53 protein-coding genes (2 of these 53 only partly in view) are annotated in these 56,521 nt (G+C 62.2%); 17 read left to right on the top strand and 36 right to left on the bottom strand.

The window, feature by feature from the left end:
• Positions 1–313: the start of a LysR family transcriptional regulator gene (locus BLU46_RS27770; protein WP_093208174.1), read on the bottom strand. It extends 560 nt beyond the left edge of the window; only the first 313 of its 873 coding nucleotides appear in the window; the start codon lies at positions 311–313; its stop codon lies off the left edge, out of view.
• Positions 314–503: 190 nt separating this feature from the next.
• Between BLU46_RS27770 and BLU46_RS27765 the strand changes: the two genes are divergently transcribed.
• The 3 genes from BLU46_RS27765 (at position 504) to BLU46_RS27755 (ending at position 3,570) form a co-directional block, all read left to right on the top strand.
• Positions 504–1,277, top strand: a complete 774-nt coding sequence (locus BLU46_RS27765; protein WP_093208171.1) for a glucose 1-dehydrogenase — start codon at positions 504–506, stop codon at positions 1,275–1,277.
• Between the two features lie 13 nt (positions 1,278–1,290).
• Positions 1,291–2,337 carry an L-idonate 5-dehydrogenase gene (locus BLU46_RS27760; RefSeq protein WP_093208169.1) on the top strand — a complete coding sequence of 349 codons (1,047 nt, stop codon included), beginning with the start codon at positions 1,291–1,293 and terminating at the stop codon, positions 2,335–2,337.
• A 291-nt stretch (positions 2,338–2,628) separates the two neighbouring features.
• Positions 2,629–3,570 carry an IS110 family RNA-guided transposase gene (locus BLU46_RS27755; RefSeq protein WP_093200084.1) on the top strand — a complete coding sequence of 314 codons (942 nt, stop codon included), beginning with the start codon at positions 2,629–2,631 and terminating at the stop codon, positions 3,568–3,570.
• Positions 3,571–4,291: 721 nt separating this feature from the next.
• Here the strand turns inward: BLU46_RS27755 and BLU46_RS27745 are convergent.
• From BLU46_RS27745 to BLU46_RS27735, 3 genes are all read right to left on the bottom strand, one after another.
• Entirely contained in the window at positions 4,292–5,086 is a 795-nt protein-coding gene (locus BLU46_RS27745) for an ABC transporter permease (RefSeq protein ID WP_093208165.1), read from the bottom strand.
• Positions 5,083–5,760: an ABC transporter ATP-binding protein gene (locus tag BLU46_RS27740; RefSeq protein WP_093208163.1), complete on the bottom strand. Its 678-nt coding sequence runs from the start codon at positions 5,758–5,760 to the stop codon at positions 5,083–5,085. Before BLU46_RS27740 ends, BLU46_RS27745 begins: the two co-directional genes overlap by 4 nt.
• Positions 5,761–5,871: 111 nt before the next feature.
• Complete coding sequence (locus tag BLU46_RS27735) at positions 5,872–6,336, bottom strand: metallophosphoesterase family protein (protein WP_093208161.1); 465 nt, start codon at positions 6,334–6,336, stop codon at positions 5,872–5,874.
• 192 nt (positions 6,337–6,528) lie between these two features.
• Here BLU46_RS27735 and BLU46_RS27730 point away from each other — a divergent pair, with 192 nt between their 5' ends.
• Together BLU46_RS27730 and BLU46_RS27725 are read left to right on the top strand one after the other, a co-directional pair.
• Positions 6,529–7,743 carry a DUF1835 domain-containing protein gene (locus BLU46_RS27730; RefSeq protein WP_093208158.1) on the top strand — a complete coding sequence of 405 codons (1,215 nt, stop codon included), beginning with the start codon at positions 6,529–6,531 and terminating at the stop codon, positions 7,741–7,743.
• Between the two features lie 164 nt (positions 7,744–7,907).
• On the top strand, positions 7,908–11,378 hold the full coding sequence (locus BLU46_RS27725) for a hypothetical protein (protein WP_093208155.1): 3,471 nt from the start codon (positions 7,908–7,910) through the stop codon (positions 11,376–11,378).
• A 72-nt stretch (positions 11,379–11,450) separates the two neighbouring features.
• On the opposite strand, the gene BLU46_RS27720 is transcribed toward BLU46_RS27725, so the two are convergent.
• The 15 genes from BLU46_RS27720 to BLU46_RS27655 form a co-directional block, all read right to left on the bottom strand.
• Positions 11,451–12,203, bottom strand: coding sequence for a hypothetical protein (locus BLU46_RS27720; protein WP_093208152.1), 753 nt, complete (start codon positions 12,201–12,203; stop codon positions 11,451–11,453).
• A gap of 121 nt (positions 12,204–12,324) precedes the next feature.
• Positions 12,325–13,371, bottom strand: coding sequence for an EscU/YscU/HrcU family type III secretion system export apparatus switch protein (locus BLU46_RS27715; protein ID WP_093208150.1), 1,047 nt, complete (start codon positions 13,369–13,371; stop codon positions 12,325–12,327).
• 3 nt (positions 13,372–13,374) lie between these two features.
• On the bottom strand, positions 13,375–14,187 hold the full coding sequence (sctT, locus tag BLU46_RS27710; protein WP_003208312.1) for a type III secretion system export apparatus subunit SctT: 813 nt from the start codon (positions 14,185–14,187) through the stop codon (positions 13,375–13,377).
• A gap of 6 nt (positions 14,188–14,193) precedes the next feature.
• Positions 14,194–14,463, bottom strand: coding sequence for a type III secretion system export apparatus subunit SctS (sctS, locus tag BLU46_RS27705; RefSeq protein ID WP_003208314.1), 270 nt, complete (start codon positions 14,461–14,463; stop codon positions 14,194–14,196).
• A 10-nt stretch (positions 14,464–14,473) separates the two neighbouring features.
• Positions 14,474–15,127, bottom strand: a complete 654-nt coding sequence (sctR, locus tag BLU46_RS27700; RefSeq protein WP_003208316.1) for a type III secretion system export apparatus subunit SctR — start codon at positions 15,125–15,127, stop codon at positions 14,474–14,476.
• Positions 15,124–16,125 (bottom strand): type III secretion system cytoplasmic ring protein SctQ, encoded by a 1,002-nt coding sequence (gene sctQ / locus BLU46_RS27695; protein WP_093208147.1) that lies wholly within the window; start codon positions 16,123–16,125, stop codon positions 15,124–15,126. The genes sctR and sctQ overlap by 4 nt, the downstream gene beginning before the upstream one ends.
• Positions 16,122–16,571, bottom strand: coding sequence for a hypothetical protein (locus BLU46_RS27690; RefSeq protein ID WP_017477027.1), 450 nt, complete (start codon positions 16,569–16,571; stop codon positions 16,122–16,124). The genes sctQ and BLU46_RS27690 overlap by 4 nt, the downstream gene beginning before the upstream one ends.
• Entirely contained in the window at positions 16,561–17,115 is a 555-nt protein-coding gene (locus BLU46_RS32950; protein ID WP_157721316.1) for a hypothetical protein, read from the bottom strand. The genes BLU46_RS27690 and BLU46_RS32950 overlap by 11 nt, the downstream gene beginning before the upstream one ends.
• A 545-nt stretch (positions 17,116–17,660) precedes the next feature.
• Positions 17,661–18,983, bottom strand: coding sequence for a FliI/YscN family ATPase (locus BLU46_RS27685; RefSeq protein WP_093208145.1), 1,323 nt, complete (start codon positions 18,981–18,983; stop codon positions 17,661–17,663).
• Positions 18,980–19,558, bottom strand: coding sequence for a FliH/SctL family protein (locus BLU46_RS27680; RefSeq protein WP_063028759.1), 579 nt, complete (start codon positions 19,556–19,558; stop codon positions 18,980–18,982). Before BLU46_RS27680 ends, BLU46_RS27685 begins: the two co-directional genes overlap by 4 nt.
• Positions 19,551–20,168 (bottom strand): type III secretion protein, encoded by a 618-nt coding sequence (locus BLU46_RS27675; protein ID WP_093208142.1) that lies wholly within the window; start codon positions 20,166–20,168, stop codon positions 19,551–19,553. Before BLU46_RS27675 ends, BLU46_RS27680 begins: the two co-directional genes overlap by 8 nt.
• On the bottom strand, positions 20,165–20,947 hold the full coding sequence (gene sctJ / locus BLU46_RS27670) for a type III secretion system inner membrane ring lipoprotein SctJ (protein WP_093208139.1): 783 nt from the start codon (positions 20,945–20,947) through the stop codon (positions 20,165–20,167). Before sctJ ends, BLU46_RS27675 begins: the two co-directional genes overlap by 4 nt.
• A 4-nt stretch (positions 20,948–20,951) precedes the next feature.
• Entirely contained in the window at positions 20,952–21,389 is a 438-nt protein-coding gene (locus BLU46_RS27665) for a hypothetical protein (protein ID WP_093208136.1), read from the bottom strand.
• Positions 21,390–21,398: 9 nt separating this feature from the next.
• The gene (locus BLU46_RS27660; RefSeq protein ID WP_003208330.1) at positions 21,399–21,629 is read right to left on the bottom strand and encodes a hypothetical protein; all 231 of its coding nucleotides are present in this window, start codon (positions 21,627–21,629) and stop codon (positions 21,399–21,401) included.
• A gap of 31 nt (positions 21,630–21,660) precedes the next feature.
• Positions 21,661–22,227 (bottom strand): type III secretion protein, encoded by a 567-nt coding sequence (locus BLU46_RS27655; RefSeq protein WP_093208133.1) that lies wholly within the window; start codon positions 22,225–22,227, stop codon positions 21,661–21,663.
• A 48-nt stretch (positions 22,228–22,275) separates the two neighbouring features.
• Here BLU46_RS27655 and BLU46_RS27650 point away from each other — a divergent pair, with 48 nt between their 5' ends.
• Positions 22,276–23,040, top strand: a complete 765-nt coding sequence (locus tag BLU46_RS27650; RefSeq protein WP_093208130.1) for a tetratricopeptide repeat protein — start codon at positions 22,276–22,278, stop codon at positions 23,038–23,040.
• Positions 23,041–23,648: 608 nt separating this feature from the next.
• Here BLU46_RS27650 and BLU46_RS27645 read toward each other — a convergent pair.
• From BLU46_RS27645 to BLU46_RS33100, 7 genes are all read right to left on the bottom strand, one after another.
• Entirely contained in the window at positions 23,649–24,029 is a 381-nt protein-coding gene (locus BLU46_RS27645) for a hypothetical protein (RefSeq protein ID WP_063033936.1), read from the bottom strand.
• Between the two features lie 14 nt (positions 24,030–24,043).
• Entirely contained in the window at positions 24,044–25,324 is a 1,281-nt protein-coding gene (locus tag BLU46_RS27640) for a type II and III secretion system protein family protein (RefSeq protein ID WP_093208127.1), read from the bottom strand.
• Positions 25,321–27,459, bottom strand: a complete 2,139-nt coding sequence (gene sctV / locus BLU46_RS27635) for a type III secretion system export apparatus subunit SctV (protein WP_063028747.1) — start codon at positions 27,457–27,459, stop codon at positions 25,321–25,323. Before sctV ends, BLU46_RS27640 begins: the two co-directional genes overlap by 4 nt.
• Positions 27,456–27,791, bottom strand: coding sequence for a tetratricopeptide repeat protein (locus BLU46_RS27630; protein ID WP_017477037.1), 336 nt, complete (start codon positions 27,789–27,791; stop codon positions 27,456–27,458). The genes sctV and BLU46_RS27630 overlap by 4 nt, the downstream gene beginning before the upstream one ends.
• Entirely contained in the window at positions 27,791–28,147 is a 357-nt protein-coding gene (locus BLU46_RS27625; protein ID WP_063028745.1) for a hypothetical protein, read from the bottom strand. The genes BLU46_RS27630 and BLU46_RS27625 overlap by 1 nt, the downstream gene beginning before the upstream one ends.
• 28 nt (positions 28,148–28,175) lie before the next feature.
• Positions 28,176–29,069, bottom strand: a complete 894-nt coding sequence (locus tag BLU46_RS27620; protein ID WP_093208124.1) for a SctD/MshK family protein — start codon at positions 29,067–29,069, stop codon at positions 28,176–28,178.
• Positions 29,070–29,184: 115 nt separating this feature from the next.
• On the bottom strand, positions 29,185–29,346 hold the full coding sequence (locus tag BLU46_RS33100) for a hypothetical protein (protein ID WP_003207273.1): 162 nt from the start codon (positions 29,344–29,346) through the stop codon (positions 29,185–29,187).
• Positions 29,347–29,909: 563 nt separating this feature from the next.
• Here BLU46_RS33100 and BLU46_RS27615 point away from each other — a divergent pair.
• The gene (locus BLU46_RS27615) at positions 29,910–33,128 is read left to right on the top strand and encodes a type III effector HrpK domain-containing protein (protein ID WP_093208121.1); all 3,219 of its coding nucleotides are present in this window, start codon (positions 29,910–29,912) and stop codon (positions 33,126–33,128) included.
• Between the two features lie 72 nt (positions 33,129–33,200).
• Positions 33,201–33,647, top strand: a complete 447-nt coding sequence (locus tag BLU46_RS27610) for a winged helix-turn-helix domain-containing protein (RefSeq protein ID WP_093208118.1) — start codon at positions 33,201–33,203, stop codon at positions 33,645–33,647.
• A gap of 805 nt (positions 33,648–34,452) precedes the next feature.
• Here the strand turns inward: BLU46_RS27610 and BLU46_RS27605 are convergent.
• A complete protein-coding gene (locus BLU46_RS27605) occupies positions 34,453–35,313 on the bottom strand; it encodes a Dyp-type peroxidase (protein ID WP_093208115.1) in 861 nt (286 codons plus the stop codon).
• A gap of 159 nt (positions 35,314–35,472) precedes the next feature.
• Between BLU46_RS27605 and BLU46_RS27600 the strand changes: the two genes are divergently transcribed.
• Both BLU46_RS27600 and BLU46_RS27595 read left to right on the top strand, forming a co-directional pair.
• Complete coding sequence (locus BLU46_RS27600; RefSeq protein WP_093208112.1) at positions 35,473–37,098, top strand: NADP-dependent glyceraldehyde-3-phosphate dehydrogenase; 1,626 nt, start codon at positions 35,473–35,475, stop codon at positions 37,096–37,098.
• A 154-nt stretch (positions 37,099–37,252) separates the two neighbouring features.
• Positions 37,253–38,314 carry an FUSC family protein gene (locus tag BLU46_RS27595; protein ID WP_063028737.1) on the top strand — a complete coding sequence of 354 codons (1,062 nt, stop codon included), beginning with the start codon at positions 37,253–37,255 and terminating at the stop codon, positions 38,312–38,314.
• On the opposite strand, the gene BLU46_RS27590 is transcribed toward BLU46_RS27595, so the two are convergent.
• Complete coding sequence (locus BLU46_RS27590; protein WP_093208109.1) at positions 38,315–39,178, bottom strand: LysR family transcriptional regulator; 864 nt, start codon at positions 39,176–39,178, stop codon at positions 38,315–38,317.
• A gap of 107 nt (positions 39,179–39,285) precedes the next feature.
• Between BLU46_RS27590 and BLU46_RS27585 the strand changes: the two genes are divergently transcribed.
• Complete coding sequence (locus BLU46_RS27585; RefSeq protein WP_093208106.1) at positions 39,286–40,131, top strand: alpha/beta fold hydrolase; 846 nt, start codon at positions 39,286–39,288, stop codon at positions 40,129–40,131.
• Positions 40,132–40,361: 230 nt separating this feature from the next.
• On the opposite strand, the gene BLU46_RS27580 is transcribed toward BLU46_RS27585, so the two are convergent.
• Complete coding sequence (locus BLU46_RS27580; protein WP_093208103.1) at positions 40,362–41,114, bottom strand: TetR/AcrR family transcriptional regulator; 753 nt, start codon at positions 41,112–41,114, stop codon at positions 40,362–40,364.
• A gap of 363 nt (positions 41,115–41,477) precedes the next feature.
• Between BLU46_RS27580 and BLU46_RS27575 the strand changes: the two genes are divergently transcribed.
• From BLU46_RS27575 to BLU46_RS27560, 4 genes are read left to right on the top strand one after another with little or no spacing between them, the layout of a single operon-like run.
• Positions 41,478–42,185, top strand: a complete 708-nt coding sequence (locus BLU46_RS27575) for an ABC transporter ATP-binding protein (RefSeq protein ID WP_093208100.1) — start codon at positions 41,478–41,480, stop codon at positions 42,183–42,185.
• Complete coding sequence (locus BLU46_RS27570) at positions 42,182–43,381, top strand: ABC transporter permease (protein ID WP_093208097.1); 1,200 nt, start codon at positions 42,182–42,184, stop codon at positions 43,379–43,381. Before BLU46_RS27575 ends, BLU46_RS27570 begins: the two co-directional genes overlap by 4 nt.
• Positions 43,374–44,855, top strand: coding sequence for a TolC family protein (locus BLU46_RS27565; RefSeq protein ID WP_063028725.1), 1,482 nt, complete (start codon positions 43,374–43,376; stop codon positions 44,853–44,855). The genes BLU46_RS27570 and BLU46_RS27565 overlap by 8 nt, the downstream gene beginning before the upstream one ends.
• A complete protein-coding gene (locus BLU46_RS27560; protein WP_063028723.1) occupies positions 44,845–46,110 on the top strand; it encodes an efflux RND transporter periplasmic adaptor subunit in 1,266 nt (421 codons plus the stop codon). The genes BLU46_RS27565 and BLU46_RS27560 overlap by 11 nt, the downstream gene beginning before the upstream one ends.
• Positions 46,111–46,213: 103 nt before the next feature.
• Here BLU46_RS27560 and BLU46_RS27555 read toward each other — a convergent pair whose 3' ends face one another.
• The 6 genes from BLU46_RS27555 to BLU46_RS27530 form a co-directional block, all read right to left on the bottom strand.
• Positions 46,214–47,632: an FAD/NAD(P)-binding protein gene (locus tag BLU46_RS27555; RefSeq protein WP_093208093.1), complete on the bottom strand. Its 1,419-nt coding sequence runs from the start codon at positions 47,630–47,632 to the stop codon at positions 46,214–46,216.
• A gap of 86 nt (positions 47,633–47,718) precedes the next feature.
• Positions 47,719–48,306: an AMP-binding protein gene (locus BLU46_RS27550; protein WP_093208090.1), complete on the bottom strand. Its 588-nt coding sequence runs from the start codon at positions 48,304–48,306 to the stop codon at positions 47,719–47,721.
• A gap of 183 nt (positions 48,307–48,489) precedes the next feature.
• On the bottom strand, positions 48,490–49,869 hold the full coding sequence (locus BLU46_RS27545; protein ID WP_063028717.1) for an LLM class flavin-dependent oxidoreductase: 1,380 nt from the start codon (positions 49,867–49,869) through the stop codon (positions 48,490–48,492).
• The gene (locus BLU46_RS27540) at positions 49,869–50,210 is read right to left on the bottom strand and encodes an acyl-CoA dehydrogenase (protein ID WP_017477002.1); all 342 of its coding nucleotides are present in this window, start codon (positions 50,208–50,210) and stop codon (positions 49,869–49,871) included. The genes BLU46_RS27545 and BLU46_RS27540 overlap by 1 nt, the downstream gene beginning before the upstream one ends.
• 12 nt (positions 50,211–50,222) lie before the next feature.
• The gene (locus BLU46_RS27535; protein WP_093208087.1) at positions 50,223–51,419 is read right to left on the bottom strand and encodes an SfnB family sulfur acquisition oxidoreductase; all 1,197 of its coding nucleotides are present in this window, start codon (positions 51,417–51,419) and stop codon (positions 50,223–50,225) included.
• Between the two features lie 154 nt (positions 51,420–51,573).
• On the bottom strand, positions 51,574–52,137 hold the full coding sequence (locus tag BLU46_RS27530; RefSeq protein WP_093208083.1) for a helix-turn-helix domain-containing protein: 564 nt from the start codon (positions 52,135–52,137) through the stop codon (positions 51,574–51,576).
• 92 nt (positions 52,138–52,229) lie between these two features.
• Between BLU46_RS27530 and BLU46_RS27525 the strand changes: the two genes are divergently transcribed.
• On the top strand, positions 52,230–53,150 hold the full coding sequence (locus BLU46_RS27525; protein ID WP_093208080.1) for a DMT family transporter: 921 nt from the start codon (positions 52,230–52,232) through the stop codon (positions 53,148–53,150).
• A 5-nt stretch (positions 53,151–53,155) separates the two neighbouring features.
• On the opposite strand, the gene BLU46_RS27520 is transcribed toward BLU46_RS27525, so the two are convergent.
• The gene (locus BLU46_RS27520; RefSeq protein ID WP_093208078.1) at positions 53,156–54,733 is read right to left on the bottom strand and encodes an ATP-binding cassette domain-containing protein; all 1,578 of its coding nucleotides are present in this window, start codon (positions 54,731–54,733) and stop codon (positions 53,156–53,158) included.
• A 187-nt stretch (positions 54,734–54,920) separates the two neighbouring features.
• On the opposite strand from BLU46_RS27520, the gene BLU46_RS27515 reads away from it, so the two are divergent.
• Positions 54,921–56,521: the 5' portion of a monovalent cation/H+ antiporter subunit A gene (locus BLU46_RS27515; protein ID WP_093208076.1), read on the top strand. The gene runs 1,321 nt beyond the window's last position; the window shows 1,601 of its 2,922 coding nt (coding positions 1–1,601); its start codon is at positions 54,921–54,923; its stop codon lies off the right edge, out of view.

Raw genomic sequence — 56,521 nt, 5'->3', positions numbered from 1 at the left:
ATTCAGGCAAGACTGACGAGACAAATCCCAGGCGCACCCGGCCGATTTCCCCACGGTTTGAAGCACGGGCGGCATCGGCGGCGCGAGTGGCCTGGTGCAGGGTGGCCTGGGCCTCGGGGAGAAACACGCGCCCGGCTTCGGTCAGCGTCACCGAGTGCCGGTTGCGGTCGAGCAGGCGCACGCCCAGGCCGCTTTCGAGCAGTTTGATCTGCATGCTCAGCGCCGGTTGCACGATCGACAGCTGCGCCGCCGCCCGGCCGAAATGCAGTTCCTGGGCTAGCACGACAAAGGCGCGCAGGTGTTTGAGTTCCATCATGAGGCTCCGGTTATCACCGTTTTTGATCACTGGATCACAAATGAAAATTGGACGCTGAACCCGGGCTGCGGTGAAGTTAGGTCCGTCATGCACGATATGACAGGGTTTGGCCTATAACAATAAGGACGGCACCTCGCACTCGGATTGTTAGTGTTGATCACCTGTTTCAGCCTCGGGAAATCTCTCCATGCAAAGCGTTTTAGACAACTTCCGCCTGGATGGCCGCCTGGCCTTGATTACCGGTTCCAGCGCCGGTATCGGTCTGGCTATCGCCCGTGGCCTGGCCCAGGCCGGCGCGCGGGTGGTGCTCAACGGGCGTAATCGCAGCACCTTGCGTGACAGTGCCGCGTTGCTGGCGGCGGAAGGCCTGGAAGTCCATACCCAGGGGTTCGACGTCACCGATGGCGCAGCGGTGTTGGCCGCCGTGGCAGATATCGAAGAGCGCCTGGGCCCGCTGGACATCCTCGTGAACAACGCCGGCATGCAGCGGCGCGGCCCACTTGAGGATTACAGCGAAACCCACTGGCGCGAGTTGATGAGCACCAACCTCGACAGCGCCTTCCTTGTCGGCCAAGCCGTGGCCCGGGCGATGATCCCGCGCAAGCGTGGGCGCATCATCAATATCTGCTCGGTACAGAGCGAACTGGGCCGCCCGGGTATTGCGCCGTATGCCGCCAGCAAAGGCGCGCTGAAGATGCTCACCAAAGGCATGGCCATTGATTGGGGCCCACACGGCCTGACGGTCAATGGCATCGGTCCCGGCTACTTCAAGACCGAACTGAACGCCAACCTGGTGGCCAACCCCGAGTTCAGTGACTGGCTGGTGCAACGCACGCCGAGCCGGCGCTGGGGTGACGTCGCCGAACTGGCGGGCGCTGCGGTGTTCCTTGCCAGCGATGCGGCGAGTTTCGTCAACGGTCATATCCTGTACGTGGACGGTGGCATCACCGCCTCGTTGTAACCCGGAGAATTTCATGCACGCGATTGTCTGCCATGCCTCGAAGGACCTGCGGGTAGAACCGCAAACCGAACCTCACACCCTCGGCCCCGACCAGCTGAGGGTGCGCATTGCCCGGGGCGGAATTTGCGGCTCGGACCTGCATTACTACCAGCACGGCGGCTTCGGCACCGTACGCCTGCGCGAGCCGATGGTGCTGGGCCATGAAGTGTCGGCGGTGATCGATGCCGTGGGCAGCGAGGGTGGCCCGTTCAAAGTCGGCCAACGCTTGTCGGTCTCGCCGTCGCGGCCTTGCGGGGGTTGCCGTTATTGCCATCAAGGGCTGCCGAACCATTGCCTGAACATGCGCTTCTACGGCAGTGCGATGCCCTTCCCCCACGTGCAAGGCGCGTTTCAACAGTCCCTGGTGATCGAAACGCACCAGGCGCACCTGCTGGCCGATCATGTCAGCCTCGCCGAAGGTGCGATGGCCGAACCCTTGTCTGTGGGTTTGCATGCGATCCAGCGCGCCGGGGCGATCTTCGGCAAGCGAGTGCTGGTGACCGGCTGCGGCCCTATCGGCAACCTGTTGATCGGCAGCCTGCGGGCCGCCGGTGCGGGGGAAATTGTCGCCGTGGACCTGGCCGCCGGGCCGTTGGCCTGCGCCGAGAAAATGGGCGCCAGCCGTACCCATAATCTGGCGGAAGACGCCGACGCGTTGAGGCCCTACACCGCCGAAAAAGGCTACTTCGAGGTGATGTTCGAAGTCTCCGGCAGCGCTCAGGCCCTGCGCAACGGCCTGGAGTGCATGGCCCCGCGCAGCGTACTGGTGACCGTCGGCCTGGGTGGCGAAGTCTCGCTGCCGCTTAACCTTTTGGTAAGCCGTGAAATCGACCTGCGAGGCACCTTCCGATTCCATTCGGAGTTCGCCCAGGCGGTGGATTTGCTGAATCGCCAGGTGATTGATGTGCGCCCGGTGATCTCCCACACCGTGCCGTTCAGCGAGGCGGTGAAGGCGTTTGAACTGGCGGCGGACAAGAGCCGGGCGATGAAGGTGATGCTGGATTTCGGTGTGGGTGATTGAACCGGGTGTATATCCGTTATTTGGGTAACGGCCGCCTATGGTTCCGCTCTTACAGCGGCTCACTTTTGAACAGCGCAAAAGTAAGCAAAACGCTCTTGCCCCACCACTCGGCACCTCGCTTAGGCTCGGTGTGCCCTTGTAAGATTATTTTCACCTGCTTCAGACCGTGGTGCCCTCAGATTTCAAGATCGTGAGTGAGCATGGGTCGAAGCAGGTTCTTTTCTAAACTAGTCCGAACGGTTGCCTGGGCGTAAAGCCCGATTCTGCAAGGTTGGACGTGAGGAAAACGCCATGGACCATGACTCTGCGTTCGTCGGAATTGATGTTTCCAAAAACAAGCTCGACTCATTCGTCAGCACTACTGGCCAAGTCGAGCAGTTTTTCAATACTCCAGAAGATATCCAGCGTTTAGCTAAGCATCTCAAGGCTCAGATGCCCGCTTTAGTGGTGCTGGAAGCAACTGGCGGATATGAGCGGCTTGCCGCTGCCGAGCTTTGCGCTGCTGGATTACCAGTCGTTGTTGTCAATCCCCGTCAGGTCCGTGATTTCGCTAAGGCTACCGGACGGCTGGCTAAAACCGACGCTCTGGATGCCCAGGTGATTGCGGAGTTTGCTCAGGCGGTCAAACCCGAAATTCGGGAGATGCCAGATGAACACGCTCGTGAACTGGCAGATCTACTGACTAGACGCCGTCAGCTTATCGATATGATCGTGGCGGAGGAGTCTCGACTGAAACAGGCGGTATTCAAGGCGCTTCGACGGGATATCAAGGCACATATCGTCTGGCTTCAAAAGCGTCTTAAAAGTACAGACGATGACTTGCACGAAGCGATCAAAGCTTCGCCGGCCTGGAAGGCCAATTATGATTTGCTGCGCGAGGTCTCAGGTGTTGGCAATGTGCTCGCACTTTCGCTGCTGGCGATGGTTCCTGAGCTAGGCAAAGTGAATCGCAAACAAGTGGCTGCATTGGTTGGTGTGGCCCCTTTTAACTGCGATAGCGGCCTGTACAAAGGACGTAGACGGATATGGGGTGGTCGAGCTGAGGTGCGAAGTGTGCTTTACATGGCTGTCTTGTCCTCGAAGAGCCATAACCCGGTGATCGAGAGGTTCTACAACCGTCTGCTTGCTGCAGGGAAGACGAAGAAAGTGGCGCTGGTTGCATGCATGAGAAAGCTGCTGACGATCCTGAATGCGATGGTCCGAGATCAAAAACATTTCGCTGAAATGGCTTGAGATTCGACACGGTTGCTCACTCCGGCTTTGGACCGTGGGCCGCCGTCATGGGCCATCCCTGGCCCAGGACGGCGGCCCACGGTCCAAAGCCTGCGTTCGGCCAGCGTGGTTTAACGGGGCGCCTAAGATCAAGATCAAGATCAAAAGCAAGGGCACAGCAGCCTACCGGCCGGCTTGAGTGTTGAAGAGCAAAAGCAAAAGCCAAATCAAAAGCGGGCACGGTCAAATGTGGGAGCTGGCTTGCCTGCGATGGCATCACCTCGGTGTATCTGAAAAACCGAGTTGTCTGCATCGCAGGCAAGCCAGCTCCCACAGAAAAGCAGAGTTGCATCAGCTTCAGATTTGGCTTTCGCTCTGGATCTCGCCTTTGCTTTTAACACTCAAGCCGGCCGGTAGGCCGCTGTGCTCTTGCTTTTGATCTTGATCTGACTGCCCCAATAAGCCCGAGGCCGAACGCAGGTATTGCGGAGCGGGTAAACCGGCAGGACGCCGGTTTAGCCGCGCCGGGCCATGGATGGCCCGTCGCGGCGGCCCGCGGAGCAATGCCGGAGTGAGGGAACGCCGAGCCCTAGCGAGGCGCCGACAGGCGGGGCAGAGCCCTTTGCTTACTTTGGGGCTTTTCCAAAGTGAGCCGCTGTAAGAGCGGAACCATAAGCCGCCGTGACCGAAGAAACGGATATGTACACAATAGAGCCTCCCAAGAAAACCTACCCCCTCAGGGTCACACCCGCTCTTCAAGCCGGTAGCGCAAAAACCGATGCCCCGGAGAAAACAACCGCCGGTAGGTAAGCAACACCGCACCTACCGTGCCCAGCGCCGACGCCGCAGCGATCAAAAACATAATCACGATCTGATAACGCACCGCGTCCACCGGGCTTTCTCCCGCCAGCACCTGACCAGTCATCATCCCCGGCAGGCTGACTATCCCCACCACCGTCATCTGGTTCAGCGTCGGGATCATCCCCGCCCTGACCGCCTGGCGAATCGCATCCTGCGCCGCCTCCCAGCGTGAACCGCCGAGGGCCAGGACCATCTCGATGGTGTTGCGCCCCGAGGTCAGTTCCTGGGTCATGCGCTCAATCCCCAGGGACACACCAGTGAGGGTATTACCAAGAATCATCCCGAGGATCGGAATCGCATACTGCGGCTCGTACCACGGGTGAATCCGGATGATCGCGAACAGGCCGACAGCCGTCACCAACCACGAACTGCCCCACACCGACACAATGCTGTCAGCCCGCTGGCCGGCATAGGTGCGCTTGCCACGCCCGGCAGCCGAGAGCCCGGCGATCAGGGTCATCAGGCACATCAGCGGCAACACCACGTACCAGTAGGCGAACTCGAACACCCAGCCCAGCAGGTAACCAATCGCCAGCAACTGCACCACCGTGCGCACGGCGGCCCAGAACAGCTGGCGCTCCAGGCCCAGGCGCAACAGCAGTGACAGCGCGCCGTTGACCAGGATCAGCGAGGCGGCGATGGCCATGTCCAGTGCCGTGAGGTCGTGATAATTCATGGCTGCACGGCCCTCGTCAGCACGCCGGCGTCCATATGCAGGCGGGTGGTGCTCATGCGTTGTGCCTGCTCAAGGTCGTGGGACACCCAGATATAGGCGTGGTCGTGATCCGCTTCGACCCAGGCGTTGATCAGCGCCTCGACTTCCCGGGATGACGCCGGGTCGAGAGCGGCGGTGGGTTCGTCCAGCAGCAACACATCGGGATTGAGTTGCAGGGTACGGATCAGCGAAACCACCTGGGACTCACCGCCGGACAAGTCCCCGGCGTTTTTTGCCAGGAAGCCCGATTCTTTCCCCGCGTGGGCCAGCAGTGCCTTGACGGCCTCCGCATCGAAACTGAGGTGGTGCAAGGCCTTGAGGCTGTAGGGGAAACGCAGGTTGTCTTCCACGGTGCCCTCGATCAGCGCCGGGCGTTGGGCGAGATAGCTGATATGGCTGCGGTACTGGGGGATTTGCGCGTTGGCGATGGGTTGGCCGTGCCAGAGGATTTCCCCTGAACTGGGCGCGTCGAGCAAGGCAAGTGCCCGCAGGAATACGCTTTTGCCGGAGCCGGATGAGCCGGTGATGGAGATACGGTCGGCGCGGTGCAACTGGAAATCCGTAGGGTGCAGCAGTTGAAGCTGACGGCGCTCGTCCATACGCGTGAGCGCCCGGGTTTCTACTAATACGCTCATGGACTTGATGATCCCTGTTCCTGATTTAGACGCAATGGTAAGACAGGGCACGTCCCCCGTGGCGAGGGAGCAAGCTCCCTCGCCACAACAAGCCACCTCGCCACAAATGCTTCAGCGCTTGGGCTCAAGCGACACCAGCCGCGGCTTGAGGGATTTCTCCTGCACCTCAAGCAGCGCCAGGGTCACCGGCAATTTGAAGCGGCGCCGCCCTGCACTGCCGGGGTTGAGAAACAGCCGGTCGCCGCGCCACTCAATCAGTGGCTTGTGAGAGTGTCCGGTAATCACCAGCCGGATGCCCGGATCCAGCGCCTTCGGCACATCGGCGATGTCATGCACCAGCAGCGCCCGCCAGCCATTCAGCTCGAAATCCAGACGGTCAGCCAGGTGCTCTGCCCAGGCCGCGTCCAAGTCGTTATTGCCCCGCACCACATGCAACGGCGCGATCGAGGCAAGCAACTCAAGAATTTCCGGGCTGCCAATATCCCCGGCGTGAACAATCTGCTCGCAGCCTTCCAGGGCCGCCAGGGCCTCGGCGCGGAGCAAGCCGTGGGTATCGGAAATCACACCAACTTTCATGAAAGTCTCCTGTGCAAACACCGGCGCTCAACGCCGGGCGGCTTGCAATCAATCATTGCACTGCCTATATTTCCCGCCTGGCGCCATCTACGCCACCATCCGCGGAAAGGGCTGCGCCCAAGACCTTGACTGAATATCACATTTCTACGACTCCCAACCTTAAAGCGGACAAGGTTTGTGCAAGGAGATCGTATGTCGCAATCATTCTCGTCCGCTAACGGCCGTATCAACCTTGAGCAGCAACGCAAGCGCGCCAAGGAGCTTTTGCTGCGCCTGAAAAGCGCCGATGCCGCTGCTACGCCCACCTTGTCCGAGGCTCAATGGCTGATCGCCAAGGAACTCGGGTTCCCCAGCTGGCCCAAGCTTAAAGCTCACGTTGATGCAGTGGATTTTGCCGCCCGCCATCCGGGTTTCGAAGCGAGCGATGAAGCCCGCACCACCCACTGGCGCTGCGGCAGTGACATTGCCCACAGCCTGGGCGTGGCGGGGTTCAAGGGCCACTTTCGGATGCTGATTGATCCGCTGTGCATGGGCCCGGTCCAGGACCTTCCGGCCGAGCAATACCAAGCCGTTCGCAGCCGCTATATCAGCCAGGTTTTTGCAATGGACGAGCCCGAAGTGTCCCGCCGGCATGCAGACGAATACAAGCATCTTGAGCAACTGGGCAACGCCGGTCATAGCGTGTTGTGGTGTGAGGCGGATGCTTACGATCAGTTGTTCCTGATTCGTGCACTGGCGGGGCTTGAGCAATTGCCTGAAAAGCTCGAGCTGATCGAGGTCGACCGTATCCCCGGCGTGCAACGCTTTATCGGCATTGGCCAACTGGCGCCTGAAGTGTTGGCGTGGCTGTGGCCACAGCGTCGGCGGGTCGATGAGGACATGCTGAAGCTGGCGCGGCAGGCCTGGCTGGCGTACTGCGACAGTTCGCCGGTCAAGCTGGCGGAACTGGCCCAGGGCAACCACACAGCCCTGCCCTTCCTGGCCCCGGCGTTGCGTCGACAGTTGCAGGAGTTACCGGGTGTGCGGGACGGTTTGTCACTGACCGAGCGCCTGTCCCTGCACTACGTGGATGAGGCCGGGCCTGTGGCGTTTGGCAGGGTGTTTGCCGAGTTGATGGGCAAGCGCGAACCGCTGCCGTACCTGGGGGACATGATGTTCCATGCGCTGATGCGGCCACTGATTGACGGTGCTAATCCGTTGCTGATCGAGTCCGAGACTCAACTGCCGTGGCCTCAACGTTTGTTGGCGCTGACTGCGTTGGGTCGTCAGGTTCTAAGCGGTACGGCTTACTGGCCGGACCATGCCACCCAGGAACGCTGGATCGGCGGTGTTTGCATCCGGCCTGGCGAGGATCACTGGACGATTGACGAGGATCTCGTTCCCGCCTACAAGCTCCGGCCTCTCTAACGAAAGCCGGGGATATCCGTTGCCTCGGTAACGGATATCCACCCGGCAGGTCCGGTGAATTTCACACCCGTGAAAGCTTGTGACTTGTTGCCAACAAACCCGCTTTTACCCACTTGCAGACCCTAGTATCGAGTCCTCGTGCGCCCCTCACATGGACTGAACCAATGATCACCCGTCCCGAAAAATCCGCCTCCCCCCGCGTCGATCAACCCAACGCTCCCGAGCGGGTTTTCGACGCCGTCCTGAACAAAGCCAAAGTCCTGGCCAGCACCGGGCCGGGCGACAAAACCCTTAAGCCCGAGGACTACAAGGAAGTTACCGCCCTCCCGGCCAAGCTCGACATCGACAAGCTCAAGGTCATCTCCCAGGACAAAGACGCCGGGGTGATCTACTTCGAACAGGACGGCGCCAAATACAAGATCAGTGCCAAGGGTGCAGCCAACGCCCAGGACGGTTTCGACGTATTGAAAAACCTGCGCTTCGGCCATGCCGTGGCCCCGGTCAACCAGGGCGGGCCCGACGAAGGCACGCCGCTGTACACCTTCCTCCAGACCCTGGCCGAAACCCAGGGCACCCCGGCCGGCAAGGCCATCGTCGAAAGCCTGAAGAATCCCGACCAGCAACTGCTGCGCGAGGACGACGACGGCGTACGCCTGGCCAATATCAAATCCGTGGGCAAGGCCGAAGACGGCATCCTCAAGGTGACCCTGGAAAACGGCCAGACCCTGGTCATCTCCGAATTGCTCACGCCCCAGGCTTTCAGCACCTACACCCAGGCCGGGGTGACCAAGGAGGCGCTGAATGACGGCAAAGCCAAGGGTTATGAAGCAGTCACCAGCCTGCCGGGAGACCTCGATTTCAGTCAGTTGAAAGTGGTGTCCGAAGACAGCAGCGCCGGGGTGATCCTGTTTGAACACCAGGGCCACAAGTACATGATCAGCAAGTCCGAAGCCGACCTGCCGCAACCCGGCGCCGATCTCAGTAATCCCAACCCCAATGCGGGCGGCACCTTCTACAACTTCCTCCACGCCGTGCACGCCAGCGAAGGCTCGCAGGCCTTCGACTACATCAAGAACGCCCAGTCCCTGCCCGGCCAGGCACTGCTGCGCAAGGACGAAGCCAGCCTGAAGCTGGGGGACATCAGCAAGGTCGACACACCCATGGACGGCATCCTCGTGGTCAACCAGGCCGACGGCAAATTGCTGGTGGTGTCCAAGGACATCACCCCCGAAGCCTTCGCCACCTACACCACCAAGGGCCAGACCCTGGCCGGCATCGAAAAGGCCAAGGGCGACGGCTACACCCTCGCCGCTCCGGAGGCGTACCTGCCCTCCACCGAAGACATCATGAGCGTTGGCGGTGCCGGAGATTATGGCCCCGGCCTGATCGCGTTCACCCAGCACAAGCCGGGGGGCAGCGAAGAGAAAATCGTGGTGTCGGAAGACAGCAACCCACAGCTGTTCGAGCAGATTTCCAGCTACCGCAGCGACATTGCCGCGCAGACCACCGACGTCGACAAGCTGCGCACCGACAACGGCCTGCCGCCCCTCAAGGATGTGTCCGTCGACAACCTGACCACCACCGAGAAAGACGAAAGCGGCAACCCACTGTCGGTGAAGGACCTGTCGATGAAAACCCTGGTGGACAGCTACCGCGCCGGGGTCAAGGACGGCAGCATCGGCAAGGACGACCCACGCGCCAAGTTCCTGCGGGCGGTGGAAGCCCGAAGCATGGCCGACAATGGCATGTCGATCATTCCCGAGCACGGGTTCGGCAACCAGGGCATTGCCACCACACCCATCGACGTGACCTCGCGGGACGTGCGCGACAACATCTTCGATACCAAGGCCATCGACCAGACCCTCAACGACCTGCTCGGCGACTCGACCATCCAGCACGACATCAAGGCCAACCACGACGCGGCCCTGGGCAAGGTCGACGGCGGCCAGCCGAAAGTCGACGAGACCAGGCAGCGCCTGATCGACAGCACCTCCTCGGAGAACTTCACCCAATACATCAAGTCCCTGCAAGACAGTGGCAAGACCGAACTGGCCACCCAGGAAATCCAGACCGCCTACACCGCCCTGGCCGATATCGACCCGGCCAAGGCCGACACCTTCCTGCAAAACCTGCAGATCGACGGCTACACCGACGCCGTTGAAAAGCTGATGGACGACCCGACCAAAATCTCCGACGACAACACCGCCCTGGCCACCACCGACAACACCATGGCGATCCTGTCGATGCTCAAGGGCGGCGCCGACGGCCTGCCGCGCCAGGCGCTGGGGGTGTATTCGAAGTTCGTCGACCAGTTGCTCAAGGACAAAAACGCCGCCGCCGACTTCGGCAAGGCGATGATTTCCCTCGGCGATACCTGGCAGAAAAACGGCGTGATCAGCTTCAGCGACATCGACAAGGCGGTGAGCAAGGAAATCATGCCGGGCCTCAGCGATGAGAACCGCAGTGCCTTCGTGAAGAACCTCAACTTCCTCAAGGACAACGGCGTACTCGGCTCGGTGGGCGGCGCAATCGGGATGGGCCGGATCGTCTACCAACTCGCGGGCCAGGGCGGCAAGCTCGCCGATACGCCGATGAAGCGCCTGGGCATCGCCAACGACTTCCTTGGCTTCCTCGGCACCGGCTCACACTTCGCCACGCTGGGCTTGAAGGTCTACGACAAGCTGCGCGGCACCAACGCCTACAAACTGATGGGCTTCGACCGTTCCCTGCCCGACCTGTGGGCCAAGCCCGGCGAGGGTTACCACGCGCTGCCCAAGGACGCCGAGGCGGTGCAGAAGAAGTACTTCGACATCGTCGACCAGGCCATGGACGACGGCAAGGACGTGGGCAAGGCCCTCAACAGCGGCGGCTGGAGCGACGAAGGTGCGAAGAAGGTCCAGGAAGGGATCGAAAAAGGCATCGCCAGCCGCGGTGGCGTGGCCGGTGCAGGCTTTGGCGCGAAGTTCGCCAGCAGCGCGATCAAGGTGATCGGCATGGCCACCGACGTGGCGGGCGGTGTGATCAGTGTGGTCCAGGCGGCGTTTACCTTGCGTGATGGCGTGCGCGAGAAAGACCCGGTAAAAATCGCCTCCGGCTCACTGTCCATGGCCGGCGGCGTCAGCAGCCTGGTGGCGGCTGGCGGCGGCGTACTCACCACGCTGGGGGTGACCGGGCGAATCATTCCGTTCCTGGGTCCGGTGGGCTTTTTGATCTCCGGCGCGTTGTCGTTTGTCGGGGCGATCCTGAGCACGGTGCAGTCCCACAAGCTGCACAAGATTTCGATGCAGAACTGGAACCAGATCCAGGACTTCAAGCAGGACGGATTGCTCAAGCCCAACGGGGATGAGGCATATGTGTGGTTGCAGACGTATCTGTCCGACTGGGGCCAGCGGGATGCGCCGCAGGACCAGAGTATTTTTGATTTCCGCAAGGAAGAGTGGGATGCCCGCTCCAGTATTCGTGGTGGCGACCATCGGCGGGACCATCCGGACTTTATCGGCGACGGGAATAACCGTAACTCAGAGGACTACAAGTACTCGCTGAAACCGTCGGAATGGACCAATGAAAACCACGACATCGTCTGGCGGGTGGGAGATGGATATGGCGGTGAGTATCACGATGTAGACAAGCCCTGAGTGCCCCGCCCCCCCGTAGAAACCCTGTGTGGCCGACCGGCTCCCACAGGGTTCAGGATCGGGGGGGTGTGCTTAGCGGCGCGCCAGGTGAGCGGATGCCAGCTGTGCGTTGCGATAACCGATAATGCCGTCCTGCCTGCCGTTGTCATCGATGGAATCCAATGCGTGGCTCACATGAGGCCGCTTGACGATTTCTCGGGCAAGCAACGTCATGTTGTCCTGCGCCCAGTTGCCGCTCATCTCGCGCCCCGCCATTTTGAAGATCTGCCCAAGGTCTGCCACACCATTTCTTTGCGGGTTGCCGAACTCCTTGTAGTTATTGCCAAACGCCAGCGCCACGCTGGAGTCCGACATACTGCGATAAATATTGAGCGGCGAAGAACCGTATGGGTTTGGCCTGCCAGGTTGCGGGCGGCAGGGTTGTGAGTAGCAAGGGTCAGGCGGCGGGCAGTCCGATAACTTGTTGGCCGCGTTCTTCGGATTATTCCGGCCAATAATGCCGTCCCGATGACCGCCGTGGTCCACCGAGTCCAGCTCATTCATCACGTTATCGCGCTTGAGTACCTCCCTGGCCAGCATCGTCAGGTTGTCCCGCTGCGGGTATCCCGTCAGTGGCCGCTCGGCAACCTCGCGAATTTTTCCTTGTGTCGCATTGCTTGAACCCGACGGCCTGAAGGCATCGAAGTTCTTGTCAAACGCCAGGGCCAGGGCCGCGTCTGAATGCCGGGCATAGGCGTTGCCAGAGGGGCGATGCGCGTGCTGGGAGTGACCGTTGAGATACGAGTGCTGTGTGTGAGGTGCACTGAATGAATGGGTTAGCGTCATGATTGAATTTTCCTGGTCTGTTCGACATACCTGCCCTGCATGCCGTCGGAAAACGGAGTAGCGGCAGACTGTTGCTCTGTGGCGCAGCGGACGGCATCGGTTCCAGCGCTGCCCGCCGGCCTCAGATCAACCGTGCCGCCACCAACCAGTCCGCCACCGCCTGAAACGACGCATCCGGTACCGGATCTCCCGGCACGGTCTTCCTGGCAATCGCCTGCGCCAGGTTGTTGTCCGGTGCCTGCGGGATGCCCAGGTCAAACGCCTCCTGCAACATCCCCAACGCCTCCTCTGGCGAAGCCCGGCACACCACCACCGGCACCGGCGTTTCTCCACGCACATAGCGCACGCCAATCACCCAGCCGTCGGTGGTGCCGATCATCATCGACGCCCGGCCCAGCCCCAGCTTGGTGGCCAGCGCCTGCATCTCCTGGCGCTGACGCCGTCGCTCGCTCTTGATCAGCGGGTCACCATCAATGTCCTTGCGCTCGCGCTTGGTTTCGCTACGAGTCATTTTCATGTCCCGGCCAAACAGCCAGCGTTGCATCAACACATCCACCCCGCCCACCAGGATAAAAGCCGCCAGTACGGTAAACACCAGCGGCTTGAGCACCAGGAAAAACGTCGACTCAATACACCCCGCGCCACACCGCGACGACTCCATCAATGCCTGCAACGCGTGCCGCCCCACCACGTAGAACGCCACGGCCAGCACGTGCACCTTGATCAGGCCCTTGATGAACTCCAAAAAATTGCGCAAGGCGAACAGCTTCTTGAAGCCTTCCGCCGGGTTGATGCGCTTGAACTCCGGCTTGATCGGCTCCACGGAAAACACAAAGCCGCGCATGGTGATGATATTGGTCAGGATCACCACCCCGGTGGTCACCGCCATCACCGGCAAGGTGATGCCGATCACCAGTTGCTCGGCGTGGTCCAGCACCCGTGGCCACACAGTGGCGAAGGGTTCGATGTAGATCTGCGCGGTCAGGTCGATCAGCGCGCTGACCTGGGCCTGGGCCCGGGGTGCGAGGATGGAAATGCACAGGGTGCAAAACAGGATGACCATGCCCGAGACCAGGTCCTGGCTCTTAGCGACCTGGCCTTTCTTGCGTGCGTCCTTGAGCTTTTTGTCCGTGGCCGGCTGGGATTTTTCTTCGCTGGTATCGCCCATGCGCTACTCCATGCCCGCCAGGGTTTTCAGCAGCTCCACGGTGCCGCGAAACTCTGCCAGTTGGTCCAGCATCAGCGGAATCAGGAAGCCGATGTAGATCACCATCAGGATCGAGAAAAACAGGTTTTTCACTGGCAACGACAGGTCAAAAATGTGCAGGTTCGGCGCCATGCGCGACAGGTACGCGAGCATCAGGTCAGTGACCAGCAGCGAGATGATCAGCGGTGAGACCATCAGCACCCCGACGCGCATGATCTGGTCAAGGATCGACAGCACCGCCAGCAACGCCGAGCTGGCAAACACCGGGGTGAACGCGGTCACTGGCCACAATTGGTAGCTGTGGTAATAGCCGTCGACCATCAGGATAAAACCGCCGGACATGAAGAACAGCGTGATCAACATCACCGTCAGCAAGGTCGACATCACACTCGACTCCCCGGTGGACAACGGGTCCACCAGTTGCGCCATGGTCGAACCGCGCTGCAGGTCGATCAACTCCCCCGCCACTTCCGCCGCCCAGAACGGGATGCCGAACAACAGGCCGATCAGGATGCCGATCAGGAATTCCTTGATCAGCAACCCGGCGATAAACAGGCTGCCGTGGTTCGGCATCGAGGTCATGGCGTCGAACACCGGCATGAACATCGGGATCGAAATCGCCACGGCCACGCAGCCGCGAATCATCCCGGTGAGCCCGAGGCGGTTGAACGCCGGGGTGATCACCACCACGCCCATGGCCCGGCAGGCCGCCAGCGAGGCCGAGCTGATCACCGGGTAGGCGACTTCGAGAAACTGTGCGGTAAGGCTGGCATCCATGGGGGGTCAGCGCGTCCACAGCGGGAAGTTGTCCAGCACCTGGCTGCCGAGTTCCGCCACTTGCCCGGCCAGCACCGGCCCCAGGAACACGATGGTCAGTAGCACCGCCACCAGCTTCACTACCTGGGGCAAGGTCTGGTCCTGGATCTGGGTCAACGCCTGGAACAGACCCACGCTCAAGCCGACGATAATCGCCACCCCCAGCGCCGGCGCGGAGAGCATCAGCACCGTCATCAGTGCCTGTTTCATCAATGACAGGAAAACGTCCTGGCCCATGGGTCGTGCCTCAGCCGTAACTCAGAATCAAACCGTGCATCAGGCGCGACCAGCCGCTCAACGACACGAACAGGAAGATTTTCAGCGGGATCGAAATCAGGTTCGGCGAGACCATCGACATGCCCATCGCCATCAGCACGTTGGACACCAGCAAGTCCACCACCAGGAACGGGATGTACAGCAGGAACCCGATCTCGAAGGCCCGGGTCAGTTCCGAGCTTACGAACGCCGGAATCAGCACCACCAGGTCGTCATCCCGCAGGTCGGCACGGGCTTCCGGCGACCAGATGGTCTCGGTGGCCTGCACGAAAAAGCCGCGCTCGGACTCATTGGCAAACCGCGCCAGGTGCGCCTGTAGAGGCGGGCGCAAGGCGTCGCCGAGGTCCTTGAGTTGCTCGACGTGCTCGATGTTCAGGTCGCGCCCTTCCACCTGGCGGTACATGTCGCCAATCAACGGCGTGGTGACGTACACCGAGAGAATCAGCGCGATGCCGTACAGCACCAGGTTCGGCGGCGTTTGCTGCACCCCCAGGGCGTTGCGGATCAGGAACAGCACCACCGAGATTTTCATGAAGCCGGTGAGGGTCACCACCGCCAGCGGGATCAACCCGATGGTGGCAACCACCAGGATGATCTCGATCAGGTTCGGCTGATAACCGGTCATGGGGTGGCGAAACTCAGCAGGCGTACGCCCAGGCCATCACCGATCTTCACCAGTTGGCCCTGGCCGACGCGGCGGCCGTTGACCATCAGGTCCACGCCATCCACCGTCGGCGTATTCAGTTGCAGCAGGCTGCCCGCCCCCAGCTCCCGCAACTGCGCCAGGGTCAGTTCCAGGCTGCCGACCTGGCACACCAGCTTGAGGGGTAAATCGTCCAGGGCCGCAGCGGCATCGACATCAGTCATTGTGTTCTCCATGTCCAAAAGGGGCGATTTCAAAGGTTCCTGCAGCTGCAGCGATGAGCCGTCGCGCTGGCAGCGAGCTTGCAGACGGCCCTCAAGGTCCAGCAGCAGGCCGCTGCCGGGCTCGAGCATCAACACGTCGCCGGGCCGCAGGCTGCGCAACTCGCCGAGGCTCAGCCATTGCTGTCCCGTGAGCACCGAGAGTGTCTGGCGCAACGCGGGTAATGGGTCGGCTTGGACCCGGCCGTGTTGCTCCAACAACTGCGCCACCAGGAGCGCGGCGCTTTCACTCAGGTCCAGTTGGGCGGCCATTGGCGGGGTGTTGCCGAAGGTCAATGTGAGCGCCAGGTGCACGGGGTAAGACCGCGCATCGTCACTGGCTTCGAGCAACTGCACGGGGTGGCCGAGCAACGGTTCGAGGCGCTCAATCAGATCCAGCACGGCCAGTTCCAGCAGCAGCGAACGCGGCAATGACGGCAGCACCTGCGCATCGAACTGCAACGCCAGCGGCACCAGCACTTGCTCCACAGCGGCGGCGGACAGACGCAGGCGCACCGGTGATTGCCCGAGCAGCAGCTGCACATCCCGAGGCGATTTCAGCGGCTGGGGATCGGCGGCCCAGGCGACACTCAAGTCCTGCCCGGCACAACGGCCCTGCCACGCATGGCGCCGGCGGTGCAGTTGGTTATGCACCGTGAGCAGCGCCGGGTCGAAGTGTTCAAGCCAGGGTGCCAAGGGGTCGGCAAGGGCCACGATCATGTGCCGAGTCCTTGTTCTTCAAGCAACTCACCGGCGACCCGCTCGCAGCTTTCGCGCCCGTCCAGCAGGCTTTGCCAGGCGTCGGACTGGCGCTGGCGGCTCAGGCGCTCCTGGCGAAACAGCTCACGCTCGCGCTCCTGGGTTTGCAGGGTGCTGGAGACGTGGCTGACGTCACCCTCAAGCAAGCGCTCATCATCGGACAAGCCCCGCAGGCGATCCTGGGCGGCCTGCCAACTGGCCACCGACAAGCCCTCTGTGAGTGAGGCGTAAATCTCGCCGGCTTCACGGGCAACGGCTTCACGGTGCAAGCGCAATTGCTCCTTGGCATCAGTCAGGGCGCCGTGGGTTTGCGCGCAACGTTGCTGTTGCGCCGCCAACTGGCTCGCCGCCCGTTGTTCCCGCAGCACCCGCAGGGTTTGCAAGGTGCGCAGTTGTTCAGTCTTCATCGGTTCTTTTCTCCATCGTCATACCAACAGCGCACTCACTGAGTGCATGAAGATCGAATGTGGGAGCTGTCGAGCCCCGGCAACACTGCAACATCGATGTCAGCAGTGCTGCCGCCATCGCAGCCTCGCTGAAGCTCGACAGCTCCCACACTGGACCTTGCTGCGCTTTCGGGCTCATGCCAGCACCTGCCGCATGCGGATCAAGGAGTGCATGAAGATCAAATGTGGGAGCTGTCGAGCCCCGGCGAGGCTGCGAAAGCGGTGGGTCAGGCAACATCGATGTTGGCCGTGCTGCCGCCATCGCAGCCTCGCTAAAGCTCGACAGCTCCCACACTGGATCTTGCTGTGCTTTCAGGCTCATGCGAGCACCTGGCGCATGCGGGTCAAGGTGTGCATGCAGATCAAATGTGGGAGCTGTCGAGCCCCGGCGAGGCTGCGAAAGCGGTGGGTCAGGCAACATCGATGTTGGCAGTGCTGCCGCCATCGCAGCCTCGCTAAAGCTCGACAGCTCCCACACTGGACCTTGCTGTGCTTTCAGGCTCATGCGAGCACCTGGCGCATGCGGGTCACGGTGTGCATGCAGATCAAATGTGGGAGCTGTCGAGCCCCGGCGAGGCTGCGATAGCGGTGGGTCAGGCAACATTGATGTTGGCTGTGCTGAAGCCATCGCAGCCTCGCTGCAGCTCGATAGCTCCCACACGGGATCGCGCTGCGCTTTCGGGCTCGTGCAAGCATCGGGCCCATGCGGGTCAAGGGGTACATGAAGATCAAATGTGGGAGCTGTCGAGCCCCGGCGAGGCTGCGAAAGCGGTGGGTCAGGCAACATTGATGTCGGCTGTGCTGACGCCATCGCAGCCTCGCTGAAGCTCGACAGCTCCCACACTGGATCGCGCTGCGCTTTCAGGTTCATGCCAGCACCTGACCCATGCGGTTTAAGGAGTGTATGAAGATCAAATGTGGGAGCTGTCGAGCCCCGGCGAGGCTGCGATAGCGGTGGGTCAGGCAACATCGATGTCGGCAGTGCTGCCGCCATCGCAGCCTCGCTGAAGCTCGACAGCTCCCACACTGGATCTTGCTGTGCTTTCGGGCTCATGCGAGCACCTGGCGCATGCGGGTCAAGGTGTGTTCGGGGCTGCTGGGTTCGTCGGCGTTCTGGCGCAGGAAGGCTTCAATCGCGCCATGACGGGTGATTGCTTCGTCGGCCAGGGGGTCGCTGCCGGCGGAGTACTCGCCGACGCGGATCAGCATTTCGATTTCGCCGTAACGCGCCATCAGTTCTCGGATACGCATTGCCAGACGTTTATGTTCCTCACCCGCCACCTGCTCCATCAACCGGCTGCGACTGCGCAGCACGTCCACCGCCGGGAAGTAGTTGCGCTGGGCCAGTTCGGCACTGAGGGCGATGTGCCCGTCGAGGATCGAACGCGCTTCTTCGGCAACCGGATCGCTGGCGGCGTCGCCTTCGGTAAGCACGGTGTACAGCGCGGTGATACTGCCGGTGGGCCCCGGGCCGGCGCGTTCCAGCAACTTGGGCAAGGTGGCGAAAAACGACGGTGGATAGCCGCGACGTGTCGGTGGCTCACCCACGGCCAAGCCGATCTCACGCTGGGCCCGGGCGAATCGTGTGAGGCTGTCCATCAACAGCAATACGTTACGGCCCTGGTCGCGGTGGTACTCAGCCAGGGTGGTGGCGACAAACGCCGCACGCACCCGCTCGGCCGCCGGGCGGTCGGAGGTGGCGACGACAGCAACGGTGCGTGCGCGGGCCCTGGCGTCCAGTTGCACGTCCAGCAGTTCGCGCACTTCCCTGCCCCGCTCGCCGATCAAACCGATGACAATCACATCGGCCTCGCTGTTGCGGATGATGCTCGCCAACAACGAAGATTTGCCCACACCGGGCTCACCGAAGATGCCCATACGCTGGCCCTGGGCAAGGGTCAGCAACCCATCGATGGAGCGAATGCCCAACGCCATGGAGCGTACGATCAGTTGCCGTGAGAACGGCGCCGGCGGCTCGGCGTGCAAGGGGTAAGTCTGCAAGTTCAAGGTCGGCGGTACACCGTCACCATCAAGAAACTCGCCCATGGGGTTGATCACCCGCCCCAGTTGCGCATCGCCTACCGCCACACCGAGGCTTTCGCCGGTGGCGATGATTTGCGTACGGGTCGACAGGCCTTCCATGGAACCGATGGGCGACAGGATCGCTTCATCACCATCAAACCCAATCACTTCGGCACTGAGGCTGCGGCCACTCACCGGGTCGCGCAGGTGGCACAGCTCGCCGATGCTCGCCCCCGCTACGCTGGCCCGCAGCAACACCCCGCGAATACTCAGCACCGTGCCTTGCATCGGACGCAAACGGGCCTGGGACAGCCGCTCGGTCAGGCGCGGCAGCAGTTGATTGAGGTTCATGCCACGCCCTCTTCAGCAAAGGGCAGCAAGCTGCGGCGCAGGGTTTGCAGCTGCGCTTCCAGCCCCAACTCAACCGAGCCCGCGGGGCTGCTGAGGCGGGCCTGGCCGGCGCCCAGTTGCGCATCGGCCTCCACGGCGATGCCGTCCTTCAGCAACTGTGGGCGCAGGGCATTCACTTCGGCCGGCGGCACCCACAAGGTCAGCGCCTGGCCTTGGCGAAACGCGCTCAACGCCTGGCGTGTACAACGCACCACGCGGTCGGTGTCGTCCAGCTCGCCGAGCACTTCACGCACGATGCCCAGGGCCAGGTCCGCCAGCGACGCCTCAAGCCCGGCCAGGTAATGCTGGACCTTGGCCTGGGTCTCCAGCAGCAGCTGCGCGACCTGTTCGGCGCCTTCCCGGCGGGCGCTCTCAAAGCCTTCGGCACGTGCGGTGTGCAGCCACTGGTCGCTGTCGGCCTTGATCTGCTCGGCGTGTTCCTTGGCAGCTTGCACGAAGGCGAAACCATCGGTCCACAAGGCCGCTTCGTCGGCACGCAAAATCCGGGCGGCGGGACGGTTGGGTAATTCACTCATGAGCAAGCTCCTCGGCGAGCAACCGGGCGGCGACGGTCTGGACAATTTCCAGGTCGCGGGGCAGGCGCCCGCTATAGCCTTTGGGTGCGACAAAACGCAGGGGCAACCAGCCTTGCAACTCGGCGGGCTGGGCCTGCAGCCAGGCGGCGACACAGGTGAGGCCATCGCGGTCGATGGCGTCGATCAACTCGGCGGGCTCGCGCAGCAGGTCGGCCGCGCCGCCCAACTGCCGGTTCGCCAGGGCCAGGGCAAAGGCTTCCTGACCGAGGCCTTCGCGCAGTTCATTGACCACTTCGCGGCGGATCTCCCGGCTCAAGGTCGAGGCATGCCAGATCGCGCCACACAGCCTGGGCAATCGCTCAAATTGCCCCGGGCTCAGCAGCAACACCGGCAAATCGGCGGCGGGTGGCGTAACCAGATGCGCCAGCGGCGCCAACTGATAATGACTGGCCAGCAACTGCTCCAGGCGCGACCGAAAACGCGGCTGCCCGTGCAAGGCTTGCAGCACCTCGGCGGGCAGGCCTTCGCCAAAACATTCGCCGAGGCTTTGCTCGCGCACAAACTTCAACGGCTGGGCGATCAGGCCCTGCCAACGCTCCACCAGGCTCATTCACCCTCCTTGAGCACATACAACGCCTGGGACTGGCGCCGCGCCCATTGCTGGCGGGCCAACACACCGCACGCGCCGATGGCGACCAGCAGCAAACCGCCGAACAGCAACCGCGCCTGATTGAGGTTGTCTTCCAACAGCCACAGGCCCATGAAGCGCGTCAATCGCGGTTGCGCCGGGTTCTGGCTGATGGACACGGCGGCCTTGATCGCCGTCACCGACACGCCGTCATAGCTCAGCCCGGAAATACCGTTGGCCACCAGGGTCTTGATCTGCGGGATCAACGTATTGATATCGGTGCCCGGGTCGTAGCGCACCAGCACCGAGGCTGACGACGGCGAAATCACCCGCTTGAGCAGGTCATTGTCCGGCAACACCACATGCACCCGCGCCGAGACGATGCCGTCGATCTGCGACACCGAGTGGGACAGTTCTTCGCTCAAGGCATAGATCATCTGAGCCCGCTCCTGCACCGGCGACGACACCAGGCCGTTGCCCTTGAACACCTCGCCCATGTTGGAAAAGCTCTGCTGCGGCAGGCCGGCGTTGTCCAGCAGCGTCATGGCTTCGGCGAAGCGTTGTTCGTCGACCACCACTTTCAACTGGCCGTTGTCCTGCACCTTGCGCGTCGCCGGGATGCCGTCGCGCAGCAGCACCGCGACCATGGCGTTGGCGTCGCGCTCGCTGAGGTTGGTGTAGAGGTCCATGTCGCAGGCCTGCAAGAGGCTGGCGAGCAGGCCGATCAGCAGCAGGCGCAGGGCACGATTCGGGCTTGGCATGGCGTTATTGACCCTTGAGCAGCGTGTTGGCGGAACCGGAAATCTGCGTCGCACCGCGCACCACCATCTGGGTTTCGATGGAGTAGTCGAACATCTTGCCCAGTGAATGGACGATCTGGTCGACCTGCTGCTCGGCGACTTTCTTGCCCGGCTCTGCGGAGGGAGAGGCACCCGTGGTGCGAATATCCGCAGCGGCCACTTGGGGCGGCGCCGACGGGTTATTGGTAAGTAAATCGGCGCGCTCGGAAAAGGTCCGGGAGCGGTCGATAAAACTGTTCAGGCGCTCCATCAGGCCCGAGCCGATCTGATGGGGGCTGGCGCCCTCGGGCATGCCCTTGGCCGTATTGGCCATGTGCTCGAACAGATTCTGCGAGGCCCCGGCGGGCCCCGCGCCGGCGGACGGCGGCAAGGCCGTGGCGCTGGCAGCGAGACTGATGGTCATGGGTGCGCCCTACTCTTCGTCGTCATCGGACATGGCGTCATTCAGCATTTCCTGCGCCTTGGGCATGATGATGAATTGACCGCCGATGGTGACCGCCTGGGTGATCAGGGCATCGGTGAATTCGGCATCGGTCATCTCCGGTTTGTCGGCGCTCTTGGCGTTATCCACCGCGGCGTTGAACTTGGCTTCAGGGCTGGCGCCACCGGGGGCGAGGTTGCTGTCTACGGCGGTTACGGACATGGTCATGCTCCTTTACTGGGGTTGGGGTGAATCAAGGGGTTTCGGTGCTCACCTGGGCACCGCGAAATACCCGCACGCCGTGCTCGCGCGCCACGACAGGCGGGTTGGCCTTGGGTTGCAGGTGATCCACATGCTGCTGGACCAGCGCCAGGTACGGCGGCGGCCCGGACACAAAGACTTCATCGCCCTCGGGACCATTGCGCATCGACAACTGCTGGCCGAACACATCGAGGTTGTTCAAATACGCCTGCAACTGGTCCAGGTTCAGGGCGTTGGCCTTGAACAGCTTAGTGGTGATTTCGTCGCTGGCATTGAGGTACAGCAGGTTGCCGTCGAAGTACCAGGTCAGGCCGTTGGTGCTGCACAACGTCTGCAGAAACTCCCCGGCGGTGGCTGCGCGCACGGTGCTGCGGGCCTTGCCACGCACCTTGTCCGAGAGCACCAGCGGGATGTCGAGGTTGTGGCCGAACTCTTCGAGGGCGGCGCGTACGTCCTGGTCCACCAGAACGTAGGCGTAGGGTTTGGCAAACCATTCGGGCTCTTCGTCGGCGTGGGCGATCGAGGCGCCAAACAGCACCGACAGACATAGGAGCGCCATGGAAAATATGCTTACATGACGTCCGCCTTCGCCCAACGAGTTGTGACGATGACCAAACACTTTTTGCTTGCCGGCAGCCTGTTGCTGGCCGCCTGTTCCAGTACTGTGCCGAGCGATTCCGACCGCTCGGTAAAGCTGGCCAACGACCTGAACAAACGCGGCGACTACGCCAGCGCGGCGGCGCTGTACGAACGTGCGGCCCAGCAACCGGGCGCCGGCATCGATTTGTGGCTCAAACTCGGCCAGGCACGGCTCGACGGCAACGACGCGCCCGGTGCCGAACGCGCCTTCCAACAAGCCCTCGGCCTCCAGGCGCACAACGCCGAAGCCTTGCTGGGCCTGGGCACCGCGCAACTGCGACTGGGCAAAACCCAACGCGCCGTGACCGCCCTGGGCCAGGCCGCAGACGCCAGCCAATCGCCGGTCGCGTACACCCGACTGGGCATCGCCCACGTGCTGAACGGCCAGGCGGTGACGGCACAAACCGCCTTCGCCAAAGCCCTGAGCCTGCAACCCGACGACCTCGACAGCCGCTGCAACCTGGCCCTGGCCTACGCCCTTGGCGGCCAGTCCCAACAGGCGTTGGACACCATCGCCCCCGTCACCCAATCGCCCCGCGCGTTGCCACGGCATCAACGTAATGAGTTGTTGGTGCTGGTATTGGCGGGATACGAACAGCGAGTGGCCAGCTTGCCGCTGGACGATATTCCGGCCGCTGAGCGCGCACGCCTGATCACCGAAGCCAACCGCATCAAAGGCATCAGCGACCCGGTTGCGCAAGCGCGCGAGTTGGGGCTGGTGGATACGCACTAAAGGGTAACCTTGCTGTTGCCCTGCTTTTGATCTTGCTTTTGATCTATCAGGCCCCGTTAACCACGATGGCCGCAAGCAGGCACGGTGGAGCGGGTAAACCGGCAAGGATGCCGGTTTAGCTGCGCTGGGCCAGGGATGGCCCATCGCAGCGACCCGCGGAGCCGGGCCGGAGTGCGGGCATGCCGAGCCTAGGCGAGGCACCGAGTGGTGGGGCAAAGACCTTTTGGTTACTTTTGGGGCGTTTGCCAAAAGTGACCCGCTGTAAGAGCGGAACCCTAAGTGGCCGTTACCGCAGGAATGGATATGTACGCGGTAAGCTTCAAGATCCTGGTCGCCTATCAGTCCGCTTTCGCGAGCAAGCCCGCTCCCACATTTGGATGGTGGTGTGGCAGATGGATCTGCTGGGTCTGGAATACCGCTATCGCAGGCAAGCCAGCTCCCACATTGGGTCGGTGGTGTGGCAGATGGATCTTCTGGGGCTGGGATACTGCTATCGCAGGCAAGCCAGCTCCCACAGTTGGACTGTGGTGTGACAGATAGATCTGCTGGGGCTGGAATACTGCTATCGCAGTCAAGCCAGCTCCCAAAGGGGGAATGTGCATGACGGATCATTTCTCCGCTCCCGGAGCGCCCGCCTTGGCCTCTTGCTGAGCCTGACGCCGCTGCAACTGCTCCCGATCAAACCCCTCGATATACACCTGCGCCGCCCGCCCAACCGGCGCCGCCATCGCCGGGCCGGTGGCCCGCCCCTGATTCAAATCCTGCCGCTGCTCCACCATCTGCATCAAATTCAAATTGTTGGCACACCCCAACGGCAAGGTCGCCTTGAAATCCTCATCCAACCCAATCTCATCCTTGGCCGGCGGCTGCTGGCACTGGCTCGGCAACCCGTCCGCCTGATACTGCGGTGAGTAATACACCGGCGCCAGATGCGTCTTGCACCCCACCACCAACAGGGGCAAACACATCAACAAACGCGAAACTTTCATGCCATGCCCCCTCATCAATTCATGTAGAAACCAAACGCCCCACCACTGCGCGGCCCCGCCGCTGCGGCGGTTGCGGGCTGTGCATCCAGCGGCGTGGCCAGGGTGCGACTGCGCACCGGCTCCACCAGGTACGGCGTGATCAAAATCACCAATTCGGTTTCATTGCGCTGGAAACGCTTGGAGCGAAACAGGTTGCCCAGGATCGGCAGATCCCCCAGCAACGGCAGCTTCTCGATGTCCTGGCTGCTCTCACGCTGGAACAGCCCGGCAATCGCAAACGTCTGCCCGCTGCCCACTTCCACCCGCGTATCGGCGCGGCGCACGCTGAACGACGGCACATGGAAATTGCCGAAATCCACCGTTCCGCCACTCACCACACTGCTGACCTCCGGGCGCACTTGCAGGGCGATCCGGCCGTTGGGCAGCAGGGTCGGATTGAACAGCAGCGACACGCCGAACGACTTGTATTCAATCCCCACCAGATCCCGATTCACCGGTACCGGAATCGCCACTTCGCCGCCCGCCAGGAAGCTCGCGGTCTGCCCGGTCATGGCGGTGATATTCGGCTCGGCCAGAATTTGCAGAATCCCGTTGGCCTGCAACGCATCGAGCATGCCGTCGATATTGGTGTTGCCCGAACCGCTGCCCGCCGCTGCCAGTCCACCCGCAGTCGCCGCTGCCAGCGGCCCACCGGTGATCAGGCCGAAGGAAAACGTGCCGTTGCTGAACATGGCGTTCCAGTTCACGCCGTAGTGCAACAGCTCCGAGCGGGACACTTCAGCGAACCGCACCCGCAAATTGACCTGGGCCGCACCGGCATATTCAGTGGTGTTGACCGCACTCTGAAAACCCTGGCCCTGGGGGTTGAGCAAGGCATTCAAATCCGTCGCCTCGCCCACGCTGCGCACCGTGCCCTTGGCGATCAAGCGGTTGCCGGCGCCGCTGATCTGCGCGCCATTGCCGGGATGCAATTCCTGCATCGGCGCGGTCACTGCCTGGGACGCGCTACTGACCGCCAGGCTCAGGCTGGCAAGCTGTTTGCCGTCGCTGCCGAGGGCAATCAGGCTGGTATTGCCCGGGGCCTTGCCGAAGATGTAGATCACACCGGGCGACACCACTTGTAGGTCGGCAATCCCCGGCTCGGCTACCAGCACCGATTCCACCGGCGCGACGAAGTGCAGGATCCGGCCTTCTCCGGAGGCGAGGCTGATGGAGCCTTGGGCGCCATTGGCAATGTCCTGGGCGCTGCAAAAAAACGAGGTCAACGTCAGCAATAACAAACAAAAACGAATCATGAGGCAGACGCCAGGGAAGTGACGGAAGCCGCGGCAGGTGCACGGCGGTTGGAGATATCGGTAAGGCTGATGGTCACCAGCGCTTGCAGGTTGTATTCAGTGGCCAGCTCGCGAAACGACAGCACCGCCAGTTCCAGCTCACCGCGCAGCACCAAACGGCGCAGGCTGCGGCGCAATTCCGGATGCACCAGCAATACCGCGCTGTTGGCCTCGAGGGTTTTGTCGCAGGCCTGGCGCAGCTGGGCGAGCAAGGCGCGGTTGACCTCCTCGGGGATCACTTCGCGGCTGGGCTCCTGGCGACGCAGGGACGCGCGCAGTTGGTCTTCCAATCCCGGCGCCAGCACCAGGGCACCAATTACCCGATTGCGATCGGCGTATTGATGACTGATCTGCCGTGCCAACGCGGCGCGCAGGTGTTCGGCGAGGCGACTGGCGTCGGTTTCCCGAGCGCCCCACTCCACCATGGCTTCTAGCAAGGCCCGTTGATTACGGATCGACACGCCCTCGCCCACCAGCAGGCGCAGGGTCTCGGCCACCCGCTGCAACGGCACCAGGCGCAAGGCTTCCTTGACCAGTTCGCCGTAGGTAGCTTCGGTACGTTCAAGCAGCAGGCGGGTTTCCTGGATCCCGAGGAAGTCCGCGGCATAGCGGCGCAGGCTGCGTTCCAGCACGCCGCGCAGCACCTCATCCGGTAGCAGGAAACCGATGCCGGCGGTGCGCAACGCGTCTTCGTGCTGGCGCTCGATCCAGTGTGCGGCGCGGCCATTGAGGGGCGAATCGGCTTGCAGGGTGGCGATGTCCAGCAGTTGCACGTGCACCGGATCGTCCTGCAACAACAGGCAGTTGATCGGCATCTCGCCTTCGCTGACCGGCACGCCTTCCAGGGACACCCGAAAGCTGCCCGGCGTGGCCTTGGCGTCCATGTGAATGCCCGGCACCGGCATGTCGACGCCGAGGTCGCTGCGAATGTCGTGACACAGCGCTTCGATGCGCTGGCTCAACAGCTGGCGCGGTGCGCTGAGGGCCAAGGCGCTGCCGAGGGTCAGCAACACCCGCGTGTCGGGGGCCACGCCATAATCCTGCTCGGCCTGCACCTCCACCACCGGCTCCAGGGTCTCGATCAGCGCCTCGGGTTCCACCAGGTGTTCACGGGTATGACGGCGGTACATCACGAACGCCGCGCCGCCGAACACCAGCGACAACCCGAGGAACACCCAGGTCGGAAAACCCGGGATCACGCTGACGCCCACCATGATCAATGCGGTCAGACCGAGGGCCCGGTAGCTGGCACCCAACTGCTTGAGAATCTCGCTGCCGAGGTCACCCGCCTCGCCGTCGCTGTTGACCCGCGTCACCACGGTGCCCGCCGCTACCGAGATCAGCAGCGCCGGGATCTGTGCGATCAAGCCGTCGCCCACGGTCAGCAGCGAATAGGTGTGCACCGCCGCGCCGAAGGCCATGTCGCGCTCGATCATGCCGATCAGCATGCCGCCCAGCAGGTTGACCGCGAGGATCACCAACCCGGCAATCGCATCGCCCTTGACGAACTTCATCGCCCCGTCCATCGCGCCGAACATCTGGCTCTCGCGCTCCAGGCGTGAGCGCCGGCGCCGGGCTTCGGCCTGGTCGATATCACCATTGCGCAGGTCGTTGTCGATGCTCATCTGTTTGCCGGGCATCGCATCCAGGGTGAAGCGCGCCGCCACTTCCGCGACCCGCTCGGCGCCCTTGGTGATCACCACAAATTGCGCCACGGTGATGATCAGGAACACCACCATGCCCACCACCACCTGGCCGGCAATCACGAAGTCGCCGAAGGCCTTGACGATGTGGCCTGCGTCGCCGTGCAGCAGAATCAAGCGGGTGGTGGTGATGGACAGCGACAGGCGAAACAGGGTGCTGAGCAGAATCAGCGGTGGCAGCGCGGAGAATTCCACCGAGTGGCCGATGTAGAAGGCGACGATCAGGATCAGGATGCTCAGGGCAATGTTCAGGCCGATCAGCATATCCACCAGGTAGGTGGGCAGCGGGATGATCATCATCACAATCGCCATCAGCATGAACGCGACAATGATCACGTCGGTACGCTGGGCGGCCATGCGTGCGATGCCGTTCAGGCGGTTGAGCAGGTTCATGGCGCCACTCTCCGTGCAGCCAGGTAGCGTTTGAAGCACTGGCGCGCTTCGTCCTTGCGTTCCCCGTACCACAGCGCCCGGGCGCGCAGCAGCAACAGGCTGGCGGACTCGCCTTCCAGCGCCACCAGGCGGTCCAGGGCTGCGAGTGCGCGGGTGAAGTCGCCGCTGTCGGTGAACGCTAGCACCAGCGAGCGCAGCAGCAGGCCGTCGTCGGGTGCCACGCTCACGGCAATCAGCAGCATCACCAGCGCACGCTGGGACTGGCCGTTGCGCCGGTACAGCTCGCCAATGCCCTTGAGCAATTGCACCGCGTCGTCGTTATTCCGGGACATCAGGCCTGGACCTCCGAGCGTTGTTGTTCGAGGGTGCGGCGCATCTCGATTTCCTCGTTGATCAGGTCATGGGCCAGCGCCTTGATCTGCGGCTCGGCGTCGAGGTTCGGCAACAGGTGCTGCATCACGTGATCCAGCAACTCCAGGGACCGTGCGCTGCCGAACAGCAGCGAGTCGACGCCGGCGGCGCTGGTGAGCTCTTCCAGGTCACTGCGCAAGGAGCGACGGGACTGGACCTTGCGGGTTTTCAGCACGGCCTCGAAGGCGGTGGCCTGGCGCGAATTGACCGGGCGGATCGCCTCCACCGGCGCGCTGCGCACATCACTGGGAATCAACGGACGGGGTTCGACTTTCATCCCGGGGCCTTAGCTGAAAAAAGCAGCGTCATAGGGTGAAGGTGAAGCGTTCTTCGCCACGGGCGAGGATCACCTGGTTGTTCTCGATGCGTTCCAGTACCCAGTTGTCGGCCAAGGCCGCGCCGGGGTACAGGCGCTTGCCGCTGTCGTTGATCACATAGGGATGGGTGCCGAACCACACCGCCTGGAAGCGCACCCGTGGCCGGGCCGCATCCGCACGCACCGCGACCCGCGGGTTGAGCACGATCTGCTGGCCATAGCGCTGGTCGAAGGCTTGTTGCAGGGCGACCCACTGAGGCTTTTGCGCCCGCTCGAAGGAGCCGACGGCGTTGAGCTGGCCGTCGATGTCGTTGACCGTCACGGCGTCCAGGTGGGCGGCCTGTAATTGCCGTTCGAACCAGGCCTTGGCGTCGGCGCGGGAAGGCTTGGCCACGGCTTTTTCGGCGACCGGCAGTACGGCCTCCGCTTGCGGTGGATCGTTGCGAAAGGCCAAGGCACCTGCGCACACGAACAGCAAGGCGGTGGCGATGATCCACGGGGTAAAGGTGCGTGTGGCTACAGGCGGTTTTTCAGGGCTGCCCGGCAGCGCCAGGCTCACACCCGCCGTGCCGATGCGCAGTTTCAACGGCAGCCGCGCGCGATGGCCGCTGCCTTGGGGAATGCGGATATCACCGGCAGTACCGGTGATCAGTACATCGCCGCCGAGGGCCTCGACGGCCACCTGGGCCCCTTCAAAACGCAGGCGCAGGTGCAGTTCGGCGATTCCGGGATCGCTGAGCTGAAGGTCGGCAGCCAAGGCGGCGCCAAGGGTGTAGACCGGCTGGTCGAGCATCAGGGAACTGCCCTGGTGCAAACCGTGGGTCACGAGCAGGGTCGGCGCGCCGTTCGCGGCGGGCAGGCCCAGGGAAATCAAGGCTGTCATGGTTGGGTTTGCCCCCTTGAGAATCACAGGCAGCAACCACACCTGTGCCGATCAACAACGGTGCAACGGGGTCAGGCAGGTATACGGGCAGCGCCGGCGCTGCCCGTATGGCGAATCAGTTCTGCGGACGCTGTTTGGTGGCGTCGAGCTCTGCTTTTTTCGCGGTGCTGATCTCGGTGATCTTGGCCGACTTCTCGATGGCCATATTGAAAGTTGCTTCCATCTTCGCGATAGCGTCGTCGGCGCCGCCTGCACTTACTGGTGGAGTAGTAGCCATGTTCAATCTCCTTGCATCGATAGGGAAGTTAAGCAGTATGCAAACCGAACCGAACTCCCCGCGTCAGACAGTGAGTTGGCAATGCAGCCGTCGGTTTGCATGGGAACCATACTACTCACGAATAAAACGCCTTCGCTGTGAAAGCTTGTGAAACGTTCAGGGTGGGGGCTGTGAAAAATCCGGCTCAACCTGCCGTTGAGAAAATCTCATCCCCAGGCAGGCGTGGAACTTTTGTTGAAAATCCAATACATGACGAAACCCAATGATTACGGGGCACTTCGCTTAAGCATGAACGGTTTTGAACAATGTAGAGGCCAATAACGCCTGGGCAAAAACGTTGACTACCCAACAATTTTTGAAAATAACGCAGACAACTTCACACTTTTAACTAATAGCCAATTGCCCAACTTTGCAGATATTGCCATTTGTAACAAAAGCGACTTGATCATCGCGTTTGATAGCTCGGCGCGGGCTTGTTCAATAACACTTCGCAACTTTCGCCCGCCCCAGTTAGTGCACTTGCACTAAATATCGATTGATATAAGACAACTTCCAGGTGATCTATGACTGCGATCCCGAATGGCCTTGATCCTGCCGATAACAAGGGCCCGGATGGCGCCCGGAGCACATTTGAAAAAGCCCTGTTCACGGCGGTCGACCGGCCGGTATTCGACCCCTCGAAAATCCGCGGCCCGTCCATCCCGCTGCCGTACCAGAACGTACAGGCACCGGTGAACAACAGCATCACCTACACCCCGCTGGGCAGCGACAAACCGGTGACCCTCAAGCAGATCGACAACCCCAGGCTGTTTGAGCAATTGGTCAACCAGTACAACGGGCAGCAAAGCGAAGCGACCCTTGAGAAGAATCTGGCTGACAGCAAAAGCGCCGGCTACAAGGAGGCCGACGCCAGCACCGTGGCGCCCGGCTTGGGCAACTACAAGGCGATCGGCAGCACCACCGAATTGGGCCCGGGGCTGATCCGCTACGAGACCAGTGCCGGCGACAAAGTCGTGGTCAGCCAGAAGGAAACGCCCGCGCTGTTCGCTCAGGTCAGCGGCGATTCGGCCAAGCTGTTCGCGATCAACGCCAGCCAGGCCGAGGGCTATCGCCTGGCCGGTCCCACCGAAACCATGGACCCGGCAGCGAAGATCGGCCCACCCGAGGAAGTCGGCCCGGGGTTGATTCGCTATACCACTGCTTCGGGCGACAAGGTGATCGTGTCCCAGGACATCACCCCCGCGCTGTACGACCAGGTGGCCAAACTGTATGCCGGCAGCACCGGCGCCGCGGGGGCCTCGGACACGTCCTGGATCGACACCTCGTCGTTCGGCGTTTCCGGCGCCAAGGACTGGGACACGATCACCGGCAACACCAGCGGCACGCCGACCAAGGAAGAATTGGACCTGAACCGGCCGAAGGCGGCCGCGCAATTGCTCTCGCAAAACTGGGACGCCTGGGGCCTGCACGGTGCGCCGATCGACTTCGCCAACCCGCCCACGACCCTGCCGCCCGAGGCCCAGGCCGTGCTCAAGTACGTCGCCAGCAGCCCGAGCCTGATGGCCGCGCTGGACACCGGCGGGCGCGGCAAGGCCGACAACGTGATCACCCATTCGGACGTCGACCATTTCATCGACAACGCCGGCAAGGACCTCGGTGCCGCGTCGAAATCCTATGGCAGCTTCCTCGGCAGCAATCCGGGAGACCTGGCCAAGGCCAATGCCAAGTCGGCGGCAATCCTGATGGCCAACGAGAGCCTGGCCGCCGGCGCAGGTTCGGCGATGCGCCCCGGTGACGCCAACCAGCGCAGCAACGACGGCATGCTGCGCATCGACAACCTGCAAGCCTTGGGCAGCGATTCGGCGCTGAGTACCGAGCTGACCGGCGCGGCGGCCATGTGGTCCAGACCCGGGATGTTCCATGCCCTGGAAACCGGTGGTGACAACCCGGCCACCGGCAAGTCGGACGGCATCGGCACCCGCGACAACATCGGCGCCTGGCTGGAAAAACAGGCGCCGAAAACCGACAGCGACACCCTGACCTTCCTCGACGGCGCCGCCACCCGTGATGCCGTCGCCGGCGTCGACACCTCGGGCCTGACCGCCGACATCCTGGCCAACCCGCAGAACTACAGCGGCGAGCAAAAAGCCGCAGTGCTGGTGCAACTCACCGACGCGCAAACCCGCCTGCTGGTGAGCGACTACGTGCCCCACGCCGGGCTGATGGACAAGTACACCTCGCCCCACTACGGCCTCAACCCCAACGAAGACAAGATCAAGGCACAGCTGCAAAGCGGCATCGAAACCCTCTCGGCCGACCCGGACGTACAAGGCTTCCTGCAAAACAATCGCGGCCCGGCACTGGCTGATATCGTCGACAGCAACCCGACGATGAAAGTCGCGATGCAGAACTACTACACCAGCGACATCGAGACCGGCAAAAACCTCAACGACAACCTCAACGCCAAGGACCAGAACGGCAAGCAGATCGACATGGGCATGGGCCTGCAAAACGCCGCCAACGATACGACCATCGCCAATCTGGCGCTGGGAGGCAACGGCCATGTGGACCTGACCGGCATCGCCGACAAGGCCGGGCAAAGCGACAATATCCAGCAGTATTACAAAACCGAACTGGTGACCGGCAAGGCCTTTACCGACGCGGTGGCCGGCGGCATGGACCCCACCGTGGCCGCCAGCAGCTTCGCCGCCAGCACCGCCTCGGCCCAGGCCTTCCTCGGCGACAAAGCCTCAGCGGATGACGCCGCCACCTTGCAGGTGAATTTCAACGAAGCCCTGGGCGACGCCCTGCTCGGCGGCGCCACCACCGACACCCTGAACATCACCCTGGGGGACGGCAAGGGCAACTTCGACGAAGCCAAGGTCACCGCGGCGATCAACGACGCCCAGCAAAAAGATCCAGAGATGTTCGTCACTTCGGACGGCGGCAAGATCGACCCGGCGCAAGTGGTGTCGATGCTGCGTTCGGTATGGGACATCGGGCGCCAGGGCAACAAGATCGCCGACGCACTGCCCAAGGCCATCGAAGGCATGAAGTTCGGCGACGTCAGCCCGGCGTTCAAGCAAGGCCTGCTGCACATCGGCAGTGCGGTGTTGATGAGCGGCGTGCTGATGGCCCGTTCGGCCAGCGGCAGCAACACGCCGGTGGCGGACGCGAACCGGGTATCCGCCGGGCTGCAATTTGCCGGGTTGTTGATGGAGGGTGGTACCAAATACGCCAAGGAAGCGGGTTACGGCATCACCTGGGTCAACCGCCCGGATGGCGGCACCATTGGTGACTTCCCCGGCAAGGTACCGGTGGGCAAGGGCCCGCTGAGCCCGCAGCAAATCGCCAACCTCGGCGCGGCCGGCAAGATCATCGGCTCGGCGGGCGGGATTATCGGCGGTGTCATCGGGGTGATTGGCGGTGTCGACTCGTTGAAAAAAGGTGATTACCTGAGTGGCAGCTTTTCGGTTGCCACCGGTGTGCTGGGCACGGGTGCGGCGGTGGCTGGATTGGTGGAAGCCGGAGCCGGGTTGTACGGCGCGACGGAAATCGGCGCGGTGGCCGGGACCATCAGCGGCATCCTTGGCGGGGCTACGGCGATTCTTGGCGGGATCGGCAGCGCCTTTCTGCCCTTCGCCCTGGCCGATGCTCATGGCAAGGCGCAGGACGCGTTCTACGGCGAGCTTGTGCCGGTGCTCAAGCAATACGGTTTGACTGGCGGGCCTACGGAGCCGGGTGATTATCCGGAAGATCCGATCCCGGCGATCAACACCTGACCGTCCCTTGCAGCCTTGCGCGAAGGGAGCCGCGCGGGGTTGTGTTTTTGAACATGCACAAAGGTTAATCACATGACGTATTCACAACGCAGCCCTCTTGAAGACAGCGCTTTTGAAATTCACTTTGGGCCTTATCGACTGTTGCCCAGGCGTCATCTGCTGCTGAAAAACGGTGAGCCGGTGAGCCTGGGTAGTCGGGCCCTGACGTTGCTGATTGCTCTCGCCTCCCGGCCTGGTGAGCTGTTGGAGAAGACCCAATTGCTGGACATCGCCTGGCCACGGTTGGTTGTGGAAGAGTGCAACCTGCGGGCGCAGATCAAGGCGATCCGCCGGGCGTTGGGGGGTGATGATTCGGTCTATATCGCGACGGCGATGGGCCAGGGGTATCGGTTTGTTGCGCCGACCTGGGTTGAGCGTGGGGCGCGGAAAAAGCCGGTGGTGTTGGGGGTTTATAGTTGTCGGCGTTGTTTGGGGGGGGATTTGGATCGGGGGCATATCCATTATTTGGGTAACCGCTGATATTGGTTCCGCTCTTACAGCGGGTCACTTTTGAAAGGAGCCCAAAAGTAACCAAAAGGCTCTTGCCCCACCACTCGGCTCCTCGCCTAGGCTCGGAGTGCCCTCACTCCGGCTTTGGACCGTGGGCCGCCGTCATGGGCCATCCTTGGCCTAGGACGGCTAACCCGGCGTCCTGCCGGGTTACCCACGCTCCAAAGCCTGCGTTCGGCCAGCGTGGTTTAACGGGGCGCCTAAGATCAAGATCAAAAGCAGATCAAGAGCACAGCGGCCTACCGGCCGGCTTGAGTGTGGTGAAGCAAAGGCACAAGCCAAATCAAGAGCGGGCACGGTCAAATGTGGGAGCAGGCTTGCCTGCGATGGCATCACCTCGGTGTATCTGAAAAACCGAGTTGTCTGCATCGCAGGCAAGCCAGCTCCCACAGAAAAGCAGAGCTGCATCAGCTTCAGATTTGGCTTTCGCTCTGGATTTAGTCTTTGCTTTTAACACTCAAGCCGGCCGGGAGGCCGCTGTGCTCTTGCTTTTGATTTTGATCTGACTGCCCCAATAAGCCAGAGGCCGAACGCAGGCAGTGCGGAGCGGGTAAACCGGCAGGACGCCGGTTTAGCCGCGCCGGGCCATGGATGGCCCGTCGCGGCGGCCCGCGGAGCAGTGCCGGAGTGAGGGAACACCGAGCCTAGGCGAGGTGCCGACAGGCGGGGCAGAGCGCTTTGGTTACTTTGCCGCTTCTGCAAAGTGACTCGCTGTAAGAGCGAAACCATAAGTGGCCGTTACCTAAATAACGGATATGTCCCCAAAACAAAAACCTCAGAGCACCAAGCTCAAATCCACCCGCCCATCACGCACCGGCGGACACCAGTAATACCCCCCAGTCAACGGCTTACTAATGCGATACAACCCATCAACAATCCCATCCTCAAGCCCACTCATCCGCCGCAGTTGCGCTTCAAACGCATCAAACGAATGCCCAAACGCCAGGAACATCAACCCCGCCTGCCCATTCTCCGCCCAAGGCATCGACCGGCGCACCACAAACGCCTCCGGGGTAAAACTCTCCTGGGCCGTACGCTTGGTGTGCGCCGACTCCGGCGCGTCCTCCAGCTCCTCGTTATCACCATGGCGCCGACCAATAATGTGATCCCGCTCCAGAGCCGGCAACGCCGCAAACCCATCCAGATCATGCTGCCACTGCTGGATCGCCGCAAAGCTCGCACCACCCTGCGCCACCGCCGCGTCCACCGCCGCATCATCATGCGGATTCTCAGTGCCATCCTCATAGTCGGTCAGATCAAACCCGGTCTTGTAGCGAAACCCCTCGGTCATCTGCACCAGACCAAACCCCGGCGCCAGGGCCTTCTCGAACGCCCGGCTGCGCAACAGCAGCTCACCACGATCCACACCGTGCAACCAGACCCACAGCGCCTGCTGGGTCGACGGATTCTCCGCCCCCGGCCCGCTCACATGAGGGAACGCCCGCAACCCGTCAATCCGGGCACCAAGGGCATTCACCAGCGGCTCACCAAAACCGACCACCGCATTGGCGTCCACCAACTGCACCAGCGCATCCAGTGCGGCAGGTACAGCGTCCAGGGACTCAATGGCAAAAAACAGATGGCGTGCCTGCAACGGCACCGGTGCGGCAAGAATGCCCGGCTGGTACTGACTCATGTGAACTCCTTCAAGAAAGCCGCGCAGTTTACCCGGCGAGCTCACGGTTGTGCTCAAGGTTTTCCAAGGTTCGCGGGTTAATGCGTCTAGCCCTTGCCACACGGGGCGTTGATGGGTGAATCTCTAGTCACGTTTTGCAACCATTCCAGGGGTAGCGACATGACCACCGACAACCTGCTCGCCCAGCTGTTTCCCACTGCCGCAGAGATTCCCGAGCAATTCCGGCTCGCGGCGCCCATTGAACAACGCGATTACCTGGTCGGCGGCCAGTTGCATGTGTGGAACGGCCCCTTGGCCGAAGTGCGCAGCCCGGTGCAGTTGCGCGGTGCCGACGGTGACACGCCGGTGATCATCGGCAGCACCCCGCTGCTGGACGCCGACACGGCTTTGACCGCCCTCGACGCCGCCGTAGCCGCTTACGACCGTGGCCAGGGCGCGTGGCCGACCATGCGCGTGGTGGATCGCATCCAGCATGTAGAAGCGTTTTTGCGGCGCATGCGTGAACAGCGCGAGGCGGTGGTCAAGCTGCTGATGTGGGAGATTGGCAAGAACCTCAAGGACTCGCAGAAAGAGTTCGACCGCACCTGCGACTACATCACCGACACCATCAATGCCCTCAAGGAACTCGACCGCCGCTCCAGCCGCTTCGAGCTGGAACAGGACACCCTCGGGCAAATCCGCCGCGTACCGCTGGGCGTGGCGTTGTGCATGGGCCCCTACAACTACCCGCTGAATGAGACCTTCACCACGCTGATCCCGGCGCTGATCATGGGCAATACCGTGGTGTTCAAGCCGGCCAAGCTTGGCGTACTGCTGATTCGCCCGTTGCTGGAGGCGTTCCGCGACAGCTTCCCGGCCGGCGTGATCAACGTGATCTACGGCAGCGGCCGCGAGACGGTCAGCGCGCTGATGGCCAGCGGCAAGATCGATATCTTTGCGTTTATCGGCACCAACAAGGCCGCCAGCGATTTGAAGAAGCTGCACCCAAAACCCCACCGCCTACGCGCGGCGCTGGGCCTGGATGCGAAGAACCCTGGGATCGTGCTGCCGCAGGTCGACCTGGACAATGCGGTCAACGAAGCCGTCACCGGTTCGCTCTCGTTCAACGGCCAGCGTTGCACCGCGTTGAAGATCCTGTTTGTGCATGAAGACGTGGTCGACAGCTTTATCGAAAAATTCAACCGCAAGCTGGCGACCCTCAAGCCTGGCATGCCGTGGGAAGACGGCGTGTCGCTGACGCCGTTGCCCGAGCAGGGCAAGGTCGATTACCTCGGCGGCCTGGTCACCGACGCACTGGCCCATGGCGCCAAGGTGGTGAACGAAAATGGCGGCGCCAGCCGTGGCTCGTTCTTCTACCCGGCGGTGCTGTACCCGGTGAACCCACAGATGCGCGTGTACCACGAGGAGCAGTTCGGCCCGGTGGTGCCGATCGTGCCTTATCGCGACCTGGAGACGGTGATCGACTACGTGCTGGAATCGGACTTCGGCCAGCAACTGAGTATCTTCGGCACCAGCCCGAGGGAAGTCGGGCGCCTGGTGGACGCGTTCGCCAACCAGGTGGGACGGATCAATATCAATGCCCAGTGCCAGCGCGGACCGGACAGTTTCCCGTTCAACGGGCGCAAGAACTCGGCCGAGGGCACGCTGTCGGTGCATGATGCGCTGCGGGTGTTTTCGATCCGTACCCTGGTGGCGACCAAGTTCCAGGCAAGCAACAAGGAACTGGTCAGCGATATCCTGCAGGAGCGCACATCGAGCTTTCTGACCACTGACTATATTTTCTGAGCCCGACACCGATCTAAAAATGTGGGAGCGGGCTTGCTCGCGAAAGCGGTGGTTCAGTCGCCGGATGTATTGACTGACACGCCGCCTTCGCGAGCAAGCCCGCTCCCACATTGGAACTGAGTGAAGCCTGAACAACGAGGTTACCCTGATACCAATGAATCTTCCTCTCTTCGCCCGCCGCTTGCTGCGTCCGCTGCTGGACCCGTATCGGCGCTACCGTCACGCCAAATTGATCCACGCGGTACGGGTTTCCATTGGGTTGCTGGCCACGATCCTGCTGACCACCGGCATCAATCTGCCCCACGGTGAGTGGGCCTCGGTGACGATGTTGATCGTGATCGGCGGTTTGCAGCACCACGGCAATATCGGCAAGAAAGCCGTCGAGCGCGCCTACGGCACGTTGATCGGCGCCAGCGTCGGTTTGCTGCTGGTGCTGCAACAGGCGTATCTGGGGCAGCCGCTGTTGACCTATTTGCTGATGTCGGTGGTGTGCGGGTTCTTTTCCTATCACGCCATCGGCAAGGGCGGCTACATCGCGTTGCTGTCGGCGATCACCGTATTTATCGTCGCGGGCCATGGCGATAATCCGATATCAGACGGGCTGTGGCGCACGGTCGACATCCTGATCGGTATCGTCCTGGCCCTGGCGTTTTCCTTCGCTCTGCCGCTGTATGCGGTGTATTCCTGGCGCTACAACCTGGCCAGTGCCTTGCGCGATTGCGCGGCGATTTATAGCCGGATCATCAGCGGCCAGTCGGTCACTGACGATGAGCATCTGAAACTGCTCAACCGCTTGAATGCGGCAATGCTGCAACTGCGCTCATTGATGCCATCGGTGTCCAAGGAAGTGCGGATTTCCATGACCGAGCTGGACACCCTGCAGCGGCATTTGCGGATGTGCATCAGCACCCTGGAGATCCTCGGCAACACTCGGCCCGATCCACGGGACAAGGAAGCGTTGGCGCGTATGCAAGTGGCGTTGAAGGCCGAGCATCGTCAGATCCGGGTGCAGTTGATCGGGATGGCGCGGGCGTTGCAATCCGGGGCCACCGACCGGCTGGAACGGCCGAGCAATACGCCGACCCACGAGCAGACATTTGAAGTGCCGGTGGTCAACGCCCTGGACGGTTACCGGTTATTGACCCTGCAACTGGCGGCGAACATTGATGGCATGCGCCAGCGCCTGGCCAAGAGCGCCAGCCACTGGAAAATCTGATCAGCCCCGGTGCAGCGCCTGTACCAGCAGTTGCTGCAACGCCTGTAACAGGGGCTCGGGGCTGTCCTCGGCAAAGCGCAACACATTCGCCACTTCGGGCAGCGGCATCTGCTGCTCGAAAGGGCGATACACCTCCACGCGCTTGTCGAGATGGTCACTGCTGAGCAGGCCGATGCCCAACCCCGCGGCGATGGCCGATACCACACCCTCCACCGACCCACACTCCACCACCACCTGCCAGCGAATGCCCAAGGCGCTCAGGCGTTCCTGGGCCAGTTGCCGGTAAAAACAGCCTGGGCCGAAGGTGATCAGCCGCACGCTTTCGTCAGGCGCTGCCTGCCAGCCGGGCCGGGCGCACCAGTGCACCTGTTCGGTCCACAGCAAGTGGTCACGCGTTTCGATACGCGGGATGAAATCCTGGTGCAGCGCCAGGTCCAGCTCGCGGTCCACCAGGGCCTGGCGAAGCACGTGGCTCTGCTCCACCACGATCCGCACATCCAGCTGACGGTGCTGCCGGGAAAACTGGCCGAGCAAGTTCGACAGCTCGGCCATCGGCACCTGTTCGGTGGCGCCCAGGCGGATGGAGCCTTGCAACTGCACTGGATTGAAATGCGCCAACGCCGCGTCGTGGGCCTCGATGATGCGCCGGGCGTGGACCAGCAGCTGCGCGCCGTCATCACTGGCAACCAGGCGCTGCCCCTCGCGCTGGATCAATGGCCGTTCGAGTTGTTTCTCCAGGCGCTTGATCTTCCAGCTGACCGCCGACTGGCTGAGGTTCAGGCGCTCGGCCGCGCGGGTGACACTGCCGGTTTCGACCACGGTTTGCAGGGCACGCAGCACATCGATGGGCAGTCGCTGGTTCATGATCAACACCTATGACAAAAACAGGATTGGGTAGAGAGTAAGTTGTCATTGGTGTCATGACCAGCCGAGCTTTAGGGTAAAGCCTTCATTCACCGCGAGGATCTGTCATGACTGCCCTGCTTAACGAAACCGCATTGATCAACGGTTGGCGCATTGCCACTGGCCGCCATGGTGAGGGGCTACCGGTGTTGTTGCTGCACGGCACGCCCGCCCATTCCATCATCTGGCGCAAAGTGGTGCCGCGCCTGACTGCCGCCGGCATGCAGGTCCATTTGTTCGACCTGTTGGGTTTTGGCGCTTCAGAGCGCCCACTCCAGGCCGATACGTCGGTGGCCGCACAAAGCCGCTTGATCGGCGATTTGCTGGACCACTGGGGGCTTGAGCGGGTGCACCTGGTGGGCCATGACATCGGCGGCGTCAACGCGCTGCTGTTTGCCCTTGACCATCCGCAGCGGGTGCACTCATTGACGGTCGCCGACGCCCCCAGCTATGACTCGTGGCCATCGCCCACCTGGCGCGGGATTCATCAGCGATTTGCCGAACATGCGCGCATGACGCCGGATGAACACCGCGCGTTGATGATCCGACAGCTGGCCATGGCCGTGTTCGACAAGAGCGTGATGCAGGGCGCGCTGCTGGAGGAATACCTGGCGCCGATCAGTGGCGTGATCGGCCAGCCGGCGTTCTACCAGCATCAGGTGGCGCATTACGACTCGCGGTATACCGCCGATTTTGCGGAGCGCCTGCCGGGTATGGATCTGCCGGTGCAGATTTTGTGGGGCGCTGAAGATGAATGGCAGCCCCTGGCGTATGCACATCGCCTGCAAAACGACATTCGTGGAGCAGTGCTGCAGGTGGTGGAAAACGCCGGGCATTTTCTGATGGAGGATGCGCCGGAAAGGGTGAGTGAGTACCTTTTGGACTTTATTGGCCGGGTTCACAGTCAACGCTGACTGCCATTTGTCGGGTTTACACAAGCCACTAGACTTCACACTTTCTCTTACATATTTTTCACGTTTTATTCACATCCGGAGACGTAGGGTGAAGCCTCATCCGTTACAAACGCTGTAGTTAAAAACCCGCCGCCCCAGCGGGTTTTTTTTGCCCGGGATTTGAGTGTTCACTCGGTTTCCTCAGAGAGGAGTCGAAGCAAACCGGCTCATTGCGAGCCGGTCTTGATGGATCAGCGAGCAATCTTGTCGACAGGCGACGCCGCTTGCTCACGTATCGCGCGCTGGGTATCGAGCACCCGCGCCAGGGCCGTTTCGGCTTCAGGACTTTGCTGCGGCACACGAATCGCTGCCGACACCAGGGTAATCAGCTTGGCCATGACCTCGGCATCCGTGGCCGGGCGTCCCAGGCTCATGGAGTTCATCAGCAAGCGCAGCTCGGTACCGGCCATCACCCCGGAGATTGCCTTGAGGGCAAATTGCAAACGCACCCCCAGTTCGTTGCGCGGCAGGTCTGGCAATGCCAGGGCGAACGCTTCAAAAAAGCGTTGGAACACCGGCTGGTAATGCACCTTGAGGTATTCCTGGATAAACGGCGAGGTGTCGCTGTACACCCGCCCCAGGAAACGGATGAAGGAACGCCCTTCCCCACTGGCAGGATCACTGCGTTCCAGGCCCATGGCCGGGGCAAACAGCACGCCAAGCAAGGTGTCGCAGTCCAGCGGGCCGTCGGATTCGGCCTCGCACCTGGCCAGCAAATCCAGGCGCTGCTCGTTGAGCGGCTCCAGGCGTTGCATCAGCAGGGTTTTCATCAGGGAATCCTTGTCCCCGAAGTGGTAATTCACCGCAGCGAGATTGACCTGGGCCCTCTCGGTAATCTGCCGCAACAAAACAGCGTCATAGCCGTATTTGATGAAAAGAGCCTCTGTCGCATCCAGCAATCGAGTCTTGGTAACGTTTGGAGCGCTGAGTTTCTTCGCGACCATAGGGGGTGGGGTTCCACTGCGGAAATATTGTTTTAAAAATTAATTTGATTTTTTATACCGGGGCCGCTGCCTGAAAGCAAGTAGTGACACTGCGCCATACTATTCAAACCCAACAGAGCCGGGCTTATTGAGGGTAGCTGATGGACTTTTCAGGCGCCTGAAATGCCCTGTAGACGAATCGTTTCAAAGGGTAAAACCGCTCTATATCCATGGCTGGCGGAACGGCAGGATCGCGGTTAGTATTCAAACAATATTTTAAAAACAAGAAATAAAACCAGTCCGTGACGTGTACCAGGCAGCCCCTGAACTTGTTACAAGAATTTTCGGGGGAAGCACGGCGCTGTCGAGGCTGCAGGCGTAGTCATGATGACAGATACCCCCGCGCTCCCAGGCTTTATCTCCCTGCAAGGCATCGGCAAAAGCTATCAGCTGGCCGGTCAGCACCTGTCGATTCTCAATGATGTATGCCTGGCCATCGAAACCGGTGACAGCTGCGGCATCCTCGGCGCATCCGGCTCCGGCAAAAGCACTCTGCTCAATATCCTCGGCCTGCTTGATCTGCCCGACTGCGGCCAGTACCGCTTTGCCGGCCATGACATTTTCAGCGCCAGCCCCGATCAACTGGCGGCGATCCGCAATCAGCAGATCGGTTTCGTCTTTCAAAGCTTCAATCTGCTGCCGCGCCTCAGCGCTCTGGATAACGTCGCCCTGCCCCTGAGCTATCGCGGCGTGTCCCGGCATGACTCGCTGGAACAGGCAATGCGCATGCTCGAACAGGTGGGCCTGGCCGAACGCGCCCACCATCGCCCGGCCGACCTCTCCGGCGGCCAGCGCCAACGGGTCGCCATCGCCCGCGCGTTGGTCGGCAACCCTTCGGTGATCCTCGCCGACGAACCCACCGGCAACCTCGACAGCACCACCGCTCAGGAGATCATGGACCTGTTGCTGGCGCTCAACCGCGAGCAGCAGGTGACGCTGATCATCGTCACCCATGACCCGCACATTGCCGAACGCCTGAACCGCAAGATCCTGGTGCGCAATGGCGTGGTGCAAGAGGCCGAGCGCCTATGAGCCTGCGGGTCGAACAAAGCCTGAGCCAATTGCTGCATGAGGCATTTGTCAGCCTGCGCACCCTGGGCAAGCGCTCGATCCTGGCCTTGTTAGGCATCGTCATCGGCAGTTCCTCGGTGGTGGCGCTGATCAATATCGGGCACAACGCCGCCGAAGACGCGGCGATGATTTTCAAGGACATGGGCACCGACACGCTGGTGGCACAGTTCCCGCCCAAGGCCGCCAGCATTGCCCCTATGCCGGCCAGCCTGGACCTGGAGACGGTGCGCCGCAGCGTGCCCGGCATCGCCCATATTGGCGCGATTTCGATGTTCAGCGGTCCGGTGGTGTTCCATGGCCGCACCTTTAATGGCAGCTTTGTCGGCAGTACGCCGGACCTCAAGGACGCCATGCGCCTGTCGGTGCGCGAGGGGCGTTTCCTGTCGACCTTCGACGCGGGGGAAACCTACGCGGTCGTCGGCGAACAGGTCGTCCAGGCCTTGAGTGCTCCCGGCGACCCGCTGCAACTGGGGGACCGGGTGCGCATCAATGACTATCTGTACCTGGTGGTGGGCATTCTTCAAAACCAGCCCCGGGCCATGCTGATCCCTGTACAGGCCAACGAATCGCTGTTCGTCCCCGCCCCGGGCATGCGCCGGATCTACTTCAGTCCGCAAATCGGCAATGTGGTGATACGCGCCACTCCCGGCCAGGACATGGAGCGTGTCGCCCGGGACGCAGCCGTGGCGTTGCGAACCCAGCTCACCGACCACGATGTCGACATCCAGGTGCCCCAGCAAATGATCGACGGCATGACCCGCCAAAGCCGTACCTTCGCTTACCTGCTGCTGGCCCTGGGCGCGATTTCCCTGGTGGGCGGCGGCGTGGGGGTGATGAACGTGATGCTGATGAACGTCTCAGAGCGGCGTCGGGAGATCGGGATCCGCATGGCACTCGGTGCGCGCCAGCGGGACATTCGCAACCTGTTCCTGCTGGAGGCCGTCACCCTGACCGCTGTCGGCGCGTTATGCGGCGCGGTCGTGGGCATGACCGCCGCCTATCTGTATGCCTGGATGTCCGGCTGGCAGTTTTCCCTGGCGGTTGCCGCGCTGCCGCTCGGGGTCGGTAGCACCTTGCTGGTGGGGCTGTTTTTCGGGATCTATCCGGCCGTGTCGGCCTCGCGTCTGCAGCCGGTGGAGGCCCTGCGCGATGAATAAACGGCTGCTGTTGTTGACCGCCCTGGTGAGCCTGCACAGCGTGGCCGCCGACGTGGTGATTCGCCCGTCGGCGCCCAGCACCACCCGCAGCGGCTATGACCGCGGCGTGTCGTTGAATGCCCAGTCCACCACCCTGACCCTGGGCGACGCGGTCTACCTGGGCCTGCGCAACAACCCGGCGATTCGCAGCGCGTACCTGCAACGGGTGGCGCAAAAATTCGACCTGCGGGTGGCCGAAGACACGTTCAACCCCAAGCTGACCCTGAACAGCTACTACCGCGCCACCAAGGGCACCGACGACAGCGCCCGCAACGCCAACCTGGCGCCCAATGCCACCTTGCTCGGTGAGTACGGCACGCGCCTGAGCATGAACTGGACCCAGCAACTGAACAACGCCGATCGCGCCGGGCGTTACCGCAGCGACGGCCTCGACCTGTCAGTGATCCAGCCCCTGATGCGCGGTGCCGGCTGGGACGCCACCACCGCCCCGCTGCGCCTGTCACGCCTGTCGGAGCAGGCCAACCGCCTGAACCTCAAGGCCAACGTGGCGCAGACCATCAGCAACATCATCGCCACCTACCGCGAATTGCTGCGGGCCCAGGAGCAGTTGACCATCGTGCAGGACGCCCTCAAGCGCTCCGGTACCCTGCTGGAAGTGAACAAGGCGCTGATCAGTGCCGGGCGCATGGCCGAGTTCGAGATCGTGCAGACCGAAGCCGATATCGCCACCCAGCAACTGGGGGTGGAAGAAGCCCAGAACCAACTGGACACCAGCCGCCTGGCCCTGCTGCGCCTGCTGGCCCTTGACCTGTCGACGCCGATCCGCGCCACCGAGGCCCTGGAAGCCAAACCCATGGACATCGATAAACGCCAGGCCTTCATCCTGGCGCAGAACCAGCAGCCGGAATACCTCGCCACCCTGCTCGGCAGCCAGCAGGCCGACCTCAACCTGGTGATCGCCAAGGACTCCGGACGCTGGCAAGTGGACCTGGTGGCCGGCGCCAACCAGATTCGGGCCGCCACCGACAACGACAACGGCTCTTCGAACAACCGGCGCTGGGACAGTTACGCCGGCGTGCAGGTGCAGATTCCCATCGGTGATATCAGCACCCGCCAGGCCGAGGTGCACGCGCGGGTTGATGTGGAAAACCAGGAGATCATCATCGCCGACGCCCGCCAGCAACTGGAGCGCAGCGTCAACGATGTGGTGCGCGACCTGGGCACCCGCTGGCGCCAGTATGAAATTTCCCAGCGGGCGGTGGAGCTGTCCAGGCGCAAGATCGAAATCGAACGGGAAAAACTCAGCGCCGGGCGCTCCACGAACTTTCAGGTATTGAGTTTCGAAACCGACCTGCGCAACGCCGAGAACTCACGGCTCAATGCGCTGATTGCCTATTTGAACGCCCAGACTCAGCTCGACTTGACCCTGGGCATGACGCTGGAAAGTTGGGAAATCGCCCTCAATGACTACTAATAAGAAGCGCCTGTTGGGTGCCGTGTTGATTGTGCTGGTGGCCGGTGTCGGTATCACGCTGCTCAGCCGTCAAAGCCCGGCTGCCAATCAACCCGGCAATGCCGAACAATGGCTGGAGGTGAAGGTCGACCCGCTGGTGCATCAGATCGGCCTGGTGGGCAAGATCGAGCCTGACACCACCGTCACCCTCACCGCGCCGTTCGACGGCAATGTGCAGGCCAACCTGGTGGAACAGGGCCAACGGGTGGAGGCCGGCCAGGTGCTGCTGCGCATGGACCCGGCCACCCTCGAAGTACAACTGCGCGACGCCCTCTCCGCCCAGCTCAAGGCCCGGCGCACCGTGCAGGAAATGCAGGACTGGGACAGCGGCCAACAAGTCGGTCGCGCCCGGCGCGGCCTGCGCACCGCCGAAATGACCGCCAGCAATACCCAGCGCAAACTCACCGAAAGCGAAAACCTGTTCAAGCGCGGCATCATCCCGCGCAACGAACTCGACGACCTCAAGCAACAGGCCACCCAGCAACAGCTGGACCTGATAGCGGCCCGCAGCGAACTGCAACAGGCGATTGAACAAGGCAAAGGCGAATACCGACAGATCGCCGATATGGAGCTGACCAATGCCACGGTGAAATATGAAGCCCTTCGCACCTTGCTCGATGGCAAGGAGGTCAAGGCACCGTTCTCCGGCATCGTAGTGCCGGCGCCGGGCAGTACCTCATCGGCCCAGGGCGGCGGGAACAATAACGCGCCGGTGCAGGCCGGGAGCAAGGTCAGTCAGGGTCAGGTGCTGTTTGGACTGGCGAATATCGAGAAGCTGAAAATCGTCGCCAAGGTCTCGGAGCTGGATATCAACCAGTTGCATCAGGGCCAGGCCGTGGAGGTGCTGGGCGACGGGTTTGACGGGGAACGATTGACGGGGTCGGTCAGCGTGGTCAGTGGCTTGGCGATTGCCAGCGACAGCCAGGGCAGCGCGCAGTTTCCGGTGACCCTGTCGATTCCCAAGCTGACCCCGCAACAGTTGCAACGGGTAAGGTTGGGGATGAGTGCGCGGTTGACCATCGTGACCTACAACAATGACCAGGCGATTGTCGTACCGGCGCAGGCGATCAGTCGCGGGGATGGTGTGATGACGGTGGAATATCGGGCCGCGATGGACAAGCCGGTGGAGCGGGTGACCGTGACAACCGGGCAGTCGACGGCGCAGGGGGTGGAGGTGTTTGGGTTGAAGCCGGGGTTTGTGAAGGTCGGGCCATGAACCCAACCTGCAGGAGCTGGCTTGCCTGCGATAGCAATCTCTCAGTTGATAAAGATGCAGCTGACCCGCTGCTATCGCAGGCAAGCCAGCTCCCACATTGGATTTAGAGGTGTGCCAACCTTGCGGCGAGTGCCTTGGCCTGAATTGCCACATCCGTCACTGCGGTACTTTCCCACCACATCCCGCGCAACGGTGGGCCCATGGCAAACAGTCGCTGGCTGACCTGGCCGTTGGCATCCAGCACGGCCCCCGACACATCCGCCGCAATCCCCAACGCCAGCGGCCCGGGCTGAATCAACCCTCGCTTGAGCAACTGCCGAGGCAACGGCCGGGCCACGCGCCGCCAGTCGTATTCAATCCCACTGGAGTTGATCAACGCAGCCCCCGACACCTGAACGATGGCCTGTTCGCCACGAGGACGCAGGCGAATCGTGACATCACCCTGCGACGGCACCAGTCCCTTGTACGAAGCTGCCCGAATCCGCAACCGCCCCTCCCCGTGCAACCGCGCCACCAACTCGGCACTCAAGGGCGGTGAGCGGTGGTGATGGCTTTCCCACCAAGGCCGAATATGCCGCACGAACTGGCGTTTCTCGGCCTCGCTGGCCTGGCTCCACAAACGCCCGATATTGGCGCGCACGGTGTCCAGCGGCGCTTGCCAGTCGATCCCCTGCTCCAGCGCCAGCTTGCATTGGCGGCGTACTTCCCGCAGCAATTGCCGAGGACTGCGCAGGCTGTGGTCCTCCCCCAGAAAGTCGACCCAGGCCGGCGGCTGCCGGCGCACATGGGGCAACAGGCCGTGGCGCGAAAAAATCTCGATGGGCCCGCGATGACCGGCCTGTTCCAGGGACACCACGGCGTCCACCATGGTCAGCCCGGAACCAATGATCAGCACCGTGGATTGCGGGTCCAGTTGAGTCATGGCCTGCACATCCCACGGGTCGACTGCTGCGGCATTCAAGCCGCTGGATTCGGTCTGTGGTGTACGCGCTGCCGGGAACATGCCGGTGGCTAATACGGCAAACGTACCGCGCAGTTGCTGGCCGTCGCTCAAGGTCAATAGTGTGGAGTGTTCGTCCACCTCGAGGTCTACCACTTCGGCGCGGACATGCTCGACGGTTGACGCCGATAACGCCTTGGCCTCCGCCAGCCGTTGTTGCGCGTACAAGCCAAAGATCCCACGGGGCGGGAACAGTTCGCTGATGGGCACGTGCTGCTGGTCCGACTCGGGCCAACCGCCGTCGGCGATGTAGGCGGTCAGCCACTGGGTCAGGTCATCGGCATTATCCGGGTCGACGCTCATGCGGGCGGCGTTGCCGTTCAAGGTGTGGCCGAGTTCCACCGCACTGTAGGCCTCGCCGCGCCCCAGTTCCTGGCGCGGTTCGATCACCAGGATCTGCCGCTTGCCCGGCAGGCGCAGCAATTGCACCGCCAGCATCGTCCCGCTCAGGCCGCCGCCGACAATCAACACATCAGCGTTGCGAATGGCGCTCGTCGCCTGTCCGCGTTCGGTTTCACTCATGAAATTGCGCCCTTACTGTCTGCCTGAATGGTTGTGGTAAAAATCGCCCCGTGCAGTATCCAGCACATCGACACGAGACGCCTAGTTCAGCTCGACTGTGGGAAGCCCAGGCTTTGGCCGCTCTTCAGCCATTGCTCAAGCACCGCCGCCAGGCCACCTTGCCAATGGGTGCTCTCCTCGCTCCACAATTCGGTCTTGCCGGAAGGCTGCCACCAGCGGCAGAGCCGTTGGGAAGTGTCCACGGGGTCTATCCGTTGCACGACCGCCAACGGTTGAAACCCAGGGACATACGCATGGGTAGGCCGAATGCGCCACACCTGTTGCTGCAAGGCAGCGGGCTCGAGGTCATCCGCCAGGGTCAGGATCTGGCCACCGATCACCTGGGCGGCCAGGGCCAGCAGTAACAGACCGGGCTCGAAGACACCGCTGAGGGCCAGCCGTGACTGTTCGGTAAAGCCCTGCTGACGCAAGCCATCAGCCAGGCGTTCGACATCCCGCAACGCATCAATCCAGCGCCAGGCGTACCACTGGCCGTCACGCTTGTGGCGCAGGGCGCTGTGCAACGGGGTCACTTGTGCCCAATGGCGCAATTGCGCCAATGCCTCGGGCAACACCGTGACCCGTTCGGCGGGCCATTCCACATCCAGCGGAAGTTCGAGTTCATGCACGCTCATAGGGTGATGCTCCTATTGGTGAAACAAGCATGCGGTGGTCCGCTGGCTGAAATCATTGGATCGATGAAGATAAAATGTGGGAGCTGGCTTGCCTGCGATGGCGTTGAGTCAGCTTGCATCTCTACCGGCTGATACGCCGCTATCGCAGGCAAGCCAGCTCCCACATTGATTCAGTTTCTCCCGTTAGATCGCGGTGGCCTTCAGGTCACGATAGCTGGCCCCGGGATGGTTGTCCGCCAAGCGCGCACCGTCTCCAAACAATTTCTCCCGCAGGGTACCCTGGGCGTATTCAGTCTTGTACACGCCACGCTTCTGCAGCTCCGGCACCAGCAGCTCGACCGCATCGATAAAGGTCTCGTGGGTCAGTGCATAGGCCAGGTTGAAGCCGTCCACATCGGTCTCTTCAACCCATTCCTGCAACAGATCGGCCACGGTTTCCGGGCCGCCGACGAACAACGGGCCGAAACCACCAATGCCGACCCAGTCTGCCAGTTCATTCGGGGTCCAGACCTTGTTCGGGTCGGCGGTGGAGAACGCTTCCACCGCCGATTGAATGGCGTTGGTGTGCACATGCTTGAGGGGCTCATCGGGCTTGAACTGGCTGAAATCGATACCGGTCCAGCCGGAGATCAGCGCCATCGCGCCTTCGTAGCTGACGTAGGATTTGTATTCGTCGAACTTGGCCTTGGCCTTGGCGTCGGTCTCGCCAACGATCACCGTCTGCAGGTTGAAGATCAGGATTTTCTTCGGATCACGGCCTGCCTCCGCCGCACGCCGGCGGATGTCAGCGACGGTTTTCTTCAGCAGCACTTTCGACGGCGCGGCGACGAACACGCACTCGGCCTGCTCGGCGGCGAACTGCTTGCCCCGGCTGGAAGCGCCGGCCTGGTAGAGCACCGGGGTGCGTTGTGGCGAAGGTTCACACAGGTGAATGCCGGGCACCTGGAAGTGTTTGCCGACGTGGCGGATCTCGTGGATTTTGCTCGGGTCACTGAAGATCCGCCGCTCGCGGTCGCGCAACACGGCGCCCTCCTCCCAGCTGCCTTCCCAGAGCTTGTAGCAAACCTCCAGGTATTCCTCGGCGTAGTCGTAGCGTGCGTCGTGTTCGGTCTGGGCTTTCTGGCCGAGGTTCTTGGCGCCGCTTTCCAGGTACGAGGTGACAATGTTCCAGCCGACGCGGCCCTTGGTCAGGTGGTCGAGGGTGGAAAGGCGCCGGGCGAACGGGTATGGGTGTTCGAAGGACAGCGACGCCGTCAGGCCAAAGCCCAGGTGTTCGGTGACCAGCGCCATGGGGGCGATCAGCGACAGTGGGTCGTTGACCGGCACTTGGGTGGCCTGGCGAATCGCCGCGTCACCGTTGCCGTTGTAGACGTCGTAGATGCCCAGCACGTCGGCAATGAACAGGCCGTCGAACTTGCCGCGTTCGAGGATTTTCGCCAGGTCGGTCCAGTACTCCAGGTCCTTGTACTGCCATGAGCGGTCACGCGGATGGGCCCACAAGCCCGGCGACTGGTGGCCGACACAGTTCATGTCGAAGGCATTCAAGCGGATTTCACGAGGCATTAAACAGTACTCCGGGGGGCGACACCGTTGAGGTGGTAGTTGCCGACAATCTGGTATTTCCAGCGCAAGGGATCATCAAGGGTGGGTGGCAGTGCGGTGCGCTGGCCGGTGAGTTCGAATTCGGCGTTGCTGGCGGCGATGAGGGCTTCGGCAGCCGCGATCTGGGCTTCGGTGAGGGCAACCGGGCTCGGGTGGGTTTCGGCACGCTCAAACAAAGCGGCCGCGACCTCCACGCGAATCTGCAAATCGCCGAAGCGGCTGATCACGTAGGGGTCATCACTTTTCTCGACAAAGCGCCGGGTACTTTCCAGCAGTTGGCGCGCCTGATTCAGTGCGGTCATGGATGAAGCTCCTCAGTTCCAGGCGTGGCGTGCGGGCTTGACGCCGTTGAGCACAAAGTTGCCGATCAAGTGGTATTTCCAGCGGGCCGGGTCATGCAAGGTGTGGGTGCGCGCGTTGCGCCAGAAACGGTCGAGGTTGTGCTTGCCGGACACCGAGCGGGTGCCGGCCAGTTCGAAGAGTTTGCTGCTCGCGAGCAACGCGGTTTCGGCTGACAGCACCTTGGCCTGGGCGACCACCAGCGAGGCATTGGCCACGGTGTCTTCGTTGGGGTTGGCCAGGGCCTGGTCTACGGCAACGCCGGCCTTGGCGAGGATCGCTTCGGTGCCGTGGACCCGCCATTCCAGGTCGCCGATGGCGGCGATGGTGAACGGGTCTTGCCAGCCGTGATCCTGCTGGCTGTCGATCCAGGGCCGGGCCTGGCGTGCATGGATTTTTGCTTGTTCCAGGGCACCGAGGGCGATACCGGTGTCGACGGCCGCCTGGATAATTTGCGAAATCGGGCCGTTGGCGGTGGGTTGGTCGAAGGCCTGGTGGGCGGGAATCACCGCACTCAGCGGCACCTTCACACCGTCGAGGGTCACGCCGCCGCTGGCGGTGGTGCGCTGGCCGAAGCCATCCCAACTGTCGACCACTTGCAGCCCCGGCGCGTCCCGCTCGACAAAGGCGATGAAGGCCTGGTCTTTTTCATTCACGCCCACCGCGGGCACGATATGGGCGAACAAGGCGCCGGTGCAGTAGAACTTCTCACCGTTGATGTACGCGCTGTCGCCGTCAAAGCGCACTTGCGTATCAAAGGTGCCGGCGTTTTTGCTCTTGGCCTCGGAGAAGGCGTTGCCGAAACGGTAGCCCTGCAAGACCTTGGCGAAGTAGTGCTGCTTTTGTTCCTCGCTGGCGGTTTGCAGGAGGATGTCGACAACGCCCAGGTGGTTCTGCGGAATCTGCCCCAGGGACGGATCGGCGGCCGAGATCAGCTTGATCACCTCGGCCACCGTCACATAGGACACCCCTGCGCCACCGTAGGCCTTGGGAATGGTGATGCCCCACAGGCCGCTGGCGGAGAATTCATCCAGCTCGGCCACCGGCAGGCGTCGTTCGCGGTCACGCACACCGGCCTCGACGGCGAAACGCTTGGCCAACTCGGTGGCGACGGCGATGGCTTCGGCGTCTGAGCGAATGATGTGGGCAGGTTGCAGGGGTTGGGCTGACATGGGCCGACTCCAGGCTCCAGAGAGATACTGGGGTAATTGCAGGAGTCGTGCCTGAATCTAACGCTCAATAAAATCAGAGGGTTGCTTGTAAAACGGGGAAGTCGTCAGCGGTTCAAACCAGCAAAGTGTCCAACCACTGTTGCGCTGCCAACAGTTAGATCACCACATTGCGTACAAACCGCACCGCCACGTCGCCGTCATTGCGATAGGCGTGAAGGTAGCGACTGGCGAACATCAGGAACTCACCGGTGGCGACGTGTTTTTCCTCGTCACCCAGCACCAGCGTCAGCGTGCCTTCGAACACAAACAACTGCACGCTCCAGCCCTCGGGGTCCGGCTCGGGCATGTAGCGATCACCGGGCTCCAGGCGCATCTCCCATAGCTCCACCTCGCGGCGAGCGGTGGCTTTGGCCAGCAGCACGGCTTTGCTGCCGGGGATCTCGCCGGCCCAGGCCAGTTCGTTGATACGGCTGTGGTCGGGGGCGTCCGGAGCCTGGATCAGGTCGCTGAAGGCCACGTCCAGGGCTTCGGCCACCCGATCGAGGGTCGACAGGCTGACGTTCTTCTCCCCCGCCTCGATCGCCACCAGCATGCGCCGGCTGACGCCGGATTTTTCGGACAACGCCGTCTGGCTCAACTCTGCTGCATGACGCAGGCGTCGAACGTTCTGGCTGACGTGTTGCAGGACCGAAGCCCGTTGCGGATTTTCTTTGTGCACTATATTGCTCACAGGGTGGGGTTGCGCAGTATACTGCCCAGCTTGCGGCGCATTGTGCGGTCCGCGCCCCTACTGTGCAAGACCGAGCCGCCATGACCACCTCCCCATTGTTTTCCCGTTTCAGCAAAGCCGAATGTGTATTGGTGGTGATCACCATGTTTTGGGGTGGCACCTTTTTGCTGGTGCAGCACGCCATGGCCGTGAGCGGCCCGATGTTTTTTGTCGGCCTGCGTTTTGCGGCGGCGGCGCTGATCGTCGGGGCGTTCTCGTTACGCAGTCTGCGAGGCCTGACATTCTTTGAGTTGAAAGCCGGGTGCTTTATCGGTGTAGCGATCATGTTCGGCTACGGTTTGCAGACCATTGGCTTGCAGACAATCCTGAGCAGCCAGTCGGCATTCATCACCGCGCTGTATGTGCCATTCGTGCCGCTGCTGCAATGGCTGGTGCTGGGACGGCGGCCGGGGTTGATGCCGAGCATCGGCATTATGCTGGCGTTTACCGGGTTGATGCTGCTGACCGGCCCGGCCGGAACATCGCTGAATTTCAGCCCCGGTGAAATCGCCACGCTGATCGGTGCGGTGGCGATTGCCGCCGAGATCATCCTGATCAGCGCCTTTGCCGGGCAGGTGGATGTACGTCGGGTGACGGTGGTGCAACTGGCCACGGCCTCAGTGCTGTCGTTCCTGATGGTGGTGCCGATGGGCGAGGCGTTGCCGGCGTTTTCCTGGTTGCTGCTGTTCAGCGCGGTGGGCCTGGGACTGACCAGCGCGGTGATTCAGGTGGCGATGAACTGGGCGCAGAAAAGCGTCTCGCCGACTCGGGCCACGCTGATTTATGCCGGGGAGCCGGTGTGGGCCGGCGTCGTCGGGCGGATTGCCGGCGAGCGCTTCCCGCCGATTGCCATGGTGGGCGCAGCATTGATTGTGGCGGCGGTGATTGTCAGCGAAATAAAAACCCGTCGGCAGCGGCTCGCCGAACCCGAGATCGAACTGGAACACGAAAACCAGGGTTAAACGCCTCAGAGGCGCAACTCGCCGTCCAGGTTAATGGACTGTAGAAACGCCTCGTCATGGGACACCACGATCAATGCACCCTGGTATTGATTGAGCATTTGCTCCAGGGCAATCCGGCTGGGCAAGTCCAGATGGTTATCGGGTTCGTCCAACAACAGCAATTGCGGCGGATGCTGGGCGTAGAGCTGCGCGGCCAGGGCAATTTTCAGGCGCTCGCCACCGCTCAGTTGGCAGGTGTCGAGCATCGCGCGGTCGGCATCGATGCCCATTTGCGCCAGCCGGGTACGCGCTTCGCTTTCCGCCAGTAGCGGATTACTTTCGTAAAGCCATTGCACCGCCGTGCGTTCGGGGTGCTCCAGCCCGGCGTGTTGGTCCAGCCAGCCGATATGACAACTGCGCGCCAACTCGCCGGCGGCCACCGGCAACTGGCCGGCGATCACCCGCAACAGGCTCGACTTGCCGCTGCCATTGGCCCCCACGATCGCCATGCGCATCGGGCCGGTCAGGGTGAGATTGATCGGTGCGCGGCTGCCAAACGGCAGCACCACCTCATTGAGTTGCAACACCAGCTTGCCCTGGGGCACCACGCTTTCCGGCGACAGCATCATGCGCTGGATCTCGGGCGCACACCGTGCACGCGCCTCGGCGATCCGCTGCTGTTGCTGCTCACGCGCCAGCTGCTGATTGAGGCGCAACTTGCCCTGGCTGTTTTCACTGCGCTCTTTCTGGGCGTTGGTGATCAGTTTGGTCTGATTGCCATCCCGGGCCTGGCGGTCGCCCCGGGCATTGCGGCGCTGCTGACGCTCCATCTGGATGACCGCTTCACGCTGCTCACGTCTGGCGTGCGCGCGCTCCCCCTGCAACGCCGACTGGAACGCTTGCTGCTCCTGCTCCCGTGTCGCCGCATAGTGGCTGTAATTACCGCCGTAAACCGCCAAGCCCGTGGGCGACAGTTCGACAATCTCGTCCATGTGCTCCAGCAACCCACGGTCGTGGCTGATCAGCACCAGGCCGCTGGACCACCGACCAATCTGCTGGGCAAGCTTGTGTTGCTGATCAATGTCCAAGTGGTTGCTGGGCTCATCGAGGATCAACCAGTCTGCCCTGGACAACCAGGCGCCCAGCAAAGCGACGCGCTGGCGTTCGCCGCCACTGAGGGCTGCGGTGGGCGAGTCGGCAGTCAAGTGCCCCAGGCCGATGTGTTCCAGGGCAGCCACCAGTCGAGGCGCGCAATCCCATTGATCGACCGCCAGTGCATGGTCGTGTTCGTCCAGACTGCCCTCGGTGATACGCGCCAACGCTCCCAGCACTTGGTCGACACCTGCCAGCGCCGCTACGGTGGGATAGCGCTCGGGCTCCAGCAGTTGCGTCACCGCGTACACACTGCCCTCACGGCGCACATGCCCGCGGGTGGGCTGCAGGGTGCCCGCGAGCATTGCGCCCAACAAGGACTTGCCAGTCCCATTGGCCCCCACGAGGCCGGTCGCCCGGGCGCTGAAAGCATGGTTCAGGTTGTCGAACAGGCTGCGTCCGTCCGGCAGGCTGTAGGCGACATGGTCAAGGTGGAGCAATCGCTGGGTCATCACACGTCCTTATGTAACAGGCTGAAAAAAAGCCTTTGAACAGCATACCTGCCCTGAATACAGGCATTGAAACAATGCCAAACAGTCTTTTTCAGCCTACCTTGTAGGATCCTGCCACATCTTGCCGTTTGGTGATCAAGATTCCGGCACGTATGATGCATCCCAAACTCCCGCAGATTAGAAGCCTATGTCCCTGATAGTTCTACTGCTTCTGCCCTTTATCGGCAGCTGTCTCGCGGCCTTGCTGCCGCACAACGCACGTAATACAGAGTCCCTGCTGGCCGGCCTCGTCGCCCTGGTCGGGACGGTTCAAGTCGCCCTGCTCTACCCCCAGATCGCCCACGGTGGCGTGATACGTGAAGAATTCATGTGGTTGCCCAGCCTCGGGCTGAACTTCGTATTGCGCATGGACGGTTTTGCCTGGCTGTTCTCGATGCTGGTACTGGGCATCGGGACTTTGGTGTCGCTGTACGCCCGTTATTACATGTCGCCGGAAGACCCGGTGCCGCGTTTCTTCGCGTTTTTCCTGGCGTTTATGGGCGCCATGCTTGGCCTGGTGATTTCCGGCAACCTGATCCAGATCGTGTTTTTCTGGGAACTCACCAGCCTGTTCTCGTTCCTGTTGATCGGCTACTGGCACCACCGTGCCGATGCCCGGCGCGGCGCCTATATGGCGCTGATGGTCACCGGCGCGGGCGGTTTGTGCCTGCTGGCGGGGGTGATGCTGCTCGGGCATATCGTCGGCAGCTACGACCTGGACCAGGTCCTGGCTGCCGGTGATCAGATCCGTGCCCATTCGCTGTACCCGATCATGCTCGCCCTGGTGCTGATCGGCGCCCTGAGCAAAAGCGCGCAATTCCCCTTCCACTTCTGGCTGCCCCACGCCATGGCTGCACCGACGCCGGTGTCGGCCTACCTGCACTCGGCAACGATGGTGAAGGCCGGCGTGTTCCTGCTGGCCCGCCTGTGGCCGTCGCTGTCCGGCAGCGAAGAGTGGTTCTGGATTGTCGGCGGTGCCGGCGCCATTACCCTGCTGCTCGGCGCTTATTGCGCCATGTTCCAGAACGATCTCAAGGGCCTGCTGGCCTACTCCACCATCAGCCACCTCGGGCTGATCACCTTGCTGCTGGGCCTCAACAGCCCGCTGGCCGCCGTCGCCGCGGTATTCCATATCCTCAACCACGCCACCTTCAAGGCATCGCTGTTCATGGCGGCGGGGATCATCGACCACGAAAGCGGCACCCGTGACATTCGCAAGCTCAGCGGCTTGGTGAAGCTGATTCCGTTCACTGCGACGCTGGCGATGGTCGCCAGTGCGTCCATGGCCGGCGTGCCGCTGCTCAACGGCTTCCTGTCCAAGGAAATGTTCTTCGCCGAAACCGTGTTCATCTCCGCCACCGCCTGGGTGGAAATCGCCCTGCCGGTCATCGCAACCATCGCCGGCACCTTCAGCGTGGCCTATGCCCTGCGCTTTACCGTGGATGTGTTCTTCGGCCCTAAAGCCACCAACCTGCCTCACACTCCGCACGAGCCACCACGCTGGATGCGCGCGCCGGTGGAGTTGCTGGTGTTTACCTGCCTGCTGGTGGGGATTTTCCCGGCCCAGGTGGTCGGTTCGATCCTCGCCGCTGCCGCCTTGCCGGTGGTCGGCGGCGAGCTGCCGGAGTACAGCCTCGCCATCTGGCATGGCTGGAACGCGCCGATGATCATGAGCCTGGTGGCCATGTCCGGCGGCGTGGTGCTCTATCTGCTGCTGCGCAAGCAACTCAAGCTGGGCCGCTTCAAATA

This window comes from Pseudomonas yamanorum (genome assembly GCF_900105735.1).
In the GTDB taxonomy this organism is placed as follows: Bacteria; Pseudomonadota; Gammaproteobacteria; order Pseudomonadales; family Pseudomonadaceae; genus Aquipseudomonas; species Aquipseudomonas yamanorum.
This window is presented reverse-complemented; position numbering and strand designations above follow the sequence as displayed.

Bases quoted from the DNA above. Each gene is read 5' to 3' on its own strand.
- BLU46_RS27630 (WP_017477037.1), bottom strand. From the start codon at position 27,791: ATGTCCCGGAATAACGACGACGCGGTGCAATTGCTCAAGGGCATTGGC.
- BLU46_RS27595 (WP_063028737.1), top strand. From the start codon at position 37,253: ATGAATCTTCCTCTCTTCGCCCGCCGCTTGCTGCGTCCGCTGCTGGAC.
- sctT (WP_003208312.1), bottom strand. From the start codon at position 14,187: ATGGATGCCAGCCTTACCGCACAGTTTCTCGAAGTCGCCTACCCGGTG.
- BLU46_RS27620 (WP_093208124.1), bottom strand. From the start codon at position 29,069: ATGACAGCCTTGATTTCCCTGGGCCTGCCCGCCGCGAACGGCGCGCCG.
- BLU46_RS27655 (WP_093208133.1), bottom strand. From the start codon at position 22,227: ATGGCGCTCCTATGTCTGTCGGTGCTGTTTGGCGCCTCGATCGCCCAC.
- BLU46_RS27625 (WP_063028745.1), bottom strand. From the start codon at position 28,147: ATGAAAGTCGAACCCCGTCCGTTGATTCCCAGTGATGTGCGCAGCGCG.
- BLU46_RS27665 (WP_093208136.1), bottom strand. From the start codon at position 21,389: ATGACCATCAGTCTCGCTGCCAGCGCCACGGCCTTGCCGCCGTCCGCC.
- BLU46_RS27585 (WP_093208106.1), top strand. From the start codon at position 39,286: ATGACTGCCCTGCTTAACGAAACCGCATTGATCAACGGTTGGCGCATT.
- BLU46_RS27645 (WP_063033936.1), bottom strand. From the start codon at position 24,029: ATGAAAGTTTCGCGTTTGTTGATGTGTTTGCCCCTGTTGGTGGTGGGG.
- BLU46_RS27590 (WP_093208109.1), bottom strand. From the start codon at position 39,178: ATGAACCAGCGACTGCCCATCGATGTGCTGCGTGCCCTGCAAACCGTG.
- BLU46_RS27560 (WP_063028723.1), top strand. From the start codon at position 44,845: ATGACTACTAATAAGAAGCGCCTGTTGGGTGCCGTGTTGATTGTGCTG.
- BLU46_RS27575 (WP_093208100.1), top strand. From the start codon at position 41,478: ATGATGACAGATACCCCCGCGCTCCCAGGCTTTATCTCCCTGCAAGGC.
- BLU46_RS27565 (WP_063028725.1), top strand. From the start codon at position 43,374: ATGAATAAACGGCTGCTGTTGTTGACCGCCCTGGTGAGCCTGCACAGC.
- BLU46_RS27745 (WP_093208165.1), bottom strand. From the start codon at position 5,086: ATGAATTATCACGACCTCACGGCACTGGACATGGCCATCGCCGCCTCG.
- BLU46_RS27605 (WP_093208115.1), bottom strand. From the start codon at position 35,313: ATGAGTCAGTACCAGCCGGGCATTCTTGCCGCACCGGTGCCGTTGCAG.
- BLU46_RS27740 (WP_093208163.1), bottom strand. From the start codon at position 5,760: ATGAGCGTATTAGTAGAAACCCGGGCGCTCACGCGTATGGACGAGCGC.
- BLU46_RS27690 (WP_017477027.1), bottom strand. From the start codon at position 16,571: ATGAAGACTGAACAACTGCGCACCTTGCAAACCCTGCGGGTGCTGCGG.
- BLU46_RS27545 (WP_063028717.1), bottom strand. From the start codon at position 49,869: ATGCCTCGTGAAATCCGCTTGAATGCCTTCGACATGAACTGTGTCGGC.
- BLU46_RS27680 (WP_063028759.1), bottom strand. From the start codon at position 19,558: ATGAGTGAATTACCCAACCGTCCCGCCGCCCGGATTTTGCGTGCCGAC.
- BLU46_RS27550 (WP_093208090.1), bottom strand. From the start codon at position 48,306: ATGAGCGTGCATGAACTCGAACTTCCGCTGGATGTGGAATGGCCCGCC.
- BLU46_RS27675 (WP_093208142.1), bottom strand. From the start codon at position 20,168: ATGAGCCTGGTGGAGCGTTGGCAGGGCCTGATCGCCCAGCCGTTGAAG.
- BLU46_RS27610 (WP_093208118.1), top strand. From the start codon at position 33,201: ATGACGTATTCACAACGCAGCCCTCTTGAAGACAGCGCTTTTGAAATT.
- BLU46_RS27520 (WP_093208078.1), bottom strand. From the start codon at position 54,733: ATGACCCAGCGATTGCTCCACCTTGACCATGTCGCCTACAGCCTGCCG.
- BLU46_RS27615 (WP_093208121.1), top strand. From the start codon at position 29,910: ATGACTGCGATCCCGAATGGCCTTGATCCTGCCGATAACAAGGGCCCG.
- sctQ (WP_093208147.1), bottom strand. From the start codon at position 16,125: ATGATCGTGGCCCTTGCCGACCCCTTGGCACCCTGGCTTGAACACTTC.
- BLU46_RS32950 (WP_157721316.1), bottom strand. From the start codon at position 17,115: ATGAGCCTGAAAGCACAGCAAGGTCCAGTGTGGGAGCTGTCGAGCTTT.
- BLU46_RS27730 (WP_093208158.1), top strand. From the start codon at position 6,529: ATGTCGCAATCATTCTCGTCCGCTAACGGCCGTATCAACCTTGAGCAG.
- BLU46_RS27715 (WP_093208150.1), bottom strand. From the start codon at position 13,371: ATGGGCGATACCAGCGAAGAAAAATCCCAGCCGGCCACGGACAAAAAG.
- sctJ (WP_093208139.1), bottom strand. From the start codon at position 20,947: ATGCCAAGCCCGAATCGTGCCCTGCGCCTGCTGCTGATCGGCCTGCTC.
- BLU46_RS27540 (WP_017477002.1), bottom strand. From the start codon at position 50,210: ATGACCGCACTGAATCAGGCGCGCCAACTGCTGGAAAGTACCCGGCGC.
- BLU46_RS27720 (WP_093208152.1), bottom strand. From the start codon at position 12,203: ATGACGCTAACCCATTCATTCAGTGCACCTCACACACAGCACTCGTAT.
- BLU46_RS27650 (WP_093208130.1), top strand. From the start codon at position 22,276: ATGACCAAACACTTTTTGCTTGCCGGCAGCCTGTTGCTGGCCGCCTGT.
- BLU46_RS27525 (WP_093208080.1), top strand. From the start codon at position 52,230: ATGACCACCTCCCCATTGTTTTCCCGTTTCAGCAAAGCCGAATGTGTA.
- sctR (WP_003208316.1), bottom strand. From the start codon at position 15,127: ATGACCGGTTATCAGCCGAACCTGATCGAGATCATCCTGGTGGTTGCC.
- BLU46_RS33100 (WP_003207273.1), bottom strand. From the start codon at position 29,346: ATGGCTACTACTCCACCAGTAAGTGCAGGCGGCGCCGACGACGCTATC.
- BLU46_RS27555 (WP_093208093.1), bottom strand. From the start codon at position 47,632: ATGAGTGAAACCGAACGCGGACAGGCGACGAGCGCCATTCGCAACGCT.
- BLU46_RS27765 (WP_093208171.1), top strand. From the start codon at position 504: ATGCAAAGCGTTTTAGACAACTTCCGCCTGGATGGCCGCCTGGCCTTG.
- BLU46_RS27685 (WP_093208145.1), bottom strand. From the start codon at position 18,983: ATGAACCTCAATCAACTGCTGCCGCGCCTGACCGAGCGGCTGTCCCAG.
- BLU46_RS27660 (WP_003208330.1), bottom strand. From the start codon at position 21,629: ATGTCCGTAACCGCCGTAGACAGCAACCTCGCCCCCGGTGGCGCCAGC.
- BLU46_RS27535 (WP_093208087.1), bottom strand. From the start codon at position 51,419: ATGTCAGCCCAACCCCTGCAACCTGCCCACATCATTCGCTCAGACGCC.
- BLU46_RS27755 (WP_093200084.1), top strand. From the start codon at position 2,629: ATGGACCATGACTCTGCGTTCGTCGGAATTGATGTTTCCAAAAACAAG.
- BLU46_RS27580 (WP_093208103.1), bottom strand. From the start codon at position 41,114: ATGGTCGCGAAGAAACTCAGCGCTCCAAACGTTACCAAGACTCGATTG.
- BLU46_RS27735 (WP_093208161.1), bottom strand. From the start codon at position 6,336: ATGAAAGTTGGTGTGATTTCCGATACCCACGGCTTGCTCCGCGCCGAG.
- BLU46_RS27570 (WP_093208097.1), top strand. From the start codon at position 42,182: ATGAGCCTGCGGGTCGAACAAAGCCTGAGCCAATTGCTGCATGAGGCA.
- BLU46_RS27640 (WP_093208127.1), bottom strand. From the start codon at position 25,324: ATGATTCGTTTTTGTTTGTTATTGCTGACGTTGACCTCGTTTTTTTGC.
- BLU46_RS27600 (WP_093208112.1), top strand. From the start codon at position 35,473: ATGACCACCGACAACCTGCTCGCCCAGCTGTTTCCCACTGCCGCAGAG.
- BLU46_RS27760 (WP_093208169.1), top strand. From the start codon at position 1,291: ATGCACGCGATTGTCTGCCATGCCTCGAAGGACCTGCGGGTAGAACCG.
- sctV (WP_063028747.1), bottom strand. From the start codon at position 27,459: ATGAACCTGCTCAACCGCCTGAACGGCATCGCACGCATGGCCGCCCAG.
- sctS (WP_003208314.1), bottom strand. From the start codon at position 14,463: ATGGGCCAGGACGTTTTCCTGTCATTGATGAAACAGGCACTGATGACG.
- BLU46_RS27725 (WP_093208155.1), top strand. From the start codon at position 7,908: ATGATCACCCGTCCCGAAAAATCCGCCTCCCCCCGCGTCGATCAACCC.